Origin of the sequence: Mycobacterium sp. RTGN4 (genome assembly GCF_033804635.1) — a bacterium.
Taxonomy (GTDB): Bacteria; Actinomycetota; Actinomycetes; order Mycobacteriales; family Mycobacteriaceae; genus Mycobacterium.
Genome location: NZ_JAPZLB010000016.1, coordinates 1 through 55,619, shown reverse-complemented (window position 1 = coordinate 55,619; position 55,619 = coordinate 1). Strand labels below are relative to the sequence as shown.

At 66.1% G+C, this 55,619-nt stretch carries 57 protein-coding genes and 3 pseudogenes (1 of these 60 running past the window's edge); 30 read left to right on the top strand and 30 right to left on the bottom strand.

The genetic code is table 11. The annotated features are described in order from the left end of the window. The 4 genes from SLQ30_RS27115 to SLQ30_RS27100 all read right to left on the bottom strand — a co-directional run. Positions 1-1,645 carry the 5' portion of a diol dehydratase reactivase ATPase-like domain-containing protein gene (locus SLQ30_RS27115; protein ID WP_413468193.1) on the bottom strand. It extends 83 nt beyond the left edge of the window, so only the first 1,645 of its 1,728 coding nucleotides appear in the window; its start codon is at positions 1,643-1,645; its stop codon lies beyond the left edge, outside the window. Continuing rightward, positions 1,642-1,974 carry a diol dehydratase small subunit gene (locus tag SLQ30_RS27110; RefSeq protein ID WP_319449890.1) on the bottom strand — a complete coding sequence of 111 codons (333 nt, stop codon included), beginning with the start codon at positions 1,972-1,974 and terminating at the stop codon, positions 1,642-1,644. Before SLQ30_RS27110 ends, SLQ30_RS27115 begins: the two co-directional genes overlap by 4 nt. Beyond that, on the bottom strand, positions 1,971-4,187 hold the full coding sequence (locus SLQ30_RS27105) for a propanediol/glycerol family dehydratase large subunit (RefSeq protein WP_319449997.1): 2,217 nt from the start codon (positions 4,185-4,187) through the stop codon (positions 1,971-1,973). The genes SLQ30_RS27110 and SLQ30_RS27105 overlap by 4 nt, the downstream gene beginning before the upstream one ends. Before the next feature lie 101 nt (positions 4,188-4,288). After that, positions 4,289-5,836, bottom strand: coding sequence for an APC family permease (locus SLQ30_RS27100; RefSeq protein WP_319449889.1), 1,548 nt, complete (start codon positions 5,834-5,836; stop codon positions 4,289-4,291). Between the two features lie 182 nt (positions 5,837-6,018). Between SLQ30_RS27100 and SLQ30_RS27095 the strand changes: the two genes are divergently transcribed. From SLQ30_RS27095 to SLQ30_RS27075, 5 genes are all read left to right on the top strand, one after another. Continuing rightward, positions 6,019-7,287, top strand: coding sequence for an aspartate aminotransferase family protein (locus SLQ30_RS27095; protein ID WP_319449996.1), 1,269 nt, complete (start codon positions 6,019-6,021; stop codon positions 7,285-7,287). 46 nt (positions 7,288-7,333) lie between these two features. Further along, positions 7,334-8,335, top strand: coding sequence for a phosphotransferase enzyme family protein (locus tag SLQ30_RS27090; protein ID WP_319449888.1), 1,002 nt, complete (start codon positions 7,334-7,336; stop codon positions 8,333-8,335). A 29-nt stretch (positions 8,336-8,364) separates the two neighbouring features. Beyond that, positions 8,365-9,144, top strand: coding sequence for a 3-oxoacyl-ACP reductase FabG (fabG, locus tag SLQ30_RS27085; RefSeq protein ID WP_319449887.1), 780 nt, complete (start codon positions 8,365-8,367; stop codon positions 9,142-9,144). Between the two features lie 50 nt (positions 9,145-9,194). Beyond that, complete coding sequence (locus tag SLQ30_RS27080; RefSeq protein ID WP_319449886.1) at positions 9,195-9,977, top strand: GntR family transcriptional regulator; 783 nt, start codon at positions 9,195-9,197, stop codon at positions 9,975-9,977. A gap of 68 nt (positions 9,978-10,045) precedes the next feature. Further along, positions 10,046-10,687, top strand: a complete 642-nt coding sequence (locus SLQ30_RS27075; RefSeq protein WP_319449995.1) for an MBL fold metallo-hydrolase — start codon at positions 10,046-10,048, stop codon at positions 10,685-10,687. Here SLQ30_RS27075 and SLQ30_RS27070 read toward each other — a convergent pair. Then, positions 10,684-11,061, bottom strand: a complete 378-nt coding sequence (locus SLQ30_RS27070) for a DUF202 domain-containing protein (protein ID WP_319449885.1) — start codon at positions 11,059-11,061, stop codon at positions 10,684-10,686. The genes SLQ30_RS27075 and SLQ30_RS27070 overlap by 4 nt on opposite strands. A 109-nt stretch (positions 11,062-11,170) precedes the next feature. Between SLQ30_RS27070 and SLQ30_RS27065 the strand changes: the two genes are divergently transcribed. From SLQ30_RS27065 to SLQ30_RS27040, 6 genes and pseudogenes are all read left to right on the top strand, one after another. Next, the gene (locus SLQ30_RS27065; protein ID WP_413468192.1) at positions 11,171-12,661 is read left to right on the top strand and encodes an arylsulfatase; all 1,491 of its coding nucleotides are present in this window, start codon (positions 11,171-11,173) and stop codon (positions 12,659-12,661) included. 35 nt (positions 12,662-12,696) lie between these two features. Beyond that, on the top strand, positions 12,697-13,578 hold the full coding sequence (gluQRS, locus tag SLQ30_RS27060) for a tRNA glutamyl-Q(34) synthetase GluQRS (RefSeq protein WP_319449884.1): 882 nt from the start codon (positions 12,697-12,699) through the stop codon (positions 13,576-13,578). A 68-nt stretch (positions 13,579-13,646) separates the two neighbouring features. After that, positions 13,647-14,024, top strand: a pseudogene (locus SLQ30_RS33185) (transporter substrate-binding domain-containing protein); the annotation flags it as partial. 222 nt (positions 14,025-14,246) lie between these two features. Then, on the top strand, positions 14,247-15,833 hold the full coding sequence (locus SLQ30_RS27050) for an ABC transporter permease subunit (RefSeq protein ID WP_413468197.1): 1,587 nt from the start codon (positions 14,247-14,249) through the stop codon (positions 15,831-15,833). After that, positions 15,830-16,627 (top strand): amino acid ABC transporter ATP-binding protein, encoded by a 798-nt coding sequence (locus SLQ30_RS27045; protein WP_319449883.1) that lies wholly within the window; start codon positions 15,830-15,832, stop codon positions 16,625-16,627. Before SLQ30_RS27050 ends, SLQ30_RS27045 begins: the two co-directional genes overlap by 4 nt. A 65-nt stretch (positions 16,628-16,692) precedes the next feature. Next, a complete protein-coding gene (locus SLQ30_RS27040) occupies positions 16,693-18,045 on the top strand; it encodes a flavin monoamine oxidase family protein (protein WP_319449882.1) in 1,353 nt (450 codons plus the stop codon). A 45-nt stretch (positions 18,046-18,090) separates the two neighbouring features. Here SLQ30_RS27040 and SLQ30_RS27035 read toward each other — a convergent pair whose 3' ends face one another. The 4 genes from SLQ30_RS27035 to SLQ30_RS27020 all read right to left on the bottom strand — a co-directional run bounded on the left by SLQ30_RS27035 (position 18,091) and on the right by SLQ30_RS27020 (position 22,813). Next, the gene (locus SLQ30_RS27035) at positions 18,091-19,377 is read right to left on the bottom strand and encodes an acetyl-CoA hydrolase/transferase family protein (RefSeq protein WP_319449881.1); all 1,287 of its coding nucleotides are present in this window, start codon (positions 19,375-19,377) and stop codon (positions 18,091-18,093) included. A 70-nt stretch (positions 19,378-19,447) separates the two neighbouring features. Further along, positions 19,448-20,674, bottom strand: a complete 1,227-nt coding sequence (locus SLQ30_RS27030) for a cytochrome P450 (protein WP_319449880.1) — start codon at positions 20,672-20,674, stop codon at positions 19,448-19,450. Positions 20,675-20,678: 4 nt separating this feature from the next. Further along, on the bottom strand, positions 20,679-21,911 hold the full coding sequence (gene tgt, locus SLQ30_RS27025) for a tRNA guanosine(34) transglycosylase Tgt (protein WP_319449879.1): 1,233 nt from the start codon (positions 21,909-21,911) through the stop codon (positions 20,679-20,681). Continuing rightward, on the bottom strand, positions 21,908-22,813 hold the full coding sequence (locus tag SLQ30_RS27020; RefSeq protein ID WP_319449878.1) for a haloalkane dehalogenase: 906 nt from the start codon (positions 22,811-22,813) through the stop codon (positions 21,908-21,910). The genes tgt and SLQ30_RS27020 overlap by 4 nt, the downstream gene beginning before the upstream one ends. Positions 22,814-23,016: 203 nt before the next feature. Between SLQ30_RS27020 and SLQ30_RS27015 the strand changes: the two genes are divergently transcribed. The 3 genes from SLQ30_RS27015 to SLQ30_RS27005 all read left to right on the top strand — a co-directional run bounded on the left by SLQ30_RS27015 (position 23,017) and on the right by SLQ30_RS27005 (position 25,609). Beyond that, entirely contained in the window at positions 23,017-23,508 is a 492-nt protein-coding gene (locus SLQ30_RS27015) for a lipoprotein LpqH (RefSeq protein WP_319449877.1), read from the top strand. A 209-nt stretch (positions 23,509-23,717) separates the two neighbouring features. Beyond that, positions 23,718-25,139 carry a PE-PPE domain-containing protein gene (locus SLQ30_RS27010; protein WP_319449876.1) on the top strand — a complete coding sequence of 474 codons (1,422 nt, stop codon included), beginning with the start codon at positions 23,718-23,720 and terminating at the stop codon, positions 25,137-25,139. Between the two features lie 35 nt (positions 25,140-25,174). Then, positions 25,175-25,609 (top strand): tautomerase family protein, encoded by a 435-nt coding sequence (locus SLQ30_RS27005; RefSeq protein ID WP_319449875.1) that lies wholly within the window; start codon positions 25,175-25,177, stop codon positions 25,607-25,609. Here SLQ30_RS27005 and SLQ30_RS27000 read toward each other — a convergent pair. Next, positions 25,581-26,249 (bottom strand): TetR/AcrR family transcriptional regulator, encoded by a 669-nt coding sequence (locus SLQ30_RS27000; protein ID WP_319449874.1) that lies wholly within the window; start codon positions 26,247-26,249, stop codon positions 25,581-25,583. The two genes, SLQ30_RS27005 and SLQ30_RS27000, sit on opposite strands and share 29 nt — an antisense overlap. 338 nt (positions 26,250-26,587) lie before the next feature. Here SLQ30_RS27000 and SLQ30_RS26995 point away from each other — a divergent pair, with 338 nt between their 5' ends. Together SLQ30_RS26995 and SLQ30_RS26990 are read left to right on the top strand one after the other, a co-directional pair. Then, a complete protein-coding gene (locus SLQ30_RS26995) occupies positions 26,588-26,869 on the top strand; it encodes a hypothetical protein (protein ID WP_319449873.1) in 282 nt (93 codons plus the stop codon). Next, complete coding sequence (locus SLQ30_RS26990; protein ID WP_319449872.1) at positions 26,869-27,309, top strand: hypothetical protein; 441 nt, start codon at positions 26,869-26,871, stop codon at positions 27,307-27,309. The genes SLQ30_RS26995 and SLQ30_RS26990 overlap by 1 nt, the downstream gene beginning before the upstream one ends. 60 nt (positions 27,310-27,369) lie before the next feature. Here SLQ30_RS26990 and SLQ30_RS26985 read toward each other — a convergent pair whose 3' ends face one another. From SLQ30_RS26985 to SLQ30_RS26970, 4 genes are all read right to left on the bottom strand, one after another. Beyond that, positions 27,370-28,035: a GAP family protein gene (locus tag SLQ30_RS26985; protein ID WP_319449871.1), complete on the bottom strand. Its 666-nt coding sequence runs from the start codon at positions 28,033-28,035 to the stop codon at positions 27,370-27,372. A 124-nt stretch (positions 28,036-28,159) separates the two neighbouring features. Next, positions 28,160-28,888, bottom strand: coding sequence for a YqjF family protein (locus SLQ30_RS26980; RefSeq protein ID WP_319449870.1), 729 nt, complete (start codon positions 28,886-28,888; stop codon positions 28,160-28,162). 1 nt (position 28,889) lies between these two features. Further along, the gene (locus SLQ30_RS26975; RefSeq protein WP_319449869.1) at positions 28,890-29,243 is read right to left on the bottom strand and encodes a VOC family protein; all 354 of its coding nucleotides are present in this window, start codon (positions 29,241-29,243) and stop codon (positions 28,890-28,892) included. Between the two features lie 14 nt (positions 29,244-29,257). Continuing rightward, entirely contained in the window at positions 29,258-30,118 is an 861-nt protein-coding gene (locus tag SLQ30_RS26970; protein ID WP_319449868.1) for an alpha/beta hydrolase, read from the bottom strand. Positions 30,119-30,247: 129 nt separating this feature from the next. On the opposite strand from SLQ30_RS26970, the gene SLQ30_RS26965 reads away from it, so the two are divergent. From SLQ30_RS26965 to SLQ30_RS26955, 3 genes are read left to right on the top strand one after another with little or no spacing between them, the layout of a single operon-like run. Continuing rightward, positions 30,248-30,673 carry a Zn-ribbon domain-containing OB-fold protein gene (locus tag SLQ30_RS26965; RefSeq protein ID WP_319449867.1) on the top strand — a complete coding sequence of 142 codons (426 nt, stop codon included), beginning with the start codon at positions 30,248-30,250 and terminating at the stop codon, positions 30,671-30,673. Next, on the top strand, positions 30,670-31,872 hold the full coding sequence (locus SLQ30_RS26960; protein WP_319449866.1) for a thiolase family protein: 1,203 nt from the start codon (positions 30,670-30,672) through the stop codon (positions 31,870-31,872). Before SLQ30_RS26965 ends, SLQ30_RS26960 begins: the two co-directional genes overlap by 4 nt. Further along, complete coding sequence (locus tag SLQ30_RS26955; RefSeq protein ID WP_319449865.1) at positions 31,872-32,666, top strand: SDR family oxidoreductase; 795 nt, start codon at positions 31,872-31,874, stop codon at positions 32,664-32,666. The genes SLQ30_RS26960 and SLQ30_RS26955 overlap by 1 nt, the downstream gene beginning before the upstream one ends. 4 nt (positions 32,667-32,670) lie before the next feature. Here SLQ30_RS26955 and SLQ30_RS26950 read toward each other — a convergent pair whose 3' ends face one another. Both SLQ30_RS26950 and SLQ30_RS26945 read right to left on the bottom strand, forming a co-directional pair. Continuing rightward, the gene (locus SLQ30_RS26950) at positions 32,671-32,955 is read right to left on the bottom strand and encodes a hypothetical protein (protein ID WP_319449864.1); all 285 of its coding nucleotides are present in this window, start codon (positions 32,953-32,955) and stop codon (positions 32,671-32,673) included. 3 nt (positions 32,956-32,958) lie between these two features. Next, positions 32,959-33,573 (bottom strand): annotated as a pseudogene (locus tag SLQ30_RS26945) (zinc-binding dehydrogenase); the annotation flags it as partial. A gap of 292 nt (positions 33,574-33,865) precedes the next feature. Here SLQ30_RS26945 and SLQ30_RS26940 point away from each other — a divergent pair. Next, a complete protein-coding gene (locus tag SLQ30_RS26940) occupies positions 33,866-34,621 on the top strand; it encodes an SDR family oxidoreductase (RefSeq protein ID WP_319449863.1) in 756 nt (251 codons plus the stop codon). Position 34,622: 1 nt separating this feature from the next. Here SLQ30_RS26940 and SLQ30_RS26935 read toward each other — a convergent pair whose 3' ends face one another. Genes SLQ30_RS26935 through SLQ30_RS26925 form a run of 3 tightly spaced genes read right to left on the bottom strand, consistent with a single transcriptional unit; the run spans position 34,623 to position 36,796 of the window. Then, entirely contained in the window at positions 34,623-34,979 is a 357-nt protein-coding gene (locus tag SLQ30_RS26935; protein WP_319449862.1) for a DUF1622 domain-containing protein, read from the bottom strand. 10 nt (positions 34,980-34,989) lie between these two features. Beyond that, positions 34,990-35,865, bottom strand: a complete 876-nt coding sequence (locus SLQ30_RS26930; RefSeq protein WP_319449861.1) for a type 1 glutamine amidotransferase domain-containing protein — start codon at positions 35,863-35,865, stop codon at positions 34,990-34,992. Between the two features lie 34 nt (positions 35,866-35,899). Beyond that, positions 35,900-36,796, bottom strand: coding sequence for an alpha/beta fold hydrolase (locus SLQ30_RS26925; protein ID WP_319449860.1), 897 nt, complete (start codon positions 36,794-36,796; stop codon positions 35,900-35,902). Positions 36,797-36,949: 153 nt separating this feature from the next. Between SLQ30_RS26925 and SLQ30_RS26920 the strand changes: the two genes are divergently transcribed. Beyond that, on the top strand, positions 36,950-37,189 hold the full coding sequence (locus tag SLQ30_RS26920) for a sigma factor-like helix-turn-helix DNA-binding protein (protein WP_319449859.1): 240 nt from the start codon (positions 36,950-36,952) through the stop codon (positions 37,187-37,189). Here the strand turns inward: SLQ30_RS26920 and SLQ30_RS26915 are convergent. Then, the gene (locus tag SLQ30_RS26915) at positions 37,186-38,214 is read right to left on the bottom strand and encodes an alcohol dehydrogenase catalytic domain-containing protein (RefSeq protein WP_319449858.1); all 1,029 of its coding nucleotides are present in this window, start codon (positions 38,212-38,214) and stop codon (positions 37,186-37,188) included. The genes SLQ30_RS26920 and SLQ30_RS26915 overlap by 4 nt on opposite strands. An 83-nt stretch (positions 38,215-38,297) precedes the next feature. On the opposite strand from SLQ30_RS26915, the gene SLQ30_RS26910 reads away from it, so the two are divergent. Then, on the top strand, positions 38,298-40,283 hold the full coding sequence (locus SLQ30_RS26910) for an NAD(P)/FAD-dependent oxidoreductase (protein ID WP_319449857.1): 1,986 nt from the start codon (positions 38,298-38,300) through the stop codon (positions 40,281-40,283). A gap of 1 nt (position 40,284) precedes the next feature. Beyond that, complete coding sequence (locus SLQ30_RS26905) at positions 40,285-41,067, top strand: SDR family oxidoreductase (RefSeq protein WP_319449856.1); 783 nt, start codon at positions 40,285-40,287, stop codon at positions 41,065-41,067. Positions 41,068-41,173: 106 nt separating this feature from the next. On the opposite strand, the gene SLQ30_RS26900 is transcribed toward SLQ30_RS26905, so the two are convergent. The 3 genes from SLQ30_RS26900 to SLQ30_RS26890 all read right to left on the bottom strand — a co-directional run bounded on the left by SLQ30_RS26900 (position 41,174) and on the right by SLQ30_RS26890 (position 44,812). Further along, positions 41,174-42,589 (bottom strand): NAD-dependent succinate-semialdehyde dehydrogenase, encoded by a 1,416-nt coding sequence (locus tag SLQ30_RS26900; protein WP_319449855.1) that lies wholly within the window; start codon positions 42,587-42,589, stop codon positions 41,174-41,176. Between the two features lie 156 nt (positions 42,590-42,745). Beyond that, complete coding sequence (locus SLQ30_RS26895; protein WP_319458346.1) at positions 42,746-43,897, bottom strand: hypothetical protein; 1,152 nt, start codon at positions 43,895-43,897, stop codon at positions 42,746-42,748. A gap of 6 nt (positions 43,898-43,903) precedes the next feature. After that, the gene (locus SLQ30_RS26890) at positions 43,904-44,812 is read right to left on the bottom strand and encodes a metal-dependent hydrolase (RefSeq protein ID WP_319449853.1); all 909 of its coding nucleotides are present in this window, start codon (positions 44,810-44,812) and stop codon (positions 43,904-43,906) included. 89 nt (positions 44,813-44,901) lie between these two features. On the opposite strand from SLQ30_RS26890, the gene SLQ30_RS26885 reads away from it, so the two are divergent. Further along, positions 44,902-45,492 carry a TetR/AcrR family transcriptional regulator gene (locus SLQ30_RS26885; RefSeq protein ID WP_319449852.1) on the top strand — a complete coding sequence of 197 codons (591 nt, stop codon included), beginning with the start codon at positions 44,902-44,904 and terminating at the stop codon, positions 45,490-45,492. Here SLQ30_RS26885 and SLQ30_RS26880 read toward each other — a convergent pair. Then, positions 45,485-46,051: a TetR/AcrR family transcriptional regulator gene (locus SLQ30_RS26880; RefSeq protein WP_319449851.1), complete on the bottom strand. Its 567-nt coding sequence runs from the start codon at positions 46,049-46,051 to the stop codon at positions 45,485-45,487. The two genes, SLQ30_RS26885 and SLQ30_RS26880, sit on opposite strands and share 8 nt — an antisense overlap. Positions 46,052-46,138: 87 nt before the next feature. Here SLQ30_RS26880 and SLQ30_RS26875 point away from each other — a divergent pair, with 87 nt between their 5' ends. Continuing rightward, complete coding sequence (locus SLQ30_RS26875) at positions 46,139-46,561, top strand: DUF4345 domain-containing protein (RefSeq protein WP_319449850.1); 423 nt, start codon at positions 46,139-46,141, stop codon at positions 46,559-46,561. Between the two features lie 315 nt (positions 46,562-46,876). Next, positions 46,877-47,587: a TVP38/TMEM64 family protein gene (locus SLQ30_RS26870; RefSeq protein WP_319449849.1), complete on the top strand. Its 711-nt coding sequence runs from the start codon at positions 46,877-46,879 to the stop codon at positions 47,585-47,587. Between the two features lie 16 nt (positions 47,588-47,603). Here the strand turns inward: SLQ30_RS26870 and SLQ30_RS26865 are convergent, their stop codons facing one another. From SLQ30_RS26865 to SLQ30_RS26850, 4 genes are all read right to left on the bottom strand, one after another. Continuing rightward, positions 47,604-48,098, bottom strand: coding sequence for an SRPBCC family protein (locus SLQ30_RS26865; protein WP_319449992.1), 495 nt, complete (start codon positions 48,096-48,098; stop codon positions 47,604-47,606). Then, positions 48,098-48,727, bottom strand: a complete 630-nt coding sequence (locus SLQ30_RS26860; protein WP_319449848.1) for a nitroreductase family protein — start codon at positions 48,725-48,727, stop codon at positions 48,098-48,100. The genes SLQ30_RS26865 and SLQ30_RS26860 overlap by 1 nt, the downstream gene beginning before the upstream one ends. 29 nt (positions 48,728-48,756) lie before the next feature. Next, positions 48,757-49,677, bottom strand: coding sequence for an alpha/beta hydrolase family esterase (locus SLQ30_RS26855; protein WP_319449847.1), 921 nt, complete (start codon positions 49,675-49,677; stop codon positions 48,757-48,759). A 239-nt stretch (positions 49,678-49,916) separates the two neighbouring features. Then, positions 49,917-50,471, bottom strand: coding sequence for a TetR/AcrR family transcriptional regulator (locus tag SLQ30_RS26850; protein ID WP_319449846.1), 555 nt, complete (start codon positions 50,469-50,471; stop codon positions 49,917-49,919). A 195-nt stretch (positions 50,472-50,666) separates the two neighbouring features. On the opposite strand from SLQ30_RS26850, the gene SLQ30_RS26845 reads away from it, so the two are divergent. Together SLQ30_RS26845 and SLQ30_RS26840 are read left to right on the top strand one after the other, a co-directional pair. After that, entirely contained in the window at positions 50,667-51,884 is a 1,218-nt protein-coding gene (locus tag SLQ30_RS26845; RefSeq protein WP_319449845.1) for a cytochrome P450, read from the top strand. A 10-nt stretch (positions 51,885-51,894) separates the two neighbouring features. Beyond that, positions 51,895-52,971, top strand: coding sequence for a threonine aldolase family protein (locus SLQ30_RS26840; RefSeq protein WP_319449844.1), 1,077 nt, complete (start codon positions 51,895-51,897; stop codon positions 52,969-52,971). Here SLQ30_RS26840 and SLQ30_RS26835 read toward each other — a convergent pair. Next, a complete protein-coding gene (locus tag SLQ30_RS26835; protein ID WP_319449843.1) occupies positions 52,940-53,527 on the bottom strand; it encodes a TetR/AcrR family transcriptional regulator in 588 nt (195 codons plus the stop codon). The two genes, SLQ30_RS26840 and SLQ30_RS26835, sit on opposite strands and share 32 nt — an antisense overlap. Positions 53,528-53,673: 146 nt before the next feature. Between SLQ30_RS26835 and SLQ30_RS26830 the strand changes: the two genes are divergently transcribed. Next, a complete protein-coding gene (locus SLQ30_RS26830) occupies positions 53,674-54,519 on the top strand; it encodes an LLM class flavin-dependent oxidoreductase (protein ID WP_319449842.1) in 846 nt (281 codons plus the stop codon). Positions 54,520-54,582: 63 nt separating this feature from the next. Next, positions 54,583-55,206, top strand: a complete 624-nt coding sequence (locus tag SLQ30_RS26825) for a DUF2510 domain-containing protein (protein WP_319449841.1) — start codon at positions 54,583-54,585, stop codon at positions 55,204-55,206. A 61-nt stretch (positions 55,207-55,267) separates the two neighbouring features. Here the strand turns inward: SLQ30_RS26825 and SLQ30_RS26820 are convergent. After that, positions 55,268-55,519 (bottom strand): annotated as a pseudogene (locus SLQ30_RS26820) (nitroreductase/quinone reductase family protein); the annotation flags it as partial. Between the last annotated feature and the right edge of the window lie 100 nt (positions 55,520-55,619).

The following is a 55,619-nucleotide window of genomic DNA, read 5'->3' as shown; positions in this document are numbered from 1 at the left end:
CGTGCACTCCGTCGATACTGGCTCGCCCGACGACGATGGACGTCGAACGCAGGGCTTCGGATACGGTGCGCAGCAATTCGTCGTCGAGCGCTCCTCCTCCGGCCAGCACAAGCGCAGACGGAGTCGTGTCGAAGGCCCGCAGGCAGCGGACGATGTTCGCCGCGACCGTCTCCTGTTTGATCGCAAGCCGAAGACTGCGCCATTCCTCGGCGGCCAACTTGTTGGAGAACGCCACCAGCCCTGCGCTTCCGCGCGTACACAGCCTGCCGATCGCGTCCGCTGGCGCCGGGCTGTCGAGGAACAGCCGACGTCCGTCCTCCTCGTGCGCGACGTGGGGGCCTTCCACCCGTAGCGCGGGCGTTCGTTTGACGCGCTCCGCGAGCGCACGCGGAATGCCGAGCACACGAGCCACGGCCGTGGTGATCGCTTCACCCGCACCCGCGGCGGTCACGACGCGCCCCAGCCCGATCACATCGATTGTGCCACCACCGATGTCACACACCACCGCATCCGGTGGCAGCCCTGGTGTGGTGCGGGCACCGACGGCGGCGGCAGCGGGTTCTCCTGCGATGGTGCGAGTCGGGCGGCCCGTCAGCTCGGACAGCGTGGCCGCCGCGTCGGCGACGAGGTCAGCGGCCAGCAGCGCGACGACGGTGCCCCGCGTGTCCGCGACACCGCGCCGAAGCCACGCTCCGTTGTCGATGGACGACAGGTCAGTGAAGAAGGCGTCGTCGACCGCGATCCCGTGCTCGGCCGTCGGAATCGATTGCAGGCGAACGGCAACGACGTGTCCTGGCGCCGCGCGCCTGAGCACACTGTGCGCCTGGGCCGGCGAATACCGCACCACTTCGCCGTCGACGGTGCAGTCGACGTAGTCGTCGTCGACGGCGGGCGGATCGGGCGGCCCGGTCCGGCGGGTCACGGCGATCGCGGGGGAATCCGCCAGTTCGCGGGTGAACTCGGAAACGTGCTGAATGTCTTCATAACCGAGTTCCAGTGCGACGCAGAGCGCGATGGGGTCGGCCATCGCACGGTAGGCCCGGCCCTCGGCGACGACCTCCACCGCGACCAAGGCACCCGGTGCGACGGCGTCGACGTCGACCTCGTCGACCACCGGTACGTCGATCGAGATCCGGTTGCGGATCAGCACGGCATCGTCCTGCGCGGCGATCACACCGACCACGTGCCACCCGCGCTCGACCGCTGCCGAGATATCCCTGGCCGCCACTTCGAAATCGGTGGTCGCGTCGACGGAAACGACTGTGGGACTCGTCGATACCGTGCCCTTGAGTTCTTCGAGCGGGACGTGCCGACCTACCCCCAATCCGGTTCCCCCGGGCGTGCTGGCATCGACCTTGCGCAGGCTCAGCACGGGCGAGCTGGGCGAGGACGGCGGCGGAAGCGGCGCAGTGGCGGTGTCGACCGGCCGTAACGCGGCCAGCAGCAGCTCGTCGGCCACCACGCCTGCGTCGACTTCCAGCTTGTGCAACAACGCCGCCGCACCCTGGAGCGAGTCAGGTGAGCCCTTGCGCCCGCGGGTGGGGCCCTGCCCGTGGGCGAGTTGTTCGACGATCCCGGCATCGACGCGGGCCAGCACGATCTCCGTGGTGTGGTTGCCGACGTCCACGCCCGCAACGAGCGTCACCGCAACAGACCTCGCCTGGCATAGACGACGCCGGCCTGGCGGACCAGTTCCGCGCATCGGGACGCCCCGCGACCTTCCAGCGAAACCCGCAGCGCCTCCAACTCCGCGGCCGTCGAACGGTGTGGGCGCAGCGCTTCGTACAGGTTCATCACTGCTTCGTCGTCGACAGTGGCGAGTTCGGCTGCGCGCAGGAAGTTTTCGGCCAGCTGGGGATTTCCCCCAGCCTTGGCGACGGCGGCCTGATGAGCGAGTGCCTCCGGGTCCATCCGAAGGTCCGACAGACCGAGGTTTCCGTCGACGGCGGCCTGCACCGTGAACCTGTCGCTCACCTCTTCACCTCCACCGTCATCGGGGCCTGACCGGGTTCGCATGACGCCCGCTCGAGCGCAACCAGTGCGACGGCGCGGGCATGGTAGCGAGCGGAGATCGACTCGTCGGTGCCGCCCGTGAAGATCGGGACCGGCGCCATCCCCTTGGCGTGCCTGGCCGCGTTCTTGCCCAACTCCCGGTACATCTGCGCGGTCAGCAGGGGCGCGACGCTGAACAGTTCGAGATTCGCCAGCGGCGCCAGATCCCGTCGGTGAATCAACGCGGTGCCCTTGCCCTGCAAGCCAATTCCGATCCCGGATCCGGACAACCGGGCGGCGGTCAGACCGATCAGCCCGACGTCGATGGTCGACCGCACCCGCACCAGGCGCGGCACGCACCCCTCCTCCTCGAGCCCCGCCGAGAGTTGCCGAAGGACTTCGCCAATATCCAGGCCGCACAACGACAGCCACACCGTTCGGCCGAGTGCGGGCGAGAGCCCAATGCACACCTCCCTGGGATTGCTGCCCTGGCGGGCGGGCTCGACGTCGGCGAACGTGACGTGGTCGCGGTGCTCGGCCTGATCGGCCGTCAACTCCTCGGTCGTCCGCTCTTGCCGAATGCCGTCGATCTCGGCGCGCCGTGCGTCGGTCAGCGCGTAGCCGCTGCCGGGACCCGCGTAGTCGTTCGGGTCGGTGAGCTTGGATAGCACGCGGAAGTCCTCGTCGAAGATCGCCGAAGTCTGCAACTGGTCACCGCGCAATCGTTCGCGGGTCAGCCGCATGATGGCGTCGGCTTCCTCGTCGTAGCCGGTCCTCTTCAGGGACGCGATGACGTCGAAGACGGTCAGCTGCTTGGCTTCGATCGCGGTGGCCGCCTCCGCCACGGCCTTCGGGTCGCCCGGCGACAGGTCGCGAGATCCGTTGGCCACCACCACGGCATCCACCCGATCGTCGTCGAAGTCGGCAAGCCCGAGATCGCGGTAGACGGCCTGCACGGCGGTGGCGGCCCGGCGGCGGACCCGCGCCAGGTCTTGCACCGAGACAGTGCGCAGGCCGCCGTCGACACCCCAGTCCCGTTGCAGCACCAGGAAGTCGTCCATGTCGTCGGAGTTGAAGTTCGACAGCGCAAAGGCGTTGTCGTAGCGCGGAATCGAGCCGAAGCCCGAGAAGATGAAGTCTGCGCCCGCGAGCAGCACGGGCAGCGTGTGCGCGCTGCGGCGGATGTCGGACTCGGAGATCAAGTTGTCGTTGCCCGCGCAGGACTCCAGATCGCGCATCATCACCATCAGGTTCTCGGCGAGCAGTTCCTTCATGCCCTCGGGCACCGAGGCCACCACGCCGACACCGTCGATACCGCCGTTCTGCACGCCCTGGCTCCCCAACGCGCGTGCGAGCGAGACGCAACGCGATTCGAGGTACAGGATCGAGCACTTCTCGGCCGCGCCCATCAGGACCTCGGCACCGCCGCCGCTGGTCACCCGCATCTTCAGCCCCCGGGAGGCGTAGGCGGAGGTGAGAATCGCCTTGCTGAACGGGGTGTCGTCGCCGTCGACGAAGACCTGCTCGGTTCCGTAGAGCGAGATGGTCTCGGCGTAGCTGGTCAGCCCACGCAGGCCGAGGCGCAGCTCCAGGGCTTCTTCGATCGAGCACTGGGCCATGGCTCCCGGGGTGCCCACCTGGCTGCCGATCAACAGCGCGACCGCGTTGGACGGGGCGTCGCCGAGCACGGGCACCGTCGTCTCGACTTCGCGGAAGCCGTAGGCGACGGCGCTGGCCGCGTCGGCGGCGATCAGGAGTGGATCATCGAGTTGGTTGGTCACGTGCGCCTGATTGCTCGGCGTCCGCCTGGCCCGCAGCCTCGCCATCGCCATCTGCATCTCGACGGGCGTCATGACGGCGACCACGCGAGCCAGCTTGGCTGGTGTGACGCCGCCGATCAGTCGAACTACTTCCGCCCTCGGCACATTGACGTCGACGGCCATGCGGGCCAGCACGCGATCGTCGAGCGCCATGGCCCCTTCGGCGACGTCGAGATCCAACCCGTAGAGGGCGATGAACTCATCGATCACGTCGAAGTCCGCAGCGGGCTTCCCGTCGAGTTCCGCGACGACGCCATCACGCACCACCAGCGAGGGCTCGGGGTCGAACGGGCTGTGCATCGCGACCAGTCCGAGCTCGGGGTTGGTGACGCTGAAGCCGTCGAGGTTCACCGGCTTCGCGTCGAGAATCCGCATCCGACCCTGGTCGAGATCCCGTTCGCGTCGCTCATTCATCTCCGCGGCCCTCCTGGTGCTGGAACCCTCATCCTTTCACCGAAGCGGACACGGCGGCTGCCCTAGTCGCGGACTACGTTGTCCTCATACACAATTCGGCCGATCAGGTCATAGCGGCGGGGGTCTCTGAACTTGAAGTACAGGGCCATCGCCGCACCCAGCACGAACAGTCCCACGACGATCCACGGCGTCAGCTTGAACAGCAACGTGCCGGATGCGGCGCCCGCGGCGGCGTCCTTGTGCTGCCAAAGCAGTACCACCACGTACAGCATGCCGATACCACCGAGCAGTGGAGCGAGGAACGTCTTGAACCAGTGCGCACTGGACGGGTGGTTCTTGTGGAAGTGGAAGTATGCGATCACTGAGAAGGCGCACAACGACTGCACGATCATGATCGCCATCGTCCCGAGGATCGCCAGCAGCGTGTACATGTGCACGTACGGATCCATGCCTGCGAAGAAGAACGCCAGGATCAGCACCAGCGTGATGCCGGTCTGCACGAACGAGGCGATGTGCGGCGAACCGTGCTTCGCATGCGTGGCGCCCAGTGTCTTCTGCAGCCCGGCCGAAAGTCCCTCGCGTCCCATCGCGTACAGGTAGCGCGACGCGCAGTTGTGGAACGCCATGCCGCAGGCGAACGACCCGGTCACCAGCAGGATGTGGAACAGCGTGATCGCCCACGACCCGTAGGCGGTGCCGACCGGGATGAAGAAGAGATCCCCTGCCGTGTTCGGGTCCTGAGCGATGTCGACGGCTTTCTTCGGACCCGCGTACGCGACGGCCATCCATGAGACGAACACGTAGAAGATGCCGACGCCGAGCACGCTGATCATGGTGGCGCGCGGGATGATTCGCTTGGGATCCTTCGATTCCTCGCCGTACATCGCCGTCGACTCGAAGCCCACCCACGACCAGAACGCGAAGAACAGGCCCAGGCCGGCGCTTGCGCCCGCGACGGCCGCGGGGGTGAAGGCACCGATGGGGTTGAGCGTCTCGGCCACCGCGAAACCGTCCGGGCCGCCACCCTTGAACAGCACGGACAACGCACCGAGGGACAGCATCACGATCTCGGTGATCAGGAACACCCCGAGCACCTTCGCGGCCAGGTTGACGTCGAAGAAGGTGAGGATGCAGTTCAGCACCAGCATGAGTAGCGCCGGTATCAGCCAGTGCACGTGAATGTTGAGCTGGCTGGAGAACAAGTCCTGGAAGAAGAACGCGAAGATGCCTATCAGCGAACCCTCGAAGACCACGTAAGCCATCGTGATGATGACCCCGCTGGCCATGCCGATGACGCGGCCGAGGCCGTGCGAGATGTAGCCGTAGAACGCGCCGGTGGCGGTGATGTGCTTGGCCATCGTCGCGTAGCCGATCGCGAACAGGCCGAGCACCACGGTGGCGACGATGTACCCGGCGGGCGCGTGCGACCCGTTTCCGAATCCGACGGCGATCGGGACGTTGCCGACCATGGCGGTGATGGGCGCCGCGGTGGCGACCGCCATGAAGATGACGGCCATGGTCCCGACGGCGTTGCGCTTGAGTCGCTGCACGTCCTTGGTCGAACTATCTGGGTTCGAACTATCTGGTGGCGATACCGCTTGATCGGTCATCTACCGGCGAACCTTCCTGACGATGAGGGGCACTGTGGTGTGGAACACACCTCGGCCGCTACGAATATTGGCATCACTGATGCCCAATGGCAAGACCCTTTTAGTACCATTGACACAAATGGTCCAACCTTTTTAGGGTGTGCCTCACCGCTAGCAACGAACTCGAAACCCTGGAGCCCACCTTGTACGACTACGGCACGTTCTCGTTCGCGTCCAAGGCGCAGGTGCTCGAGCAGGCGAAGAGGTACTGGAACCCGGACAAGACGCAGTTCTGGACCGACGTCGGCGTCGACCTCGTCATCGACCGCAGGGACGGTTACTTCCTGTGGGACATGGGCGGCCGACGGCTGATCGACATGCACCTCAACGGCGGCACCTACAACCTCGGCCACCGCAACCCCGAAGTGATGCAAGCGCTCATCGACGGCATGGCTCACTTCGACATCGGCAACCACCACTTTCCCTCGGTCGCCCGCTCGGCGTTGGCGCAGCGGCTGGTCGAGTCTGCGCCTGCGTCGATCAGCAAGGTGGCCTTCGGATCCGGCGGCGGCGAGGCCATCGACATCGCGCTCAAGAGCGCCAGGCACGCCACCAAGCGCCGCAAGATCGTTTCGATCATCAAGGCCTACCACGGCCACACCGGCCTGGCGGTGGCCACCGGTGACGACCGGTTCTCCAAGATGTTCCTCTCCGAGCGACCCGACGAGTTCGTGCAGGTCCCCTTCGGCGACGTCGACGCGATGGACCGGGCGCTATCCGGCGGGGACGTCGCGGCCGTCATCATGGAGACCATTCCCGCCACGTACGGATTCCCCCTTCCCCCAACGGGTTACCTCGAGGCGGTCAAGGAACTCACCGAACGCTACGACGCGCTCTACATCGCCGACGAGGTGCAGACCGGCCTTATGCGCACCGGTGAACTGTGGGGCATCACCAAGCACGGCATCGAACCGGACATCATGGTCGCGGGCAAGGGGCTCTCCGGCGGGGTGTACCCGATCAGCGCCGCGATGCTGAGCGAGCGGGCCGCGCAGTGGCTCGACGAGGACGGCTTCGGACACATCTCGACATTCGGAGGAGCCGAGCTCGGTTGCGTCGTCGCCATCAAGACGCTCGAGATCACCAGGCGTCCCGAGGTCAGGACGAACGTGCACGCGATCACCGACGTCTTCGCTGCCGGGCTCGCCCGCATCCAGGCCGACAACCCGGACTGGTTCGTCGGCATCCGACAGAACGGCGTGGTGATCGGGCTGGAATTCGACCACCCCGAGGGCGCCAAGTTCGTGATGCGCGAGCTGTACGAGAACGGCGTGTGGGCCATCTTCTCCACACTGGATCCCCGTGTGCTGCAGTTCAAGCCGGGCCTGCTGCTGAGTCGCGAGCTGTGCGACGACGTGCTCGACCGCTTGGACGTCGCGGTGGGCCGGGCGGCCAAGGCGGCGCTGGGTTGACGGGGGACGACGTGCGGATGACCGGCGCGACGGGCAGGCTGTTCGGGTGAGTGATCCCGGAACCTTCGTCGCAGACGACGTTGACATCGCCGTGCGGGCGCTCGCGGAGTACGATCTGGCCCCCGATTCGACCCTGCGCCTGCTGAACCTCTCCGAGAACGCCACCTACCTGGTGGACGACGCCGCCACCGGTATCCAGTCGATCCTGCGTGTGCACCGCAAGGGCTACCACCAACCGCACGAGATCGCTTCCGAACTCGACTGGCTCGACGCGCTGCGGCGCAACGGTGACGTCACCGTGCCCACCGTGCTTCCTGCGCGCGACGGGCGCCGCGTCGTGACCGTCGACCAGGACGGAACTGCCCGTCACGTCGTGCATTTCGAGATGGTGGCAGGCACCGAACCCGACGAGAAGACGCTCACCGTCGGAGACTTCCACACGCTCGGTCGCATCACCGCCGCCTTGCACGACCATTCGAGGGCCTGGGTCCGCCCGCCGGGCTTCGGACGGTTCTCCTGGGACTGGCAGCACAGCCTCGGCGACCAGCCGCGGTGGGGCCGCTGGCAGGACGCCACCGGAGTGGGCGAGGCGGAGGCGACGGTGCTCGCTCGGGCCACCGAGCTCTTGCAGCGTCGCCTCGCGGAGTACGGCACCGGTCCTGACGTCTTCGGCCTCGTCCATGCCGACCTACGCTTGGCCAACCTCCTCGTGGAGGGGGACAACATCACCGTCATCGACTTCGACGACTGCGGTTTCGGTTGGTATTTCTACGATTTCGGCACCGCGGTGTCGTTCTTCGAGGACGACCCCGCCGTGCCCGAATGGCAGGACGCATGGGCCGCCGGCTACCGCACGCGTCGGCGGCTGCCCGCGCGCGACGAGGCCATGCTGCCCTCGTTCGTGCTGCTGCGCCGATTGCTCCTGCTGGCGTGGATGGGTTCCCACAGCCATTCCAAGGAGTCGCAGGCGATGTCGATCACCTACACCAAGGGCAGTTGCGAACTCGCGGAGCGCTATCTGACTTTCGACGGCCGCCGGTTGTCCTGACCCACCCCACCACGAAAGGCGCACCAGAGATGTTCACCTCATTGCAGGGCCGTACGGCGGTCGTCACCGGAGGAAGCAAGGGCATCGGACGGGGCATCGCCGAGACGTTCGCCGCCGCGGGAGTCAACGTGGTCATCACCGCCCGCACTCAAGGTGACCTCGACGCCGCCGTCGCCGAACTGGCCGGTCAGCCAGGCACGGTCAGTGGGGTGGCCGCCGACGTGTCGAGCCAGGACGACTGCCGACGCGTCGTCGCGACAGCGGTGGAACGCCACGGCGCGCTCGACATCGTGTGCGCGAACGCGGGCATCTTCCCGTCGGCCCGACTCGAAGACCTCACCCCCGACGGCATCGAGCAGGTCATCGGCGTCAACTTCAAGGGCACGGTGTACATAGTCCAAGCAGCGCAGGCGGCACTCGCGGCCAGCGGGCACGGCCGGGTCGTCATCACGTCGTCGATCACCGGGCCGATCACCGGCTACCCCGGATGGTCGCACTATGGCGCGAGCAAGGCTGCCCAACTCGGATTCATCCGGACCGCAGCAATGGAGTTGGCACCCAAGAACATCACCATCAATGCCGTGCTGCCCGGCAACATCATCACCGAGGGCCTCGTCGAAATGGGCCAGGAGTACATGGACCAAATGGCCGCTTCCGTTCCCGCCGGGCGGCTCGGCAGCGTCGCCGACATCGGAAACGCCGCGCTGTTCTTCGCCACCGACGAGGCCTCCTACATCACGGGCCAGGCGCTGGTAATCGACGGCGGGCAGATTCTCCCCGAGTCTGCGGCGGCGATCGCCGAGCAGTAGCCAACTGTCCCCTAGAATTGGCTCTACCAATTCGCGAGGGGGGTGGCGCGGTGCCCAAGCCAGCCGAGGAACTGAGGCGACGGATCGTCGCCGACCTCAACGCGGGCGTGCCCGGCGCGAAGCTCGGCAGCGAACGCGACCTCGCCGAGCGGTACGGCACCAGCAGGTCCAGCCTGCGGCAGGTCTTGGCGGCGCTCGAGGAGGCCGGCCTGGTCCACCGGGTCATCGGCCGGTCCGGTGGAATCTTCATCAGCCACGTCCAGGTCCAGCGCAGCCTGTCCGATCTCGTCGGAGTACCTGCGTTCCTCGCCAACCAGGGCTATGTCGCAGGGACCCGGGTGCTTTCGACGAAGATCACGTTGCCGGACGGCATCACCCAGAAGGCGTTGCAGCTCGCGACCGGAGACTTCGTCGTCGAAATCCAGCGCGTCCGGCTGGCGGATGGGTCGCCCATCTCGTTGGAGCTCGCACAGTTTCCCGCCGAGGCGTTTCCCGGATTGCTCGAAAGGCAACTGGGCGGGTCGATTTACTCGATTCTCGAGAACGACTACGGGCTGGTCACTTCGCGGGCCGACGAACGCATCGAAGCCGTCACCGCGACCGCGGACGAAGCCTCGCTGCTGGCGATCAAGCCCCAGTCGGCGCTGCTGCTGATCACCCGCATCACCTATGACCAGCATGGGACTCCGTACGAGTTCTCCCGCGACCTGTTCCGCGGTGACCGCACCCGGCTGGCCGTCACGGTGCAAGGGCGCGGGATCGGAGTCCAGTCGCCCGCGGACACTGCGACGGTCTCGCTGCAGAGCCAGGACGTCGCGCCAGCTGTCATCTGACGCCTCGAAAATGCCTTGACCTCAACTAGGGTTGATGTTCCAGGATGGCTTTCATGCCAAGCACATCCATGCGACTGATCCGCTCCGATCTTTGGGAGAGCCGCCTCGACACCCCGTACCCCGGGCTGAGCACCCACGCCTACCTGTGGACCGGCGGTCCAGACGGCAACGTGCTGTTCTACGGCACCCAGACCGACGCCGACTTCGACGAGCTAGAAAGCCTGGGTGGCGTTGCCCACCAATACCTTTCGCACCGGGACGAGGCGGGCCCGATGCTGGCCCGCACCACCTGGCGCTTTGGGACCCGACTCCACGCACCGGCTCGGGAACTCGTCGAGATCGGGCAGCACGCACACATCGACGTTGCGCTCGGCAGCAGGCACGTCGACTCCAACGGCATCGAGGTCATCCCCACTCCGGGGCACTCTCCCGGCAGCACGTGCTACCTGGTTCCAGGGGTGAACGGCCAGACCTACCTGTTCACCGGTGACACCATCATGCTGGCCGGCGACGGCGCGTGGGTGGCCGGATTCCTTCCTTCGATCAGCGCAGCCCGGGAACTTGCCGACAGCCTTCAGGTGCTGGCGGCGCTGCGGCCGGACCTGGTGATCTCCAGCGCCTGCCCCGGCGACAGCGCCGTGCACGTGCCAGGCAAACACTGGGCGGCCTGCGTCGAGCAAGCGCGTTCGCGACTGGAAGCCGTCGCCTAGAACCTCAGCGCGACGCCGACGAGTGCGATGATGCCGAGGCATGCGACGAGCCCGGCGACGACCCCGGCAATCGAACGGGGCATCGCACCGAACTCGGCCTGCAGTGCCTTGGTGCCCTGCCGGCTTTGCACCCAGGCCATCACCAGGGACGCGAGCCCGATGACGATCATCACCACGCCGAAGACTTGCGGACTGACAAGGGGTGCCTTTAGGCGATCGAGCGTCGAAAGGTACCGAAACGCCTGATTGATCGTGAACCCGAACGCGATCAAAGACGTGCAGGTGCGGATCCACGCCATCAACGTGCGTTCCAGGGCCAGCCGCGTGCGCTCGGCCGCGAGTCGGGTGTTGGCGTCAAACGGCTGCTCAGTCATGACCACTCTCGGGTTGGGACTCGTCATCGAAATTGACGTGCGCGGAAAAAGCGCGACTACTATCCGCAGCGTAGGCGTCCCGAAGGCGCCACGGAGGGGAGACGTCATCGTGAGCGACAAGCCCAACATCCTGATCATCTGGGGTGACGACATCGGTCAGAGCAACCTGAGTTGCTACAGCGACGGGGTGATGGGGTACCGCACCAAGAACATCGACCGCATCGCCGCGGAAGGCGCTCGTTTCACCGACTACTACGGCGAACAGAGCTGCACCGCGGGTCGGGCGGCGTTCATCACCGGGCAGAATCCGTACCGCACCGGGCTCACGAAGGTGGGCATGCCAGGCGCTCCACTGGGCCTTCAGGCCGAGGACCCGACCATTGCGACGGCACTGAAGGCTCAGGGCTACGCCACAGGCCAGTTCGGAAAGAATCACCTTGGTGACCGCGACGAGTTCCTGCCCACCATGCACGGCTTCGACGAGTTCTTCGGCAACCTGTACCACCTCAATGCCGAGGAGGAACCCGAGAATTCCGACTACCCCAAGGATCCGGAGTTCCGGAAGAAGTTCGGGCCACGCGGCGTGCTGCACACCTGGGCGAACGGTGACGGCACCCAGCGCATCGAGGACACCGGCCCGCTCACGAAGAAGCGCATGGAGACCTGCGACGAGGAATTCCGCGACGCCGCAATAGACTTCATCACTCGCCAGCACACGGCGGAGACCCCTTTCTTCGTGTGGTTCAACTCGACACACATGCACTTCCGCACCCATCCCAAGCCGGAAAGCGTTGGCCGCTCGGGACGTTGGCAGTCCGAGTATCACGACACCATGCTCGATCACGACGACATCGTCGGTGACCTACTGAACACCCTGGACGAACTCGGCATCGCCGACGACACCATCGTCATGTACTCGACCGACAACGGCCCTCACATGAACAGCTGGCCGGACGCGGGCATGACGCCGTTCCGCAACGAGAAGAACTCGAATTGGGAAGGCGCATACCGTGTTCCGGCCGTGGTGCGCTGGCCTGGCCACATTCCGGCAGGTACCGTGCTCAACGGGATCGTCAGCCACAATGACTGGTTCGTCACCCTGCTGGCGGCGGCGGGTGATCCGGACATCGCCGAGCGACTGCGTGTTGGCACCGACCTCGGCGGTACCGCCTTCAAGGTGCACCTCGACGGGCACAATCAGCTGGACTACATCACCGGCGTCGCGGACGAAAGCCCGCGCCAGCACTTCTTCTACGTCTCCGACGACGGCGATCTGACCGGACTCCGGTTCGACAACTGGAAGATCGTCTTCATGGAGCAGCGCGCCGTCGGCACCCTGAAGATCTGGCTCGAGCCGTACACGGTGTTGCGCGCACCGAAGCTCTTCAACCTACGGACCGACCCCTACGAGCGAGCCGACATCACGTCGAACTCCTACTTCGACTGGATGATCGACCGAGTGTTCGTGTTCACCCCGGCCCAGGCCTACGTCGGCAACATGCTGCAGACGCTCGTCGAGTTCCCGCAGCGGCAGAAGTCGGCCAGCTTCAACCTCGAGCAAGTACTGGAGAAACTGCAGAGCGGTATCCCGGACAGCTGAGCTGCGCAAACTCTTGGGCCGCTTAGAATGTCGCCATGAAGCCCGGCGGCGCAGGCCGTTTCGCGCCGAGCCCATCGGCCGACCTGCACATCGGCAACCTACGCACGGCGCTGATGGCCTGGATGTTCGCCCGCTCGACCGGGCGCGGCTTCCTGCTCCGGGTCGAGGATCTCGACGACCGCACGTTCCCCGACGTCGCCCGACGACAGGTCGCCGACCTGGCCGCGCTCGGCGTTTCGTGGGACGAGGAACCCGAGTATCAGACCGCGCACGAGAACCGCTACGGCGTCGTCATCGATGAACTGACCGCACGCGGGCTGACGTTCGAGTGCTTCTGTAGCCGACGCGACATCCTTGCTGCGCCACGCGCACCGCACGCCCCCCAAGGCGCCTACCCGGGCACATGCCGCGACCTCACCGACGACGAGCGGACCGCCGCCCGTCGTGACGCCGGCCGGCCACCGGCACTCCGATTGCGTTCGGCAGTAAGCGAATACACCGTGTCCGACGTCGTAACCGGCGTGTACACCGGGGTCGTCGACGACTTCGTGCTGCGGCGCGGTGACGGTGTGCCCGCCTACAACCTCGCCGTCGTCGTCGACGACGCCGCGCAAGGCATCGACCAGGTGGTACGCGGCGACGACTTATTGTCGTCGAGTCCGCGGCAGGCTTATCTCGGCGCGCTACTGGGCTATCCGAAGCCCGAGTATGCGCACGTCCCTCTGGTGCTCAACGGCGACGGCAAGCGGCTGGCCAAGCGCGACGGAGCGGTGACGCTGGCCGAGTTGGGGGTTGAGCAGACGCTCACCCTGATCGCCCGCTCGCTGGGATATACGTCAACAAGGCTCGATGACATGCTGGCCGAGTTCGAGCCGGCACTTATTCCACACAAACCTTGGATATACCAGGCTGCGTGAGGAAAACCCTTCGGCTAAGTGCGCAGGGTTGGTAACTTCCGCCCGTGCTCGGATACCTCCGGCGGGCAATGCTCGCCGTCCTCATCGTCACTGCGGTGGTTCTTGGCTCGGCCGCCTGCGGGACGCCGAACAAGACTGCCGACCCGATCAAGTCGGCCGGGGTGTTGCGCGTCGGCACCGAGGGCGTCTACTCGCCGTTCAGCTTTCACGACCCGGCCACCGGTGAACTCGTCGGCTACGACGTCGACGTCGCCAAGGCCGTCGGCCAGAAACTCGGTGTGAAGGTCGAATTCGTCGAGACGCCGTGGGACTCGATATTCGCCGCGCTGGAGGCCGACCGCTTCGACATCGTGGCCAACCAGGTGACCATCAACCCCGAACGGCAGGGGAAGTACGACCTGTCGCAGCCGTACACCGTCGGCGAGGGCGTCATCGTCACGCGGGCAAACGACGATTCGATCAAGTCGCTGGCCGACATCAAGGGCAAGACGGCGGCGGAGAACGCGACCAGCAACTGGTCGGAGGTCGCACGCAAGGCCGGCGCCAAGGTCGAGTCGGTCGAGGGCTTCAGCCAAGCCATCACGCTGCTCAACCAGGGCCGGGTCGACGTCGTCATCAACGACAGCATCGCCGTCTACGCCTACCTCGCCGAGACCGGTGACAAGTCCGTGAAGATCGCCGGCACCGTCGGCGAGAAGAGCGAGCAGGGCTTCGCCGCGCGCAAGAACAGTGGCGCATTGCCCGAGCTCGACAAGGCACTCGGCGAATTGCGGGCCGACGGAACGCTGGCCGCGATCTCGCAGAAGTACCTCAAGGCCGACGCGACGGGAACGCCGCCGTCGACACCGATCCGGTCGTCGGGCGTGCTGCGCGTCGGGACCGAGGGCACGTACTCGCCGTTCAGCTACCACGACCCGGCGACCGGCCAACTCGCCGGATACGACGTCGACGTGGCGAAGGCCGTCGCCGATAACCTCGGTGTGAGGGTCGAATTCGTGGAAACCCCATGGGATTCCATATTCGCCGCGTTGGAGGCAAACCGCTTCGACATCGTCGCCAACGAAGTCACCATCACCCCGGAACGCCAGGCCAAGTACGACCTGTCCGAGCCGTACTCCGTCGGTGAGGGAGTGATCGTCACCAAGGCGGACAACGACTCGATCAAGTCGCTGGCGGATCTGAAGGGCAAGACCACCGCCCAGTCGATCACCAGCAACTGGGCGCAGGTCGCCCGCGATGCTGGGGCCAACGTGGAGTCGGTGGAGGGCTTCAGCCAGGCGATCACGCTGCTCAACCAGGGCCGCATCGATGCGACCGTCAACGACAGCATCGCGGTCTACGCCTACCTCGCCGAGACCGGTGACAAGACCATCAAGATCGCGGCCAAGACCGACGAGAAGAGTGAGCAGGCGCTCGCCGCACGCAAGGACAGCGGCTACCTTCCTGAACTCAATGGCGCCATCGACGCACTCCGCTCGTCGGGCAAGCTTGCCGAAATCTCGCAGAAGTACCTCAAGGCCGATGCCACCGGCGCTCCGCAGGCCGGGCAAGCACCGCTGGCCCCTGGTGCCGGACAGAGCGCGCCACCGGTCCGGTCGGCCTGGCAGCTGATCCTCGACAACCTGTGGCCGCTCGCGAAAGCCGCTCTTACCGCGACGATCCCGCTGACCATCATCAGCTTCGTCGTCGGTCTGGTCATCGCGTTGGCGGTGGCACTGGCGCGGCTCTCGCCGAACGTCATCCTGACGAACGTCGCGCGGTTCTACATCTCGATCATCCGCGGCACCCCGCTGCTGGTGCAGTTGTTCATCGTGTTCTACGCGCTACCGCAGCTCGGGGTGAAGATCGATCCGTTCCCAGCGGCGGTGATCGCATTCAGCCTCAACGTTGGTGGTTACGCAGCGGAGATCATCCGATCGGCGATCCAGAGCATCCCGAAGGGACAGTGGGAGGCTGCCGAGACGATCGGCTTCAATTACGTTGGTGCGCTTCGGCGAATCATCCTGCCGCAGGCCCTCCGGGTGGCGGTGCCGCCCCTGTCGAACACCTTGATCTCACTGGTGAAGGACACATCGCTGGCATCGACGATCCTGGTCACCGAGTTGCTGCGGCAGGCCCAGATAGTGGCGGCGCCGACGTTTGAGTTCTTCGCCCTCTACGGCACTGCGGCGGCTTACTACTGGGTGATCTGCCTGGTGTTGTCGTTCGGCCAGAGCCGCCTGGAACGCCGATTGGAAAGGTACGTGGCTCGATGACCGAGAACGGGACGCAGGACGAGGTCGAAGACTCCGAGGGCGTCGACTACCGCGTCGTCGCCAAGGGCGTCGAAAAGGCGTTCGGCGACAACAAGGTGCTCAAAGGTGTCTCCTTCACCGTCGAGCGCGGCACGGCGACCGCCATCATCGGCCCGTCGGGATCGGGCAAGACGACGCTGCTGCGCACCCTGAACGCGCTCGACAGAGCCGATGCCGGCGTCATCCGGGTCGACGACGTCGAGATCGACTTCTCCACGCCGACACCGAAACCCGAGGTCCGCAGATTCCAGTCGCGCAGCGGCTTCGTGTTCCAGGGGCACAACCTGTTCCCCCACAAGACGGTGCTGCAGAACATCATCGAGGGCCCGGTCATCGTGCAGAAGCGGCCGAAGGACGAGGCCGTCGCCGAGGCCGTCGAATTGCTGGAGCAGGTCGGGCTGGCTGCCAAGCAGGATCAGTACCCGTTCCAGCTGTCCGGTGGTCAGCAGCAGCGGGTGGGCATCGCCAGGGCCCTTGCACTCAAGCCGAAGCTGGTGCTGTTCGACGAGCCGACCTCCGCACTCGATCCCGAGCTGGTCGGCGAGGTGCTCTCCGTCATCAAGGATCTGGCGGTCGAGGGTTGGACGCTGGTGGTCGTCACGCACGAAATCCAGTTCGCCCGACAGGTTTCCCACCAGGTGTTGTTCACCGACAAGGGCATCATCCTCGAGCAGGGTCCGCCCGAGGCGGTCATCGGCGATCCCAAGGAAGAGCGCACCCGGCAGTTCCTCGACCGGATCCTCAACCCGCTGTAGCCCAGTGCCGTGATGCGCGGCGTGTCGCTGTACAGACACGCTCGTTCGCGGGGAGATTGGGCACCATGCAAGCGGACGTCGTCATCGTCGGGGCCGGCCTTTCGGGGATGATCGCGGCCCGCAAGCTGCTCGAAGCGGGTCTCACCCCGGTGGTGTTGGAGGCCGACGACAGGGTCGGCGGCCGAATCCTCACCGAGGTGGTCGACGGCGTACCGCTCGACCTCGGTGCGCAGTGGATCGGCGACACCCACCGGCGCATGTTCGACTTGGCGGCCGAGCTTGGGGTGGAAACGTTCGCCCAGTACGACGAGGGCGAGACGTCCTACGAGCTCGACGGCTCGGGTGTGCTGCGCGAGCACGACTTTCACGCCCGCTACGAACCCGAGTTGGCCGAGGTCGAGGGCGTGCTGCGGCGGCTCGACGCGTTGGCCGCCGAGGTCCCGGTCGACGCGCCGTGGCTGGCGCCGCGCGCCGCGGAGTGGGACGCGATCACGGCGGGCGCCTGGTACGACGCTCAGGAGCTGTCCGTCGTCGGCCGCACGCTATTGGAGATCTGCACCGTCGGGATCCTCGCGGTGCCGACCGCCGAGGTGTCATTCCTGCATCTGCTGTTCACCATTCAGACGTGCGGCGTCACGGCGGAGCTTTTCGCCGAGTCCGAAGGCGGTGCCCAAACCACGCGGTTCGTCGGTGGCACCAGTGAAATCCCGCGCCGACTAGCCGAATTGATCTCCAATCACATCGTGCTCAAGTCACCGGTGCTGCTCATCGAGCACTCCACCGACAGCGTGACGGTGCACTGCCGCGGCGGGCTCGTCGCGCGCGGGCGCCGGGCGATCGTCGCGATCTCCCCGACGCTGGCCGGCCGGATCATGTACGACCCACCGCTTTCCGGCGTGCGCGACCAACTCACCCAACGACTGCCAAACGGATCGGCGATGAAGGCGTTCTTCGTCTACCCCGAACCCTTCTGGCGGACAGCCGGATTCAACGGACAGTTGATCTCCGACGTCGGGCCGGCCCGAATGTCCAACGACACCTGCATCCCCGGCGACGATCGCGGCGTCATCCTGCTGTTCCTGGAGGGCGATCAGGCGCGCACGGTCGGCCGGCTTCCCGAGGCGGACCGCCAGGCGGCCATGACCGCGGAACTGGTGCGGCACTTCGGCAGCCAGGCGGCGCATCCGGACTTCTACCTCGACGGTGAATGGTCCGACCGCCAGTGGACCCGCGGCTGCTACAACGCCAACCACGGCCCGCACGTATGGACCAAGTACGGTCCCGCGCTGACGGTGCCCGTCGGCGCAATACATTGGGCCTCAACCGATACCGCAACCCAGTGGAGCGCCTACATGGAGGGTGCGGTCGATGCGGGTGAGCGCGCCGCGCGGGACGTCATCGCCTCCCTAACCCTGTGATTTCGGCGCGGATTTCCGGGTTGAGCACCGAATAGCGCGCCGAAATCACTGGGAGGCTAGTAGCTCGTCCCGGAATTGCGGATGTGCGATCGCTGCAAGGGCTTCCGCGCGCTCGCGGACCGTCCTGCCCTCGAGCTCGGCGACGCCGTACTCGGTGACGATCACGTCGACCTGGTGCCGCGGCGTCGTGATCACCGCGCCTGGGCCGAACGCGGGCACGATCCGCGACCGCAATTCGCCGTCCTTCGTGAATGTCGAGGGTAAGCAGATCAGCGACCGGTCCGTGAGCTCGAGCCCGGCCCCGGCCACGAAGTCCTCCGCGCCGCCGATTCCGCTGAACTGTTCGCCGTTGATCGTGTCGGCGACGACTTGGCCGTGAACGTCGATCGCGAGCGCACCGTTGATCGACACCATGTCAGCGTTGGCCGCGATCACCTCGGGTGAGTTGACGATCTCGACAGGAAGGAACGCGACGTCGGAATTGCCGTCCAGCCACGCATATAACTCGTTGGAGCCGAACGCGAACGTCGTCACGCTCACTCCGTCGAACTGTCCCTTTCGCCGGTTGCTGATCTTTCCGGCGAGGTGAAGATGCATGCAGCCGTGGGTGAACATTTCGCTGTGCAGCCCGTAGTCGCCGCCATCACCTTCGGCTAGCAAGGTCGCGAGCTGGTTGGGAATCGAGCCGATTCCGATCTGCAGCGTCGCGCCGGACGGGATGAACGCGACGGCGTTGCGCGCGATTGCCTGGTCAGCGTCCGACGGCATTGCGTCGCCACCGGGCAACTCGAGCGGTGCGTCAGTCGAGTGCACCAAGATGTCGATCTCGTCGACGTGCAACGCGTGGCGGTGCTCGCCGAGCCCGAACGTCCGCGGGTACCTTTCCGACACCTCGACGACGAGCACGCGGTCGGGATCCGCTCCCGCGCGGTGCAATTCGCCGATGGTGCCACCGGCGTGCAGCGACAGCGAGCACCAACCGTCGGCGTCGGGCGGCGTCGCGACCGTCGTCATCACCCGCGGCGCCTGGCGTTCGAGCAGCGGCGCGAAGCGTCGGAAGTCGGCAGGCGTGAACTCGATGTCGGCACCAGCGCCCAGCAGCGCCCGCTCGAGCGGTCCGAAGAAGCCCGAAAGGTAGTGGACGCCGGCGCGCGTGAACAGTTCGGTGCCCACCGCGAGCAGCGCGCCATAGACCCGGAGGTCGGTCCAGTCCTTACGCTCGCCGAGCGCGCGCAGGAATGCCGGCGGCTGGCCGGGTCCCAGCGGTATGCCCAGTGTGTCTTCGGGTCCGAGGCGGGCGGCGGCCTGCTCGGCGGTGAGCTCGGATGGCATGGCGCGACCGTATCTCACCCCGCGATTTGGGCGTGCTGAGTTGCGATCAGCGCACCTCATCACGCCGAAATCACTGGAGGGTGACCGGCAGCGACGCCAATCCGCGCAAGGTCACGTTCGGCTTGTAGACCGCTTCGCCTGCCAAGCGGGCATTCGGGAAGCGCGCAGTCACCGCCGACAGCGCGACGGCGGCCTCCAAACGGGCCAGCGGCGCGCCGAGACAGAAGTGAGGACCCTTGCCGAAACCCAAGTGCCGGATCGGTTCCCGGTCGGGGTCGAACACCTCGGGCCGCTGGGCCACCAACGGATCACGGCCTGCGGCGGCGACAAGCAACAGCATCGAGTCACCCTTCGGAATGTCGACCTCGCCAATCGTCATGTCGTCCCCGGCCACCCGCATCACGAGCTGAACCGGTGGGTCGTAGCGCATCGTCTCCTCGACGACCTTCGACACCCGGTTCGGGTCCGCCGCAAGGGCGCTCCACTGCGCCGGGTTCTGCAGCATGGCCTGCATCGCGTTGGCGATGAGGTTGACCGTGGTCTCGTGGCCCGCGATGAGAAGCAGGTTGCACGTCGCCACGATCTCATCCTCGGTGAGTTGGTCACCGCCCTCCTCCGCGGCGATCAGCCCGGAGATCAGGTCATCCTTCGGCGCGCTGCGCCTTTCGGCGATCAGACCGTGCAGATACTCGCGCAGCCACCGCCCGGCCTCCATGCGCTTCTCGACGCCGCCCGACGGCTCGCCGGTGAGCGTCATGAACGGATCGAGCGCTTGCGCCAACAACGCCGACGCCGCACTGAACTGTGGCTCATCGGCGAGCGGCACGCCGAGCAGCCGGCAGATGACCGCCACGGGCAGCGGGTAGGCCAGGTCGGCGATGACGTCGAACGTGCCCCGTTCCTCGATCGCGTCGAGCAGCCCGCCGACCAACGCAATGATGTCGGGCTCGAGGGCCTTGACCACCTTCGGCACGAACGCCTTGCTGACCAGCCCACGCAACCGGGTGTGATCAGGCGGGTCCAGAAACAGGAAGCCCGGCGGACCGGGCGGGCGCACGGCGGTCCCGTCGGCGACCCGGCGCTGGGAGACGGTCGACTTCATGCCGTCACTCGCCGACGACGGGTGGCGAAGGATGTCGTCGCAGTCGCGGAACGAGGAGAACACCGTCAAGTTCATCTCGGGCATGGGCAGCGGACTGTGCTCACGCAACTGCTCGTAGACCGGATACGGGTTCGCCCGGTTCGACGGGTCGAGCACCTGCAAGAGCAGGGTCTGCGCGTCGGCAGTGGTCGTCATGCTCCTATTGTGCACGCGTTGAGTAGTAGCGGCCCAGCACGTGTGCGCGGAGCTCGTCGAACTCCCCGGCCGCGATGGCCGCGCGAATCTGATCGACGAGCCGGATGACGAACCGCTCGTTGTGGATGGTGCACAACGTCGAAGCAAGCAGCTCCTTGGCCTTGAACAGATGCCGGACGTAGGCGCGCGTGTAGTTGGCGCATGTGTAGCAGTCACATTCGGCGTCGATGGGCGTGAAATCGCGCTTGTACCGGGCGCCGGTGATGTTGTAGCGCCCGTCGGTCGAGTACACCGCCGCGTTGCGGGCCACCCGCGATGGCGACACGCAGTCGAACGTGTCGGCGCCCGCCGCGATGGCCGCGAACAGGTCGTCCGGTTCGCTGATGCCGAGCAGATGCCGCGGCTTGTCGTCGGGCAGTTCCTCGGTGACCCAGCCGACGATGGTCGCGAGGTTCTGCTTCTCCAGCGCCCCGCCGATGCCGTAGCCATCGAAGCCGCGCCCGTCGGAGTCCCTGATCCCGACCAGTCCCCGCGTGGCCGCACGCCGCAGATCCTCGTACTGAGCCCCCTGCACGACACCGAACAACGCTTGCGCCGGCTTGTCCGCCCGCTCATTGGACAGGCGACGGTGTTCGGCCACGCACCGCTCCGCCCAGTCGTGGGTGCGCTGCACCGAACTCTCTTGATAGCCACGGGTATTCATCAGCGTCGTGAGTTCGTCGAACGCGAAGATGATGTCGGCACCCAGCTGATGTTGGATGCCGATCGACACCTCCGGCGTGAAGCGGTGGGTGGACCCGTCCAGGTGTGAACGGAACGTCACGCCGTCGTCGTCGACGTGCGCCAGGCGCTCCTTGCCCGCGGCGATCACGTCGTCGGCCTGGACGCGGTCGACGTCCATCGACAACACCTTCTTGAAGCCGACGCCGAGGGAGAGCACCTGAAACCCACCGCTGTCCGTGAACGTCGGGCCCGACCAGTTCATGAACTTGCCGAGGCCACCCGCCTCGTCGACGACGTCAGGCCCCGGCTGCAGGTAAAGGTGGTACGCATTGGCCAGGATCGCCTGCGCACCAAGGTCTTTCATGGCCTCCGGCAGCACGGCCTTGACGGAAGCCTGGGTCCCGACGGCGATGAACGCCGGGGTGTGGATGTCACCGTGCGGGGTGTGGATGACACCGACCCGGCCCGCCGTGCCGTCAAGTTCGGCCGCGACCTCGAAGTACGGCGCGCTCACGGCTGCAGGAACCGCACGATCGCTGCGGCGAGTTCCTCGCCCGCGTCCTCTTGGAGGAAATGGCCCGCGTCCGCGATGACCGGATGCTCGTTACCGACGGCGCCACGCATCTGACTCGAGAAGATTGGCGCCATCGCACCCGTGATGGGGTCGCCGTCGCTGAACGCCACCAGCATCGGCGTCGGGCTATCCGTCAAGGTCGCCCACGCCTGACGATTGGCCTCGGACGCGGGATCCTCAGGCGACGTCGGCACCAGCCCGGGCATCGCGCGGGGACCGGCGCAGAGCGCATCGTCCGGGAACGGCGCGTCATATCCGGCGCGGACGGCGTCGGACATCGGCCGCCGGCACCCTCCCTCGACGAAGCGACCGACGTCGAGTCGGGGCGCGCCCTGAACGGCCTCGCGGAACTGCCACCAGATCTTCGGCATCGGAAGCTCTCCGGTCGGCAGGCCGGTATTGGCGACGACGATCCGTGCGAACCGATCGCCATGCTCGGCGGCCAACCGCAGGCCGATCAGCCCACCCCAGTCCTGGCCAACGAGCGTCACCCGTCGGAGGTCGAGTTCGTCGAACGCGAGTGCGCGCATCCATTCGACGTGACGCGCGTAGGTGTGGTCGGCCAGCTGAGTCGGCTTGTCCGAGCGGCCGAATCCGACGAGATCTGGACAAATCACCCGGTGCCCGGCCGCCGCCAGGATGGGGATCATCTTGCGGTACAGGTAGGACCAGGACGGCTCTCCGTGCAGCATGAGGATCGGATCGGCATCGGCCGGACCGTGTTCGACCCACGCCACGCGTAGCCGGCTGCCCTCGTCGTCGTCCAGTTCGCAATACCTTGGCGGGTAAGCGAAGTCGTCGAGTCCGGCAAACCGCTCGTCTGGGGTACGCAGAGTCTGCATATCTGTGGAACCTACTCGGGGCCGGGCGACCGTTTGGGAGAGGCTGGCCAATCACGAGTATTCGCCGGCGTGATCCGTACGGTTGACAGTCAATCGTCAGTCGAGTAATTCGCGCAATCGCATGTCACCCCGTGAGCAGCGCTCCATACTGCTGGAGATGTCCCGCTGATCTTGACGGGGCGCAAAACAAAAGGAGCACGGTAGTGAAGCGTGGATTGCTGGTAGCCGTCGGTGGGGCGGCGATCCTGATCGCCGGAGTCTCGGGCTGTTCGTCGGAAAAGAAGTCGGAAACATCGTCGAGTTCCGCGAGCTCGAGTGCGAGTTCTTCGGCGTCGGAGTCGTCGAGCGCCGCCGCATCCCCCGGTGGCACGAAGGTCACCATCGACGGCCAGGACAAGGCCGTCAACGGCAGCGTCGTCTGCGCATCGATGGGCGGCAACGTCAACGTCGCCATCGGTGAAGCGATGACCGGCATCGCCGCCGTCATCAGCGAGGCCGACCCGCCCACCGTCACCTCCGTCGCGCTGGGCAACGTCAACGGCGTGACCCTCGCCGTCGCGGGCGGCCAGGGCGATGCCACGGCCACCAAGGACGGCAAGTCCTACAAGGTCGAGGGCAACGCGGTCGGCGTCGACATGGCCAACCCGATGACCCCGGTGAAGAAGCCCTTCACGCTGGAGTTCACCTGCCCGTAGTTCGGGGCAATTCGACTATTCGATGCGGCGGCGGCGTCCCGGTGGGGCGCCGTCGCCCTTTGATGTTCGACGGGATATCCGGACACCGCAGCTAATCTTTTCATCCGCAATGAATTGTGTGCGATTTCGACCATGATCTCCCAGAACCTGCCGTAATGTGCGATCCGCGCCTGGCCGCTCAGCACACGATTCAGGGGGAACCTGTGGCAATGCACCGCACACCCGAGAAGCGCAGGACGCGCCAGGCGATGATCACGGCGGCCGCGGCCGTCGGACTGTCGGGGACACTCGTGCTCGGCCAGGTGGTCGAGAAGCTCGACGTGGATCTCGCCGCCACGGTGTTCGCCGTCGGTGGCCGCGGCGACGCCGTTTCGGCCAACGTGAAGAACAAGCTCCAGGGGCACATCGCTCCAGCGGCGTTCGGTACCTCGTACAGCCTCGTCGAAATCCACTACCCGGCTGACTTCAACTTCCAGAACAGCACCAACCAAGGCGTCGCCGCCTTGGAGCCGCAGGTAGTACCTGCGCTTGCCACCGGACCCGTACGAATCACCTCGTACTCCGAGGGCACGCTCACGGCCGAGCAGGTCAAGCGCGACCTCGCCAACTCCCCGATCACTCCCGGCGACTTGACCTTCTTATTCATCGCGTCGCCATACGTTCCGAATGGCGGCTTGTTCGCGAGGTTCCCCGGCTTCACGATCCCTGGCATCGTCCCGGTGTTCAGTGCGGCACAGCCGACGAAGTACGACTCGACCTACGTGGTCAACGAATACGACCCCTACGCCGATTTCCCGGCCTACTTCAACCCGCTGTCGTTGGCCAACAGCTTGCTAGCCATCCAGTACGCCCATCCCGACACGTATTACGACAACATCGACCTGGCCAACGACCCGACGTACACCACCACCGTGACCAACAATGGCGCGGGCGGTAAGGACACCTACGTCCTGGTGTACAACGATCAGCTGCCGCTGTTCGGACCGATTCGTCAACTCGAGGGCGCAGTGCCCCAACTGACTCCTTTCGTCGAACCAGTGGTGAGCGGCATCGAACCGCTGGCGCGCGTACTCATCGACATGGGCTACACCGATCGGCAAAACCTCAACCCGGCGACGCCGACGCCGTTCTCCTTGATCACCCCGCCTGCGAAGCTCGGAGAGGCTGCCGGTCAGATACCCGGTGCGCTCGAGCAAGGACTGAAGAATTTCGTGGCTGGCCACAACGTCGCGCCGCCCCCCACCTCCGAGACCCACACCCAGTCCACGCCGGGGGTCGAAGCGGTCGAAGCCCCGGTTGGTCCTGGCGCAGAGTCGAAGACGGGCGGCGAAGTAACCCCGTTGCAGCAGCCGAACACCAACAAAGACGACACCCCGATCACCAAGCCGAAGGTCGATCCGAAGAAGCCGGACAAGGGTCTGGACAAGTTGGTGGACCGCATCATTCATCCCAAGGTGAAGTCGGATGGCGGCAAGGCGGAGCCCACGACGAAGGCTCCGAGCTTCGGGCATGGGCCGGGCGCCAAGTTGCTCAAGAGGATCTTCGGCGGCGGGTCCCCCAAGCCCGACAGCGACACCAAGCCAGAAAGCCCCAAGCCGGACAACACCAAGTCTGAAAGCGCCGCGGCCTGAGCGCTACCGGTTGACCGACGGCGTACCGTCCGGTGATGCCGATGATCGATCTGACATACGTGCGCGGGTCGGTGGACTCCGATGCGTTGAGCAACCTGACCGACGAACTCGTCACCGTGCTGCTGCGCGCCGAACGCGCTCCCGACACCGAGTTCCTTCGCCAGAACACTCTTGTCTACCTGCACGCCATGGACCCCGGCGACGTCTCGGTGGGGGGTCGGGGGCCCGGCGAGCCGCGGTTCCGCGTCGAACTGACCGTCTTCGGCGGCGCACTCGACAAGGCCCGCAAGGAGCAACTCGTCGCCGACGTGCACGCGGCCGTCTCGCGAGCTGCGGACATCGACCCGCACGGCCCCCGGGCATTTCACGTATGGGTCTTGATCAACGAAGTGCCGGAGGGCAATTGGGGCGGAGGCGGAAAGGTGATCTACTACGCCGACGTCAAGGGGCTGAGGACGGACCACGCTTAGGCCGCTTCGTGGCCGACCTATCGGCGTCGGCGATCTCCCCGCTTCGGATCGCGGACACCAGCTTCGCGATCATCCACTCGACCGCATCGCGCGCGGTTTGGTCGTCGAGTTGCCAGGCCCGGACGAGCCTTTCGTACGTGGTGGGAAGCCACACCGCGTCCAGCAATCCCGCCGCGATGCGCTGCTGAACGTCGGTCAGGTCGTGCGCCTCCGCACTGACCGCCCGCTGCACCGCGGCCCGCCGGCGGTCATCCGCTCCGGACACCGCGGGACCCACCGCCGGATAGCTGGTCTCCTCCGCCGCGAAGCGGTGCATGGCGGTGAACATGCGGGCGGTGACGTCCGCGATGTTGCCGAGGTCGACGTCCTCGTAGGTGATGCCCGCCTCGTCCTCCAAGCGCGCCATCACCGCGTCGTGGAGTTGACGCTCCGTCGGGAAGTGCCGGTAGACGGTGCGCTCGCTGACCTCGGCCCGCTCGGCGGCGGCTCGAAACGTGAGGCCGTCCCAATCCCAGGTAGGCAGCTCGCGAACCAGCGCGGCGCCCGCAGACAGGATGCGCTCGCGGGTTTCAGCGACCCGCTGGCGTCGAGCGGGACTGTTGTAGGGGCGCCTGGACTCCGGCGTTGGCGACTCACTCACATTGACGTGTCAGCGTACTGACTCCGATGTGACGACGGGTGCGTCCACGCCGTCGCCCTGCCACCACATCCGACGTTTCCGAACATCCGCTGTGGAGATGCCGTGTTAACGGTGCATCACGAGATTCGTGCTCCCAGGAACCCGCAAGTCGACTCCGAGCACCGGGCTTCGGCGCATCGCGCGGGAGGTGCTCTGAACAGCGGATATTCGGCACTCCCAGGCATCTCACCACTTGACGCTCAGGTTGACGCCCACGGCGGCCGGCGCGGGCAGTTCGCACCAGAAACGTCACAGGCCCGTGCCAGCGATTCATAGGCTAACCAGGCCAAACTCCCGACATGAACAACAATCAGACAGTCATTCCGTACCGACATGCCAAACGGGTGGGCTTGGCGCTCGGCGTGGCCGCCGTGGCTGCGATGGCTGCGCTTGGCCTCAGCCATGGCGGGCCGACGCCGAACAGCACCATGCTGGCGGGATCAGGCGATGCTCCCACCAACACCACCTACACCCAACCCGCCGTCAGTGCGATGAACCAGGGCGCGACCGCCACGTTCACCGCACCCGGCTCCGAGCCTGCGATCGCCAGTGCCGTCCCCTCGGTCAAGGCGGGCGGGTAATGCGCGCGCCTTCGGTTCGCTTGGCGATCGGCACGGGAGCAATGCTGTGCGCAGCCGCAGCGATGACGCTCACGGCCGCCGGGCCGGCCAACGCGGGTACGCCGCCGAGCGTGAACGGCAAGAAATACAGCGATGCCCAGACTGCGCTGAGCGGGGCCGGATTCACACCGGTCGTGTCGACCACCGTCGGTGACAAGTTGGCGTGGTCCGATTGCTTGGTGACCAACGTGGTGACTCGCACGCAGCCTGCAGTGGAGAACTCGTCCGGGTCATCGGTGAACCAGGCGTTGGTGTCACTGAACTGCTACGGCACGGAGGCCTCCAGCAAGGGTGCCGGCTACTCGGCGGGCAGCCCGGAAGGCGCTTCGCTCGCTGCGGTGGCGTCCTCGTCCGCGGCGGCGGCATCCTCGTCTGCGGCAGCGGCCAAGTCGGCGGGCTAGCCAACGACCAACCCGCCGCCGTGGGTTGACCTCCATGGCGGACGGGTTGCTGCGTGCGGTTTATGCCGCGCGAATTCCCTGATACAGCAGGACGATTCCTATGACCACCAGAATCACCGCGGTGAGCTTAGCGTGTCTGCGGTCGATCCAGCCCTTCACCCGGTACAGCACGGGATCGAAGCGCGCGGGCGCTGCGGCATAGGCCAAGATCGGCAGCGCGACCGTCGACCCGGCCAGCGCGGTATATCCTAGCAAGGCCGTCCACGCACCGGCCGCACCTGCCGCCCCGATACTCAGACCCGCGGCCGCGTTCGCGAAGAGAAACTTGGGATTGAGCAGGGGCAGCACGATGCCAAGCAGCAGGGCCGTGGCGGGCCGGATCTTCGACAAACTGTTCAGCCACGCAGGCGAATTGGCGGCGCGGCCGCGGGTCAGCCAGCGCACCAGCCCACCGAGGACGAGCGCGGCGCCGATCCCGATCCTGGCGTAGGCCGACCACGTCTGCGACGTCTCACCGCCGCCGAGCGCCCTCGGCAGTTGCAGGAATACCGCGGTGGTCAGGCCAAGCCCGACGAGCCAGCCGAACGCGAACGCCAGGCCGGTCGGGCGGGGCCGCGGGGCGTGCAGCACCAGCAGCAGCGGCGGAATAACCGAGAACGGCGACAAGGCGACGACGAGGGCCAACGGAACGAGCTCACCAGTCAGTACCTGCCAGCTTGCTGACACGTCGTCAGCCGGAAGCCACGACAGCGCCCGAAACCCACGGCGCCACAGGGGCGTCGGAGTCGGCGCGGAAGGCCTCGGGACGACGCGTCATGATGGCGCAATGCGGGACATGACCCCACGGTAATCAGCGCACAGCGCGTGGGCGACCGAATCGGGCCCGCACTCCCGGCGAGTAGAGGATGCGCAGTCGATCGCCTGCGGTTCGCACGCCGCTGGCGGTCAGCAGGTCGCCGTCGAGGTCGACGAGATCGGCGGCGCGCAACGGCCACGGTTCGTGCTCGTTGGGCACCCACCAGGTGCGGCCCACCTTGCGCGTATGCGCACCCCATCGCGCAGTGAGCCAGTACTCCAACGTCGTCGGCTCGATGACAGCGCCGACGTCGACGACGAGTCGGCTGCGCAGTCCCCTACCCGGCCAGCGCCGCACGCTGTCGTAGCTGATGCGGTCACCAGTTCGCGTCAACCGCATCTTCGCCCATGTGTAGGGGATACCGAGCCCGATCCGCATCACCGGTACGACCGCAAGCCGCTCAGTTTCCAGCGAGCGGAAGAGCACTCCGTGCCGCCCCGCGTCATCCGTCGAGTACAGCCGGACGTTGGTCTCCAGGAACCGTCCGAAGTACGGTATCGGGCGTGAAAAGCCCAGGGCCACTTCACTCATGGCGAACGGCACCAAACCGACATAGGTCATGCCGTCGGCGAAGACGTCCGGACGGGTGCCCTTTGGGTAGAGGTGCGCGACGGCGTCGGGTCGTACCGGCCAGTGCACGAAGGTGACCTCGCTCCAGCGCTGCGCACTGAAGACGGGCCGCTGCAACGCGGGCGGGGTCAGCGGATAGCCGGCCAGGTTCATGTCAGTCGCGGTGTCTCACGACGTTGATCACGTTGCCGTCGGGAGCGCGGACGAAGAACCGTCGCACGCCCCACGCCTCGTCGGTCAACGGGTGCACGATCTCGTAGCCCAGGCTCATGGCCTCTTCGTACGCCGCGTCGACGTCGTCGGTCTGCACCGAGATGACGGCGTCCTCGGGCGCGGTGGCGTCGCGCGTGACGAGTTGGACGTTGGCACCGGTGTCCGGCGCGGTGTAGCGGGCCACCCAGCCCAGGTTGAACTCCTCGGTACCCAGCCCTAGGTAGTCGCTGTAGAAGGACTTCGCCTCGGCGAGGTCGGCCACGCGCAAGTCGGCGATGATTCGTTTGGCACGCATGGGTGCGACGTTACTCAGAGCGAGCTAAGGAACGCCGTGGTCTGATCGACGAATATCGCGTTGTCGTCGCCCGCCACCATGTGCCCTGCGCCGTGCACGTCGATGGCCGTCGCACCGGGGATGAGCTCGAGCAGTTCAGCCGCACCTGCCGCGCTGACGATGTCGGACAGCATCCCCCGCACCAGCAGGGTCGGGACGGAGATGCGCCGCGCGGCGTCGGCCAGCCTTCGATGCTGGGCGTCGTGATCCACGTCGAGCCCTTCCCCAATGCGCATGAACGCCGGGTCCCAATGCCAATAGAGCCGGCCGTCCTCTGCCAGCCGCACGTTGCGGCGCAGCCCCTCGATGTTGCTGGGCCGCTCACGGTGGGGTTGATAGGCCGCGACCGCATCGGCCACCTCTTCGAGGCTTGCGAAGCCCGTCGGCGCCGAGCTCATGAAATCGCCGATGCGTTCGACACCGTCGGTTTCGATCCGCGGCACGATGTCGACGAGCACCAATGCCCTTGCTACATTGCCCAATTCACCTTCCGCCACCATGGCCGTCATGCCTCCCATGGACGCTCCGATGATCACGGGCAGCCCGCCGCCGAGTTGATCGCGCACCAACAAGAGGTCCGCGACGAGGGCCTCGACGGCATAGTCGCCGTCCGGCGCCCACGCGCTGTCGCCGTGCCCGCGGGCGTCGACGGTCACCACGTCCCACCCCTCGGCGGCCAGCGAGCGTGCCGCGCGGTCCCAGGAATGTCTGGTCTGCCCGCCGCCGTGGAGCATCAGCACGGGCCCGCGGCCGCCGCCGCTGCCCCATCGGTCGCCCACCAGCGGACCTGCCGCGCCCGCGAAGACGACCGGATTCGCGTCGAATGTCGCGGTCATGAGCATTGTCCCCTCGCTAGATCGCCTAATAATTGCACTAGCCTCGCGATAATCGGACCCCGGGATCAGCTCCGATCCGCACCGTGTCATGGTCAATGGGCCGGTGAACCCCTTTGCGGACGGAGCTCGATGACTACCGATCAGGTGACAGGCGGTCGCATACCGCTGGTGTCGTATCTCGAATTGGACCCGCCCCATCTGGTGGCACAGCAGTGCACCCAGTGCCGAGCCAGGTACTTCGACCGGCGTAACGCGTGCGCATCGTGCGGCGGTGAGGAATTCGGCCAGGTCGACATCGACACGACCGGAACGGTGCGGACGTTCAGCATCGTGGCCTTCAGCATCCCAGGAGTCGAGGTGCCGTTCGTCGCGGCGATCGTCGACTGCGGCGGCACCAGCGTCCGCGGAAAGCTCGTCGACGTCACACCGGATCCCGAGCACGTGAAGGTCGGGATGAAGGTCCGACTCGTCACGGTCTCCGAGGGCGTCGACGACGACGGCGTAGAGGCCGTCGGATACGCCTTCGCGCCCATCGAGAGTGAGGAAGCCAAATGAGCGACGCAGTCTGGATTCTCGGCATCCACATGACCAAGTTCGGCAAGCACCCCGACCTCGACGAGGTCGACCTGGCCTCCGAGGCGGCCCGTGGTGCGCTCGCCGACGCGGGCGTGGGCATCAAGGACATGGGCATCCTCGCGGCGGGCAACTTGATGCAGGCCAACGCGGGCATCGGCCAGCAGCTGCAGAAGCAGATCGGCCAGACCGGAATCCCGGTGTTCAACGTCGCCAACGCCTGCGCGACGGGCGCCACCGCCGTTCGCGTCGTCCACATGGCACTGAAGGCCGGTGAAGCCGACTACGGGCTCGCGGTTGGCGTCGAAAAGCTTTCCGGGGCAGGCCTGCTCGGTGCGCCCAAGGCCAAGAAGGACAACCGGTGGACGGCCAACGGTCGGCTCGGCGCGGTCGCACTGCTGGAGGGGCGGACCGGTACCGACCTGATGCCAGGAGTCTTCGCGCAGATCGGCATGGAATACGCGCACCGGTACGGCGGCGCCGACCTCGAGTTGTTCGCCCGCATCGCGGAGAAGAACCATGCCCATTCGACGCTGAATCCACTTGCCGCATACCAGAAGCGGTTCACGCTCGAGCAGATCATGAACGACGTCATGATCTCCTATCCCAACACCAGGTCGATGTGCTCGGCCAACTGCGACGGTGCTGCCGCCGCAGTGCTGGTGACCGAAACCAAGCTGCGCACGCTGTCGCTGGAACAACAGCGCCGCGCGGTGAAGATCAGCGCCTCGGTGCTGACAAGCGACCCCTGGCAAGAGGCCTGCCAGGTGCTTCCGGACGTCAACACCCTGACCCGACAGGCAGCGGCGACGGCCTACGAGCAAGCCGGCATCGGCCCGGAAGACCTCAATCTGGTGGAACTGCACGACTGCTTCGCGACTGCCGAACTGGTTCACTACGACAACCTCGGGCTGTGCGAGCCCGGCGGGGCGCTGGACTTCGTGCGTGCCGGGCGCGGTTGGCGTGACAGCGACATGCCGGTGAACGTGAGCGGCGGCCTCGAGTCGAAGGGCCACCCGATCGCGGCCACGGGCATAGCGGGCATCTACGAGGTATCCACGCACCTTCGCGGCGAGGGTGGGCCGCGGCAGATCGAAGGCGCGAAGGTCGGCATGGCCCACGTCATCGGCCTTGGCAGCGCGTGCGGTCTGCACATTCTGGAGAAGAGCTCGGTCGCCTGATGACCACGCACACAGAGCTTTTCGACCTCACGGGGAAGCGCGCCCTTGTCACCGGAGGTACGCGCGGTATCGGACTGATGATGGCCCGCGGGCTGCTGCAGGCCGGCGCGCACGTGACGATCAGCTCGCGCAAGGCCGATGCGTGCGAGCAGGCTTCCGAGCTATTGTCCGCGTTCGGTGAGGTGGCGGCGGTGCCCGCCGACCTGTCCCGGCACGACGAATGTGTGCGGCTCGCCGAACTGGTCGGTGCCGACGCAGCGGGGCTGCACATCCTGGTCAACAACGCGGGCGCCACTTGGGGCGAGCCGTTGGAGACGTTCCCAGATTCGGCGTGGGACAAGGTCATCGACCTCAACCTCAAATCGCCGTTCTGGATGGTTCAGGCCCTGTTGCCTGCGCTTCGGAAAGCTGGCACGTTCGATGATCCGGCCCGCGTCATCAACGTCGGCAGCATCGACGCCCTCCACGTCAGCCCGCTGCCCACCTACTCCTACGCCAGCAGCAAGGCGGGACTGCATCAGCTGACCCGGGTGCTGGCTCGCGAACTTGGGCCGCAACACATCACGGTCAACGCGGTCGCGCCTGGGCCGTTCCAATCGAAGATGATGGCGGCGACGCTCGAAGTGGCCGGCGACGCGATTGCGGCGGCCGCGCCACTGCGACGCATCGGTCGTGACGACGACATGGCAGGCATCGCGGTCTTCCTGTCCAGTCGTGCGGGCGCCTACCTGACCGGGACCGTCATTCCGGTCGACGGAGGCATCGCGACGACCGCAAGTGGGACGTCCGGGTAGCTGGTCAGGTCCTCTTCGGGCCGCGCAGCTTGGCCGATGCGGCCTCGATGAGCTCTTCGGTGGTGGGCTTTCCGGTCGACGTGCCCTCCCGCCTATCCTTCAGGGATTGTTGCGTGATCGACAACGCGATCAACACGTCGGCGGCGGTGATGAACAGGCCCCACCAGTACATCCACCGCGTGTCGGGCTCGGGCTGAATCGCGAAGTAGGTGATGAGGAAGATCGGCCCTACGATTCCGAACACGAAGATCATCAGCTGAATACGCAGGTACAGCCAGAAGGTCGACATCGGCTACACCAAGACCTCGGCACTCGTTGGGTCGATGAGGATCTTTGCGTGGCGTTCCGGATCCCGAAGTGCGTTGAAAGCGGCGTCCACCCCATCGAGCCCGACGCTACCCGTGACGAGCGCGGAGGCGTCCAGCTTCCCGTCGGCCAGCATGTACAGGGTGTCGCGGAATTCCAGTGGCGTGTAACCCAATACGAACCGCAGGTCGATCTCCTTCCCGATCGCCATGCTCGGACGGAAGCGATCCTCGCCCATGCATAACCCGACGACCACCACCCGCGCGGCCAGCGGGGCGGCGCTGAGTACCGCGTCGATCATCCCGGGCACGCCGACGCATTCGAAGATCACCGCCTGCTTGGGCCCCGCGGCGCCGAACTTGTCGGCCACCCGATAGAGGTGCGCCCAGCCCGGCACCTTGCGCAGCTTCTCCATCGAGCCGACGCCGAGTTCGAAGAGCGCTGGAGCCTCGGTGATGAAACCCTTCTTGGCCGTGGCCGCGTCGTACGGCGAATCATCGGTGGGATCGACCACGACGTCCGCGCCGCTGCGCGCCGCCAGCGCACGCCGACCCGGTGAGAAGTCACTGGCAACGATGGTGCCGACACCCATGGCCTTCAGCGCCGCACCTCGAGCAGCAGCTGTCCGGCCGCCGGCTGTGGGGTGGGTAGCTCCACCACGGACAAGTTTCCTTCGAAGCAGCTGACGGCCTTCATCGAGGGTCGGTTCTCGCGCTAGTCATGGTGTCCCCTTCGGCTCCCCGTGAGCTTATTGATCGCACCGACTGCAACCAACCGCTTCGGACGCGGGTGAACCGTCGGGCCTGACAGCGGCGGGCCAACTTAGGCAATCCTTTGTCGACGCTCTAATGTGACGAGAACAGTATTACCGTGCTCGTCGAAGGTGGTTCTCAGTGAGTGGTCAACATGCCGATGCCGACGGATTGCGTCTGCTCGTCGTCGGGGCGTCGTCGGGAATCGGCCACGCGGTCGCCATCAGTGCCGGTGAGCGGGGCGCCAAGGTGGCCGTCGCCGCCCGGCGCATGAACCTGTTGACGCAGTTGGCCGACAAGATCGGCGGCTCGGCATTCGAACTCGACGTCGAGGACACGGCGGCCATCGGCCGCGTCGTGGACGCCGCAGCGGAGGCGCTCGGCGGCCTCGATGCCGTCGTGTTCACCAGCACCGTGATCCCGTTCGCTCACATTGAAGACACCGACGTCACGACCTGGCTCCACGCGTTCAGCGTCAACACGATCGGCGCCAACACGGTGCTGCGCGCTGCGCTGCCCCACCTCTCGGAGAACGGGGTGGTGCTGGTCGCGTCCAACAGCGACGTAGGTCGTCCGCGCGCAGGCGTCGCCGCCTACGGCGCCAGCAAGGCCGCGCTCGACGAGATCTTGCGTGCCTGGCGCAGCGAGCATCCCGAGCTGTCGCTGGTGCGGGTCGGCATCGGACCCACTCAGGACACCGAGATCCTGCGGGGCGCCGACCGTGAGCTGCTCGCGCAGCTGTTCCAGTCGTGGACGGAACACGGACAGCTACCCGCGCAGATGTCCGCGCTTCGCGACGTCGCCAACACCTTGGTCTCGCTCGTCACGCTGGCGTACGCCAATCCCACCGTCGTGCCCGAGGTCGTCCAACTAGCTCCCCGCATCAAGAAGGACTGACTCAGGGGCCAGGCTGAGTCACGCTGTTCTTCTGCCATGGCCACCGACCCGTGATCTCGAGTTCCAGGGAGAAGCTGAGGAACGTCCGGATCGCCACGATGCCCGCCAGGACCAGCACGCTCTCGGTAGTCGGAGTCACGGCCACGGTGCGAATGATGTCGGCGGCAACCAGAAACTCCAGTCCGAGCAGGATCGACCGCCCGAGTTGCCCGCGCAGCAGCTGGTAGGTGTCGCCGGCTTTGCGCAGCATGCGGCCGACCGCCACTCCGACAGCCAGGACCAGCCCGACGGCGATGATCGCCACTCCGATGCCGTCGATCACCTTCCCGACCGTCTCGACGACCTCGTAGAACCCCATGGGTTGCACGCTAACCGCCGACGCGCGGCACCTCGGATAGCCGCGCCGACACGGCCGCGGCGAAGGTGTGCGCATCCCCGGGCCAGCGTGCGGAAATGTAGGTCCCATCGTCGACGACGAACGCGGGGCGGGCGTCGGTCGCGGTGTCCCGCGCGGTGCCCGAGGTCTTCGTGCGCCAGTCCGGGGAGCCCTCGACGACGTCGCGGAAGTCACCTGGGTCCTCAAGCGCGCGAGTGACTTCCGCCTCGACCGACATATAACCCACCGGATCGCCGGGTTGCTCGGTATAGGTCCGGTAGTAGTCGGGATCCCAGAATCTCGTCACCCGGGCTACGTGCCATGCGCGTTGTTCCAACGCCCAGGTGAGCGCGGTTGTCTTGTGCCCGTAGAGGACTGAGCGGCCGGTGGCCGGGTCGATGCTGCGAGCCGCGAGCAACGCCCCGTGACAGATGGCCGCCACGACGAGGCCTGTGGCGAATGCGTCCACCACGAGCCGCTGCAACACGTCGCTCTCGAGGTAGCTCCGCATCCCACGAGCGCGGTGGCCGCCTGGAAGGAGCAGACCATCGACGTCGTCCAGCCGAGCCTCGGTCCACGCGATGGGTTGTCGGTACTCGGTGGACGCCACCATGCGTGCATACGCAGCGCGGGCATCCCCGTTGGCGCGAAGCAAGCGCCCAACGACGACCACCCGCCCCAACCCCGGCACCCGCGACCAGAAGTCCAGCCCGCGTCCGGTGACCATGAGATCGTCAGCGACGGCCGGGCGCCCGCTTTCGGTGCTGAACACCACGGTGTGACCACGGCTTGTCAGCACCTGCCAGCTGACGGCGACCTCGGTCGGATCGAAGTCGACATCGGGAATCGGTATCAGGACGGTGGCCACGAGCTATTCGTTTCCCTCGGTGCTTTCGTTCACGCTAAGCGGAGAGGTAGCGCTCGATCGTCGCGGTCACCAGATCCGGTCGGTCGAGGTGCATGAAATGTCCTGCGGCAGGGATGACTTCGTGATGACTCCCTGCGGGAAGCGCTTCTGCGCTGATGGTGGCGAGTCGGACGTCGATGGCCCCGTCGAGCTCCCCGTGCAGAAGCAGCACCGGTATCCGAGGAAGCCCGGAGTCCCAGCCCTCGTGCAGCGCGCGGTATTCGGGCGCTGGTTTGCCGGGCCGGGCCTGGTGGCGGTAGTAGGAGACGGCCGCCGTGCGATGGGCGAGGTCGGGCAGCGCGTCCCACAGCCGCGCCAAGTCGCCACCGGCCTGGTATCCGGGCGGACACCAGTCCCGCCACAGCCTCGGAATGACGCGTCCCAGGGTGCGATCCGAGAGACCCGGAAGCTGCTGATACACCACGTACCAACTCATCCGCGCTTGCCTGGGCATGCGTCGCAGGATCCGGCCGGCCACCTGCTTGCCGAACCCGGGCAAGAAGGGCACCCCCATCGTCACCGACTTGGTGAACGGCGAATCTGCATGTGCGGCAAGGGCACTGGCGGTCATGCCGCCCCAGTCGTGCCCGATCACCGCGGCGTCGGAGCCGCCGCCTAGCTCGCGGTGCAAAGCGATCGCGTCGTACATCAGTGCGCCGATGTGGTAGTCGCCGTCGGCGGGGATCGCTGTCGGTGCGTATCCGCGGCTGAACGGGGCCACCACTCGGAAGCCCTTCGCAGCCAACGCGGGGCCGAAGTGCCGCCACGTCCACGCCGTGTCCGGATATCCGTGCAGGCATAACGCGAGCCGACCGTCGGGTGGCCCCCAGGCCAGCGCCGACACGCGTAGGTGCGGGAGATCGATCGTCAGAACTTCCGCAGCGTCGGTCACCCCACTAGTTTCCCCGACGGCGGGTTCCCATGGTGGCCGTTTTGGCGCGCGGGAGACGTCCCAGCGTCGGTTCAGCGCACCTTCAGCTGACTAACAGCAGCAATAGCAGCTAGCTGCAATGACGTGTGCCGTCCGAGTAGGCACCTTGGAGCTATGAGGGTGCCCCGATGGTCGGCCGGGGACAATCGACGCGGTCCGCAGCAGGATCGACGACGCGTCATCGAGGCATTGACGCTGTTGCCTGCCGAGGAGCGGGAAATACTCCTGCGCGCGCACTATTGGGGCTGGCCCGTCGAGCGCATTGCCCGCCACTTCGAGATTCCCGACGATCTCGTCAAGCTCCGGTTACACGAAGCCCTTGAAAGGCTTCGTGCCTTTGAAGGACGTCGCTAGGTGGTCAGCATCACCTTCACGCAATCGGGGCTGCGAGCGGCGACCAGCGAATACGCGGCCGGCGCCTCCTCCAGCGGAAGCTGGTGGGTGAATATGCCTGTGGTGTCCAACTTTTCGGTGCGCACCAGCGGAACCACTTCGCGCCACGCGCTCTGCACTGCCGCCATCGACATCCGCAGCGTGATCGACTTGAACACTCCCGTCAGGATCGGCATCGGGTAGGGATTCAAGTCGTGTACGCCGACGACTGAAACGGTCCCGCCTGCCTTCACACTCGCGAACGCCGAGTCGAGCGAACGATCCGTTGCCACCGCATCGATGACCACGTCGACTCCGCGTCCGCCCGTCGCCTGCAGCACCTCGGCGACCGTGTCATCACCGACGGCGGTACCCCCGAACCCGACCGCGCGGTCCCGCCGACCCGCGACGGGGTCGTACACGTAAACCGTTGCGGCGCCCAGCACGAGCGCACACTTGACCGCACACAACCCGACCGCACCCAGACCCACCACGAGCACCGACTTCCCGGGGCTGACGTCACCCCGACGTGCGGCCGTCCACGCGGTCGTGAGGTTGTCGGTCAGCAGCAGTGCGGCCTCGTCGCCGACGTCGTCGGAAAGCGCCATCAGGTTCGCATCGGCCCCAGGCACCGCCAACAGTTCCGCCTGTCCTCCGCCGAGGCCAGCGCCGAACCCGAAGATCGTCGAACCGCTGTCGCAGATCGCCGGGTCGCCCACCCCGCATCCAGCACAGTGCCCACAACCGGTGATGCAGGAGACCATCACGCGCTGCCCGATGGCGAATCTATTTACTGCACTGCCTAATTCGACGATGGTGCCCACGGCCTCATGGCCGATCGACAGGCCGTCGACCGATGGCAGGTCCCCGTCGAAGAAGTGCATGTCGGAACCGCAGATGGCCGCGGCCTCGACCTTGACGACCGCCCCGAACGGACCGGGTAGCGCGGGATCGGGAAGTTCGTCGACGCGCACGGCGCCCTGACTATCCATCACCACTGCGCGCACGAGGCCTCCTTCACGTCGGGTCGGGCTGATGCTAACGTGCGAGTAGACGCATTTTGCAATCTGTCTACTCGCGCGGAGGAACAATGACGTCGCCCATCGCGAGCTCTGCCCAGGCTGTCACGGACACGGCTCGATTGTTGGGGCTTCCGTTCGACGACTCCGACGACGTCATCCGAGCCGCCGTCGCGGAGGCAAGCGTTCCTGCACTGCTGATGTCGATGGTCCACATGACCGGCGACATGGGCCTGCTCGACGAGCTTCCGCGGCCGTTCATGCTCATCGCGATGGACCTGCAGGGCGCGATGAGCGAGCCCGACAAGGAGGCGGTGCGCGAGCGCGCCTTCGACGTGATCCGCGACTACCGCGACCGCGGCTGCCCGACGCCGTTCATCCCGGACGCCGAACAGATGCGGGTCATGTTCGACGTGATGTCCGCCGGAGCGGTCAGCGCTGAGCACGTCGACTACGTTGCCGCGGACCTGCGGTTCAGCGATGCCGATCAGGCCGGGCCGGTGTTGGCATCGTCGGCCGAACAGCGCAGCGACTTCCCCGTCGTCGTCATCGGGTGCGGTGAAGCTGGATTGTTGGCAGGCATCAAGCTCAAGGCAGCTGGCGTGCCGTTCACGATCATCGAGAAGCAGTCAGGGGTTGGCGGCACGTGGTTGGCCAACCGCTATCCGGGTTGCCGCGTAGACATCGCAAACCAGTACTACGCCTATTCGTTCGAGCCGACTGACCACTGGACGCACTACTTCGCTGAACAACCCGAGCTCCTGCGGTACCTCAATGACGTTGCGGCGCGGTACGACATCACCCCGGACGTGCGGTTCGACACCCAGGCGACGGGCGCCGTCTGGGACGAAGACTCCGCGATCTGGCGTGTGACGATTCGCGGGGCCGACGGCATCCAGGAGACGTTGACTGCGCGCGCGCTGATCTGCGCGGTCGGCCAGTTCACCAACTCGGTGATTCCGAACATCAAGGGCGCCAAGGAGTTCCGCGGACCGTCGTTTCATACCGCGGATTGGCGCGACGACGTCGACCTGACGGGCAAACGGGTCGCGGTCATCGGCGCAGGCGCCAGCGGGTTCCAACTCGTGCCCGCCATCGCCGACGCGACCCGACACATCGACGTGTACCAGCGCACGCCGCAATGGATGGCGCCCAATCCCATGTACCACGACGCCATCCCCGACGCGGCCAGGTGGGCGATCCGCCACCTGCCCTACTACGGGCGGTGGCTGCGGTTCGTGTCGTGGTGGCCCATCGCCGATGCGCTCGACGAGCAGGTGCGCATCGACCCGGACTGGGACGACGGCGGGCTCTCGAGCAGCGCGTCGAACCACGCGATCCGGGACATCTTCATCGCGTGGATGCGGTTCTTCTGCACCGACGAAGACCTGCTGGCGAAGGTCACCCCGAACTACCCCCCGATGGGCAAACGGACATTGCAGGACAACGGAACCTGGCTCACCACACTGCAACGCGACGACGTCCAACTGATCAACGACGGCATCGCCGAGGTCACCGCGGACGGCGTGACGACCGTCGACGGCGTGCATCGCTCCGCCGACGTACTGGTGTGGGCCACCGGGTTCGACGTCAACCACCAACTCGGCCCCATCAACGTGCGTGGGCGCGACGGGCGAGAACTAAACGACACCTGGGGCGACTCCGCGTACGCCTATCTCGGCGTCACCGTGCCGGACTTCCCGAACTTCTTCTGCATGTTCGGTCCCGGCACCAACGCCGTCAACGGGGCCAGCATCATCTACAACTCCGAGTGCCAGATGCGCTACATCTTGGGTTGCATCGACATGGTCCTCGCCGGCGGCCACGACTCGGCCACGGTGCGCGCGGACGTGTGCGACGACTACAACCGCCGCGCGCAGGAGCGACTGAAGCAGATGGTGTACACCCATCCGGCCGTCACCAGCAGCTACTACAAGAACGCCGCAGGCGACGTCCCAACGCTGTACGGGTTCCGCATCTTCGACTATTGGCGGTGGACCAACCGTCCGGACGCGCAAGACTACGAGTTGCGGCGTAGGCCGCACGAACAGGAGTGAAATGACGGGACGGTTGGCGGGGAAGGTGGCGCTGGTCAGCGGGGGCGCGCGTGGAATGGGCTCCTCGCACGTGCGCGCGCTGGTGGCCGAAGGAGCGAAGGTGGTCTTCGGCGACATCCTCGACGCCGAGGGTGAGTTGGTGGCCAACGCAGTCGGGGATGCGACGCGCTACGTCCATCTCGACGTCACCAAGCCCGACGACTGGACGGCAGCCGTCGCCACCGCGAACTCCGAGTTCGGCGGCGTCGACATCCTGGTCAACAATGCCGGGATCATCAACATCGGCACCATCGAAGACTACGAATTGTCGGAATGGCAAAGGATTCTCGACATCAACCTGACGGGGGTCTTCCTCGGCATTCGCGCGGTCGTGCCGACGATGAAGGCGGCCGCGCGCGGCTCCATCATCAACATCTCGTCGATCGAGGGCCTGGCCGGCACCATCGCATGCCACGGCTACACAGCCAGCAAGTTCGCCGTCCGCGGCCTGACCAAGTCGACGGCACTGGAATTGGGCCCCAGCGGAATCCGGGTCAATTCGATCCATCCGGGGCTCATCAAGACTCCCATGACCGAGTGGGTGCCCGAGGACATCTTCCAGACCGCCCTGGGCCGCGCGGCTGAACCGGTAGAGGTCTCCAATCTGGTGGTCTACCTTGCCAGCGACGAGTCCAGCTACTCGACCGGCTCGGAGTTCGTCGTCGACGGCGGTTGCACTTCAGGCTTGGGCCACAAGGACTTCGGTGCCGTCGATGTGGACCAGCAGCCCGACTGGGTCACCTAATTCATACCTGAAGTCGGTCGATCCCGAACTCCGCAAGGCGGAGCGTGCTACCGCGGACCTACGCGTTGCATCGTGGACTGGGCCGCACTCGTCGACGCGCCCTAAGTCAGTCGGCCACGTAGTACAGCCGCTTGTTGACGAATTCGTCCATCCCGAGCGGGCCCAACTCACGACCGAAGCCGCTGCGCTTCACGCCGCCGAACGGCACCTCTTGCCCTTCGTTGGCGGGGGCGTTGACATTGGACATGCCCGACTCGAGCCGCTGCGCGATCTTCTCCGCGCGCGCCTTGTCGGTGCTGAACACCGCGCCACCCAGGCCGTAGTCGGAGTCGTTGGCCAGGGTCAACGCCTCCTCGTCGCTGGTGACGGAGTACACCACCGCGACGGGACCGAACAACTCTTCGCGATACGCACGCATCTCGGGCGTGATGCCCGTCAACACCGCAGGCGAGTAGTACGCGGCCGGACCGTCTGCGAGCACACCGCCGGCGTGCAGTGTCGCGCCCTTGGCGACGGCGTCCTGGACCTGCTCGTGCAAGATTTCGGCGGCCTTGCGCGACGACAGCGGTGCGAAGGTTCCGTCGGCCGCTTCGGCCGGGTCGCCTGGCTTCAGGTCCTTCGCGCGTTCGACGAGCCGCCCTACGAAGCCGTCGTAGATGTCGCTCGTCACGATCATCCGCTTGTTCGAGTTGCACGCTTGCCCGGTGTTGCCAATCCTGGTGTCCCACGCCAGATCTGCTGACGCGTCCACGTCTTCCGAGTCGAGCACCACGTACGCGTCGGACCCGCCGAGCTCCAGCACGCACTTCTTGAGATTCTTACCCGCGATGGCCGCCACCACCGCGCCGGCCCGTTCCGAGCCGGTCAACGAGACGCCGACGATACGGCGGTCGCCGATGACCTGTTCGATCTGGTCGTAGGACGCGAAGAGGTTCTGATACACACCTGACGGCACCCCGGCCTGGTCCATGAGCTCCTGGACGGCCAGCGCCGACTTCGGCACGGATTCGGCATGCTTGAGGATTATCGTGTTGCCCAACACCAGGTTTGGTGCAGCGAATCGGGCGATCTGATAGAACGGGTAGTTCCACGGCATGATGCCAAGCAGGGGGCCGATCGGGAGCTTCTGTACGTAGGCCTTGCCATCGGCGAAGGTCTTGATCTCCTGGGCGGACGCCAGCCCCGGCCCCTCCGTGGCGAAGTAGCCGAAGATGTCGCCGCAGAAGTCGGCCTCACCGACCGCCTCCGGAAGCGGCTTGCCCATCTCCTCCGTCGCGATGGCGCCGAGCCGGTCGGCGTGCTCCTTGAACAGCTCCGCCACCCGCGAAACGACCTTCGCCCGCTCGGCGATCGGCACGTCCCGCCACGCGCGGTAGGCCTCCGCGGAGGCTGCCAGCTTCGCCTCCAACTCGGCGTCGGTGGCGAAGTCGAACTTCTCGCCGACCTCGCCGGTGGCTGGATTGACGACCTGGTACTTGGGTTGGGCCGAGGACGCGGGCTTGGTAGACACGGTCGCGGTCATGTGGGACCTCCCTAGACGTTGGACCTCCAATCTAATCACCAGCAGCGCCACAGGATCGCCGGTCCGACGACTCCGCCCAGGGCGGATCCGGTCGTGCGGATTCAGTACGTTGCTGAACCCGCGGCGCCTGGTCGTCGGGTCACCGCGTCCGCATTGCTACGCGCGATCGAGGTGATGTTCGCGTACGGATTGCGGTCTCGCCGCCTTCGGTGGCATGGCGACGGCGGCGACCGCCAACGCGGCGAGTACGAAGGACGCACCGGCGTACCAGCCATTGCCGATCGGCGTGCCGTCGCGGGTCACCCCGTCGACGGCGCCGAAGTACTGCGGGAGCGCGCTGACCCAGAGTGCGGCCAGCACGCCGAGATAGAGCGGACCGAACACGCGCACGAACCCGTTGGGAAGCTCGACACCGGTGGGCGATCCGCTCCGAGCCAGTCGCCACTGGCGAAGCAGTATCGGGGCGGCGATTGCCGTGACGATCGACAACTCCACGGCGTAGACGATGCCCTGAGCGGTGGTGTTCGGTGCGGCGCCACCGAACACCGACGACGGGATGCTCAGCACCACGACCCCGGCCGGCACCAATGCGCCGACGGCCAGCGTGCGCCCGACCAGGGAAAACGCTCCGAAGCTCTTGCCGCGCTGCACTTTCCGATCGACAAGAAGCTGGGCAAGCAGTACCGTGACCAAAGGGCCGATGGTGGCAAAGATGACGACGCTGCTCATGGGAACCGACGCGAGAAAGGGGTGGTTGATCGGATTCCCGGTGTTCCACGCCCACCACCGCAGCTGCGGACCGAGTTGGTCGAAGACCTCGTAGAGGCAGTGGTGGACGAAGGCGACGCAGATCGCGCCGACGACGATGCCACGATCCCGGAAGACGCCTAGCGCGCGCACGATCTCGTAAGCCAACATCATCACAGCCGGATAGAGCGCCACGATGTACAGCGGCAGCCGCTCGAACAGGAACTGCACCGTGAACGCGTTGTGCGCGAACACGACTCCGACTTGGTCTTCGATGCCGAAGACATCGGGGAAGTACAGCGGCGGCTCGATCACCAGCAGGTAGACCGTCGTGCCGAACCAGAGCACCAGATTGGTCGGATCGCCTGCGCGGCGCAGTCGGCGGATGGCCCACCACAGCGCTGCCACCGCGACGGTCACCATCATCAATTCGAGTATCGGCAACGTCCAGTTCGACAATCCGAACGGATTGCGGAGGTGAATGACCGCTGGAGCGTCCCGGCAGGTGAAGTTGCCGAGCTGGCCCGCGATGCGGTCAAAGGTCTCGTTGCATTGCGGCATGCCGGTTCAGCCGGCGAGCTCGGCCGAATACCACCGGGTGACGTCGCCGCCGCGGTCCCAGCGCTCGAACCAGCGGTCGGCGAACGCGGGCAGTGGCTCGTGCACAGGATCGTGGAATGGAGTCTGGCTCAACAAGACCCGCCGCGTCGTCGTGAACATTTCCTTGCGAGGGATACCCGCGAAGGCCCGCGGCGTCGCCTCAGCCGACCGGCCCAACTTGCGGCGCAGGGTGTCCTGCAATCCGTACAGCGGCAGCATCATGCGGGCATCGATGGTGCGCTCGGCCGGTGGCACGTGCGCGTTGACTCCCTCGACGATGATGTTCATCACCTCCATCAAGTGCTTCACGATGCCCGGCAGCGCCCTGGTGCGGTACCACCGGCGACCGACCACCGCGTCGTAAATGACCAGGGCCGAACTGCGGTGCTCGACCTCTTCGACGAAGTGCCACACCAGAAGTGAGGCCACCCGGTCGTCGCCGGGCCGAAAGAGTGTCGCCTCGTTGTCGAGCAGCATCTTGAAGAACGGCGTGAACGTCGCTTCCAGGTCGGCGACATAGGCCAGGCGGAAGGGCAGTGGCGTCGTCGCGGTGACGTGGTCGTAGCTGGCAACGGCCGCGTCGAACGTCTGCTGCAGGCCCGGATAGCGCTTGATCAATGCGGTGACGTGCTTGCGGTGCGAGCTGGAGTGCTGGGCTTCCTGCCGCAGGAACGCTGTCGCCTCGGCCGCCACCGCCGGATCGGTGATCAGCGGCTTGGCCTCCTGAACTGCGGCGACGATCATCTGCTCGAAGCAGATCGCGATGATCGACGTCGCGTTCATGAAGAGCGAGAACGCGGGATTCTGCGGATTCCACTGCCAAGGCACGTCATCGGTGAAGTCGAACTTGGGTCGACGAACGGTCAACTCGGTCACTACGTCCTCCGCGAGTCAGTCATTACACACAAAAGGTGTATGTGTATCTTCTGATACTGACCCCAACCTCGTGAAAGAGTCAAGGCCCTATGGGACGCAAGGGTTGGGCGGGCGCTCCGCCCTCCGACGACGATGAAGCGCGCAAGCGAATCATCGATGCGACGCTGACCATGGTCGACGTGCGCGGGGCAGAGCAGACCACACTGTCCGACGTCGCGGCCTCACTCGGCATCACCAGGCGCACCGTGTACCGCTACTTCGCAGGCACCGAAGAACTTTTCACTGCGGTGGCGGACGTCGCACTGGCCAGTTTCGTCGCCCATATCGAGGCCATCACCGCCGACATGGACGTCAGCAGCCAATTGGTCGAGGTGATGGCATACATCATCGAAAGGCTGCCGCACGAGCCGCAACTGGCGCTGTTGCTCGCCAACGACCGCACCAACATGTTCAGCCGGACCATGCTGACCCCCGATGTCATCGCGCGCTGCCGGTCCATGCTCCAACATACCCACATTGACTGGGCCGCACTAGATTTCGATGAACATACCATTGACGAACTGGTTGAGTTCCTGCTGCGCAACATCCAGTCGATGGTCATCGCGCCCAGTACGCCGCCGCGGTCGGGCGAAGCGTTGCGCGCCTATCTACGCCGCTGGATCGGTCCTGCGCTCAGCTAAGCAGACCCGACAATGCCTTCAGGCACAACTCGATCGCTTCACGACGAGAGAGCTCCCGGCGCTCGAGCCACTCGATGGCGACCTCGCGCACGAAGGCAATCCATCCGACCAGTCCCGCCGCGGCGATCGCCCTGGCGTGGCCCGTCAACCCAGCGGCGTCGAGCAGTCGGTGGCGCATGGTCTCGAGGTCATCGCTAATGGGCGCTCGTACAACAGGATCCAGGGCAATGCTGCTGCGGTTGGCCAGGAACACCAGCGGAGCGTTCTGTTCGTAGAACTCGAAGTGGACCGTCAGCGCCCGCCGCACCTGATCCATCAGCGGCGCCGAATCGTCGAACGTCGCCGACTTCAACAGTTCGTCGTGCGCCCGCTTCCAGATCGCGCCGAACAGTTCCTTCTTGCTGGGAAAGTAGTGATAGACGAGCGCGCGCGAGACGTCGGCGCGTTCGGCGACGTCCTCCATCGAGACGTCGTCGAACGGCTGTGCCGCAAACATGGCGGAACCGACGTCCAGCAGTTGATCACGGCGCTGGCTCGGCGTCATCCTGCTGCGCGGCACCCACCGACTGTAACCACCCACTTGACCGGCTGGGTCGAAGCGGCGTACGTTCGAGGCTTATTGGACGTTATCTAATTAGGCGGTGACATGCGCGTACTGGTACAAGGCTGGTTAACGATTTTTGGACTCGTCTGCCTCGCAATTGCCTTGGCACACCTGTTCATTGGCTCGGCCAGCATCATCGGCGGGGGCCGGGTCAACGCGACGATCGATAGCGACATGCGCTTCTATGCGGTGCTGTTCGCCGCGTTCGGAGTTGGATTCATGTGGGCGGCAAAGGACTTGGACCGCCGTGCGCCAGTGGTCAACCTTCTGGGCCTGATCTTCTTCGTGGGCGGCCTGGCGCGGCTGCTCGCCTGGGCGCAGACCGGAACGCCGAACTGGTTCTACCTGGTGATGATCCCCGTCGAGCTGGTGATCCCGATCGTCAACTGGATGCTGCTTACTGGGGTTCGACGTTCGACGCCAGCTGCGCCGAGCGGGCTCTTCACGTCGTCGACGAACGCCTGATCCACGCGACCGACTTCCGGGCCAAAAGAAGCCGCGTGCGCTTTGGGCGCCAGGCTCATCAGACCGGCGACGCCAATGGCACCCAGACACACGGCAGCGAGCATGCCGCGTACCCGTCGGGCGGGCATCTGTGGCACGTGAGTGGTCATGGTGAGTCTCCTACGTCGTCGCGCCCGGATGGCCGCTGATGCCTAGAACTTCCGCGACCGCGACATAAATTCCATCGGGCGGAGGAAACCCCGCCAATCCGGCTGGCGGCCCCGACTGATACCGGCTACCCGGAAGCACACGCGATGCGGGAGGATTGCCCGCACCATGACCGAGCACGACGGTTCGCCCCCGACCAGCAGACGCCGCCACGTCGTGCGGCTTGCCGTCTTCGTCGCGTTCCTGCTTGGCCTGTTCTACCTGTTCGCCGTCGCGCGGATCGTCGACGTCGACGACGTTCGGCGCGCGGTGGCGGCGACGGGTCCCTTTGCCCCGCTGACGTACGTCGCGGTGTCGGCCACGCTCGGCGCGATCCTGGTCCCCGGCCCGATCCTGGCGGCCGGAAGTGGCGTGCTCTTCGGGCCGCTGCTCGGTACGTTCGTCACGCTGGGGTCGGCGGTCGGCACCGCGGTCATCACCAGCCTCATCGGGCGGCGGGCGGGCCGAGAAAGCGCACGCGGACTGCTCGGCGCCAAGCGCGCCGATCGCCTCGACGCGCAGATTCAGCGCGGTGGCCTATGGGCGGTGGTCGGGCAACGCTTCGTCCCGGGGGTCTCCGATGCGTTGGCCTCCTACGCGTTCGGCGCATTCGGAGTTCCGGTGTGGCAGATGGCCGTCGGGGCCTTCATCGGCGCCGCCCCGCGCGCATTCGTCTATACCGCGCTTGGTGCGTCGATAGGAAATCTGTCGGCGCCGTTGGCATACAGCGCCATCGCGGTGTGGTGTGTGACCGCCATCATCGGCGCATTCGCCGCACGCCACGGGTACCGCCGATGGCGAGGCCGCGCGACACCCGAAGAAGCCGCACCCAGCGAATGACGGCTACCCGTCGACCTCACGACAGCCTCCTCGTCGATCCGGCAAACCCGAGCGCGTGTTCGTACGTGGACAGGTTGTCGCGCGAAATCATCGCGTGCACACGGCGTTCGAACAGCGCGCGCATCACCGGGTGGTACGCGTGGTACGTCTCGTGGAACACCAGCAGCGTCGTGCCGTCGGCTTGTTCGTCCAGTTTGTGGTAGCCCTCGGCGCGCGACCACAGCGGCTTGCCGATGGAGACATACCGCGACAGCCTGTCGAGCTTGGCCTCGGTAACGACCTCCCACGACCGCGCCTTGCCCCCGGACAGCAGGTACCTCGGCACGGCGAACTCGCATGTACGCACCAGGCCTTCACCGGCCTCGTTGCCCTCGTGGAGGATCTCGATGCGCCCTGCCGGAAATTCGATGACCCGAGGCGGCCGCGAACCTTCTGGTGGCCGCGGATGCAGTACCCGCCAGACCCTGTGGACGGGCGCGTCGACGCTGAATGTCACTGTGTAGGACTGCATTACCCGCTGTCCCAGGTATTCCACGACGTGATGGTCTCGGCAGGCGGACGAACAGCCGGCTTGAAGTCGGTGCCGACGGTGTAGGCGACGGGGAACAGCGCCGCCTGCGTGACGGACTCCGGGATACCAAGTAGCTCTGCGACGTCGCGTTCCCTGGCCAAGTGCAGCGTGGTCCACACCGAACCGAGTCCGCGGGAGCGCAGCGCGAGCAGAAAGCTCCACGCCGCGGGGAGAATCGACCCCCACGCAGCCGCCGCGACCATCAGTGGTGCGTCGTCGAAACGTCGTTCGATACAAGGAATTACGAACACCGGGACGTCGGCAAGAATCCCGGTCAACGACTGCGCGCTCTCGTACACGCGGCGGGTCTGCGGATCCGTGGCTGCGGCGGCGGCTTGCACCAGGTAGTCACCCGCGAGCTGGCGATATATCTCGGCGATCGCGGCCCGTTTTCCCTCGTCGGTGACCACCATCCAGCGCCAGTTCTGGTCGTTGCTGGCCGTCGGAGCCTGCATGGCCAACTGGAGGCACTCGAGGATCACGTCGCGTTCGACCGCTCGATTCAAGTCGAGCCTGCGCCGTACCGCCCTTGTGGTCGACAGCAATTCGTCGACTGACGAGATGTCCATCTGCGCCCTCACTCTCGGGGATTTACACCCTATCTGGCGTGCGCGAGGAAAAACTGGCCGCTCGCCAACGAGGCATTGAAGACGCCGGTGGTCAATCCGACCGAGTCGGCAGGCAGCGAGAAGGTGCCGGATGGCCAGGTGTGGCCGCCGCCGTCGACCTGGAGGAAGACGGCGTCGGTTCCGCCAGCGCATCCGACCCCGGTGAAGCGGTGCACGGACGTGCCGTCACCCTTGGCGGGCAGGACATCCTCCACTGGCGGGTTCGAGCACCCATCCAGGTCACGCCAGCGGGATGCCATCGCCGGCGCCGCCACGATGTCACTGACTCCGCCGCTCCCGTTCATCGTCCCGCCGTAGAACGGCACGACGGGATCTGCGGTGCCGTGGGTCTCGAGGACCGCGACAGGGCGGGACGGAGCACATGGCACGCCAGAGCCGAGCGTGCCGGCCACGGGCGCCACGGCGGAGACGACGTCGGCGCGGTCACACGCCAGCCGGTTGGCCATGAACGCACCCGCCGAGATTCCGGTGACGAGGACTCGGCCGGGCGCGATGCCGTAGTCGTGCGAGAGCCGGTCGACGAGTGCCACCAGGAAGCCGACGTCGTCGATACCGCGGCGGTCAGCCGCAGATGCGCCACGTCCGTCGGCCCAGGTCTGGTCGACGCCGTCGGGATACGCCACCACGAGTCCAAGCTGATCGGCGACCCAGTTGTAGTTCGTCAATCCAGCCTGCGTGCTTCCGTTCTGCCCGGAACCATGCAGGTTCAGCACCAAGCCAGCGGGCTGGTCGAGCCCGCCGGGCACGTGCAACTGATAGGTGCGCTGCAGGCCCCCGAACGCCACCTCCCCCCTGGAATCCCCGCCGGGACTGGCCGATGCCTGCGCGCCGAACGAGGCGCAGAGGCCGAGCAGCACGGCCGCAAAGGCGGTGCACGAGCGGAAGTTCATCAATGGCTACTCGGAATCTCGGTCGGGTGCGGTGTCGGCGCTGCAGTATCAGCAATGAATCTGGACAGCAGGTAAACAGTGCCTACCCAGTTAGGTCCATGGTGGGGTTTCATGAAAAAGACCGATCGCGGGCGCCGAATTCCGGGGGGTGAACTGGCGACCGCGATCGGTCACCCAGAAAGCTACCGAGTGAACCTGTGATTTTTGTGTGGGCCGGCTGTGCAAATGATCCCCACCGGCTACGCCGATGGCTCGAATGCAGGTGCGACGAAGCGCTGCAACATCTCTCGCTCCACTGCACTGTCGCCGACGGGCAGGTAGACCATCGATATCACCAGGTGGACGATCCACTTCGCGGCCGCAGGATCGTCGGCCGCGATCCCGGTCAACTCGGTCGCCAGTGTGGCCATTGCCAAGGAAGTGGGAACTTCGGATTGATGCGGAAGGGTCGACCGGCTGATCATCAGCTGCCCGAGCGGGTCGGACCGGATCTCTTCCAGCGCCACTGCGATCGCCGTGACGACCCGATCCGGGCCACTCATGCCCTCGACCGTGCGCCGAACCGTGTCGACGATGCGCGCTGCGGCGCGGGTCAGCACGCCATCGCGAATCTCGGCCTTGCCGCCGACGTGGCGATAGATGGTTGCGCGCGAGCAATGCGCCCGAGCGGCCAGGGAGTCGATGTCGAAGGCGGCGAGGCCGTCCTGCGCGATGAGCTCGGTGGCAATTTCATAGATGCGCTCGGCGGCGACCGCACGCCGATCTCCACCGACCAGCCAGTCGTCCCTAGTCACCGTTCGAGCTTTCCACGTCGTGCGTCGACGAAACGTATTCTTCTCACTATGAGACGAAGTGAGGTGCCGAATCTCAGCGCACTGCAGGTCGGCGGCGCGGCGTGAGACGGCGTCCGCGGTAGCCGGTCACCTGCCGGTATTCAAGCTTTGCCGGTTGCATTGACGCGCGCCGAGCTCGGGCGTCAGCCTGTGGAGGTGACAATCGACGGCCAGCTGGGCCTTGAGCTATTCGACGACGAATGCATTCAAGACCCGTATCCGCTCTACCAACGCATGCTGGCCGCCGGAGCCGTGCACCGGATCGGCGAGTCCGGCTTCCACGCGATCTCCGGCTGGGATGCGATCACCGACGTCATCGCCCGTCCCCACGATTTCTCCGCGAACCTGACCGCGACGATGACGTACCAGCCCGGGGGCACCGTTGGCACGTTCGAGATGGGCGGGCTCGGAGATCCGATGCACGTGCTCGCTACGGCCGACGACCCGGTCCATGCGGTGCACAGAAAGACGTTGCTTCCCCAACTCGCGGCCAAGCGCATCCGCGCCGCCGAACCGTTCATCGCCGAAACCGCCGAGCAATTGTGGAACGCCAACCTGTGCGACGGGCACATCGAGTGGATGAGCGCCGTGGCCAATCGGCTTCCGATGATGATCGTCGGGCGCATCATCGGCGTGCCCGTCGAGGACACCGACAAGCTCGTGCAATGGGGGTACGGGGCGACCCAGATGGTCGAAGGACTGGTCGGCGAGGAGCAACTCGCTGCTGCCGGCGTCGCCGTCATGGAACTCGGCGGCTACATCATTGAGCAGCTCGGAAGGGCGACCGCCGACCCGCAGGATGACCTGCTCGGTGACCTCGCCAACGCGTGTGACGCCGGCGTGATCGACGAGCTGACTGCCCTGGCCATGATGGTCACGCTGTTCAGCGCAGGCGGAGAATCCACGGCCTCCCTGATCGGCTCGGCGGCGTGGATCTTGGCGACCCGTCCCGACGTCCAGCAGCAGCTCCGAGCACATCCCGAGCTTCTTGGCCCGTTTCTCGAAGAGGTGTTGCGCTACGAACCGCCGTTCCGCGGCCACTACCGACACGTTGTGCGTGACACCACCTTGGGTGGATTCGACCTCGCCGCCGGTTCGCGCGTGCTGCTGTTGTGGGGAGCCGCCAACCGCGATCCGTCGCACTTCGACGAACCCGACGAATTCCGCCTCGACCGAGGCGTTGAAGGCAAGGGGCACATCACCTTTGGCAAGGGCGCGCACTTCTGTGTCGGAGCCGCGCTCGCTCGGCTGGAAGCGAGGATCGTGCTCGCGCATCTGCTCGATCACACCTCGACGCTCGCGCCCTCCGACATCGGGCGCTGGCTGCCGAGCCTGCTCGTGCGGCGCCTGGAGCGGCTCGAGCTCAGCCTGTAAGACTGAGGGCATGGTCGAGACCCTCCACGACATCACCTACCGCGGCTTCGCGAGTGACAACTACGCAGGCGTGCACCCCGAGGTGCTAGCGGCGCTGGCCGCGGCGAACGGCGGCCACCAGGTGGCTTACGGTGCGGATGCCTACACCGCGCGGCTTCAACAAGTCGTCCGGGCCGAATTCGGCGACACCGCAGATGTTTTCCCGGTTTTCAACGGCACCGGTGCCAACGTGGTCGCGCTCACCGCAGTGCTGCCGCGCTGGGGTGCCGTCGTCGCCACGGCGACCGCGCACATCCACAGTGACGAGGGCGGCGCGCCCGAGCGGGTCAGCGGTCTCAAGCTGCTCACAGTGCCGACTCCAGACGGCAAGCTCACCCCCGACCTGATCGCGACGGAGGCCTGGGGATGGGGCGACGAACACCGCGCACAGCCGCTGGCCGTCAGCATCACCCAGACCACGGAGCTCGGCACGCTCTACACTCCGGCCGAGGTGCGGGCGATCGCCGACTTCGCACACGAGCACGGAATGGCCCTGCACATGGACGGCGCCCGGATCTGGAACGCCGCCGCCGCGCTCGGCGTACCGTTCCGCGAATTCACCAGTGCGGCAGGCGTCGACGTGCTGAGCTTCGGTGGCACGAAGAACGGGCTGCTCGGCGCGGAAGCCGTGGTCGTCATCGATCCCACCCGCGCCGAAGGCATGCTTTACCTACGGAAACTGAGCATGCAGCTCGCGAGCAAGATGCGCTTTGCGAGCGCCCAACTGCTAGCGCTCTTCGATGACGGACTTGGCCTCCGCGCGGCGGCCCACGCGAACGGCATGGCCGCGCGGTTGCGCAGCACACTCGAGGCGAGCCTCGCCGACGGCGACATCCGTGCACTCTCCTTCAGCCAGCAGTCGCAGGCGAATGCCGTCTTCGCGGTCTTGCCGAACGACGCGGCCGATCGCATCCGCGAGCGCGTGCGCTTCTACGACTGGGACCGCGCGGCCGGTGAGGTGCGCTGGATGTGTGCGTGGGACACCACCGAAGCCGACGTCGACGGGTTCGTCACCGCTATCCGCGAGGAGCTCGCAGTCCCGCGATGAGCAGTTCGACCATACGACGTGCGTCGTAGCTGGGGCTGTTGCCGCCGATGCAGAGATTGCCAACACCGCGCATCAAGACCTCGGCCTCCATGTTCGGACCAATCTCGCCGGATTCGGCTGCGGCATCGAGCAATTGAGTGCACACGGGCAGTAGGCGTTCAAGGAAGTAGGCGTGCAGAGTCTCGAAGCCTGCGTTGTCGGACCGCAGCACTGCGGCCAGTCCGTGCTTGGTGACGAGAAAGTCGACGAAGAGTTGGATCCATTGTCCCAGTGCGGCGTAAGGAGTTTCGCTGCTCGCCAGCAGCGCCGGGCCTGCCTCCGCGCATGCCTCGACCTGGTGGCGGTAGACGGCGACGATGAGATCCGCGCGCGTTGGGAAGTGCCGGTAGATCGTGCCCATTCCCACGCCGGCCATTGCCGCGATCTCGCGCACCGGGGCATCCACCCCTGACGTGACGAAGACCGCGGCCGCCGCATCGAGCAGAGTCTGCTCGTTGCGCCGGGCGTCGGCGCGTTTACGGGGGACGACAGAAGCAGGCTGCTTGCGTTCGCCCACCGCTGCCGTCCTTTCGTCGCTTGCGAAACGGAACACTGCTCCGTATGTTGAAGAGGAGCACCGTTCCGTTTAGTCAGTATGTCAGAGCGGACGGCCGACGACGAGGAGTTCCCGTGACGCAATCATCCCGTCCCAGCTTCGGAATCATGACCGCCCCAATGCAAGTCGAATACGCCGATGTGCTGCGGGTCTGGCGCGAGGCCGACACCATTCCGGAGCTCGAGCATGCGTGGCTGTTCGACCACCTGCTGCCGATCGGCGGCGATCCGAACGGGCCTATCCATGAAGGCTGGACCCTGCTATCGGCGCTCGCCGCCCAGACCCAGCGGCTGCGCCTCGGCCTCCTGGTGACCAGCAACCGGTTTCGGCCGCCAGCGATGTTGGCCAAGATCGCGGCCACCGTCGACATCGTCTCCGGCGGACGGCTCGACTTCGGGATCGGCGCAGGCTCGCGACCAAGTCACCCGCTGGCGCGCCGCGAATACGAAGCGAACGGGCTTCCCTTCCATGACTTTTCGCACTCGGTGGCGGACCTCGCCGAGGGGCTGACCGCCATCCGGCGGTTGTGGACCGAGCCTGAACCGTTCGACTTCGACGGCAACTACGTCCAACTCACCGGTGCGCTTTGCAACCCCAAGCCCGTACAACGGCCCCACCCGCCGATCATGATCGGCGGCCGCTCGGCCGCGTTGCTGCGTGTGGTCGCCAAACATGCCGACCTGTGGAACATCCCCGGTGGCGACATCGACGACGCGATCAGTCGCAGCGCGCTACTGGACCGCTACTGCGTCGAACTCGGACGTGACCCGTCCGCGATCACGCGCTCGATGTTCCTGCCGGTGTCCTACGACGACCCCGACGACACCCGGGGCGCGATCGCGCAGGCGGTCGACGCCGGGTTCTCCCACTTCGTGCTCGGGCTGGAGCCGCCCTACCCCGCTGGCGTCGCACGGTGGGTCGTCGACGAACTCGTCACGCCCCACGCCGCTTGAGCCCCAAGTCGCCGATACCATGACCGTTCACAGGCGATCGTCAGCCTGTGCACGGAGGGACATATGAGCGCACCGGGTTGGTACCCAGACCCGCAGGGATCGGGCCTTCAGCGCTACTGGGACGGATCCACCTGGAGGCCAACGCCCAAGAAGCAATCACCGTGGATGCGCCCGCCATTGATCGCCGGCCTCGCGATCGTGTGCGTGGCACTCCTGGGCGGAATCATCGCGGTGGTGAAATGGCAGGCGCCCGACCCGGTCGCAACGCCGTCGTCACCGCCAGTCGTGCCGGTGCCGACCATCGAGCGGACGCTGCCGTCGAAGCTCTCCAGGCCGGCGGTCTGTCAGGAAGCGCCCGCCCCGGCCGTCGACGCCATCAACGCCGGTTTCAACGACGGCCTACATCTCGCGGACGCCCAGTCACTCGACGGCCCGGACGGCAGCACGTTCGTAGGTGGCAACATCGTCGCTCCCGATGGCGGCCCCTGGGCCAGCTACGAAGGATGGATCTACCTAAAAGGCGTCGCGTACGCGCTGACGGAAAACGCACGTATAAGCGGCCCATTCCCTGACGGGAGGGACGTGACGTCGCTCGATTACTACGAGGACCAGTACCAGAGGCTGGCGAACTGCGTCATCAACGTGGCGCGACTGCGCGCTGGCGAGCCACCGCTACCGATGCGGTGATGCGGCGGACTGGAGCCGCCCTACCCCGCTGGCGAGGCGCAGTGGGTCGTCGACGAATTCGTCACCGCGATGTAAGCCGAAAGACGGGGATCTTCCGTCCCATGGGTGCGGTCTTGACTCGGTAGTCCGCGTAACCGGCGTAGACCTGTTCGGCCAATGCGTACAGGCGCACATATTCGTCGGGATCGGTGACCTCCGCGGCCACGAACTTCTCGCCGCCGAATTCGCACTCGGGATTCGCCTTCAAGTTGTGATACCACTGCGGGTGTTTCGGTTGTGCCGAGTTGGAGGCGATCAGGATTGGATGTCGACCGTCGCGTAATTCCCCCGGGGTGTCCGTCACGTAATTCCGCCACCCGGTGGGCCTCGGTGTAGGTCTACCGGGTGGGTTTGGTGTTGTCTACTGGCGCGCT

Excerpts from the sequence above, each read along its gene's own strand:
- SLQ30_RS27010 (WP_319449876.1), top strand. The coding sequence starts at position 23,718 with ATGCACCGCACACCCGAGAAGCGCAGGACGCGCCAGGCGATGATCACG.
- SLQ30_RS26910 (WP_319449857.1), top strand. The coding sequence starts at position 38,298 with ATGACGTCGCCCATCGCGAGCTCTGCCCAGGCTGTCACGGACACGGCT.
- SLQ30_RS26965 (WP_319449867.1), top strand. The coding sequence starts at position 30,248 with ATGACTACCGATCAGGTGACAGGCGGTCGCATACCGCTGGTGTCGTAT.
- SLQ30_RS26855 (WP_319449847.1), bottom strand. The coding sequence starts at position 49,677 with ATGAACTTCCGCTCGTGCACCGCCTTTGCGGCCGTGCTGCTCGGCCTC.
- SLQ30_RS26895 (WP_319458346.1), bottom strand. The coding sequence starts at position 43,897 with ATGCCGCAATGCAACGAGACCTTTGACCGCATCGCGGGCCAGCTCGGC.
- SLQ30_RS26960 (WP_319449866.1), top strand. The coding sequence starts at position 30,670 with ATGAGCGACGCAGTCTGGATTCTCGGCATCCACATGACCAAGTTCGGC.
- SLQ30_RS26905 (WP_319449856.1), top strand. The coding sequence starts at position 40,285 with ATGACGGGACGGTTGGCGGGGAAGGTGGCGCTGGTCAGCGGGGGCGCG.
- gluQRS (WP_319449884.1), top strand. The coding sequence starts at position 12,697 with ATGAAGCCCGGCGGCGCAGGCCGTTTCGCGCCGAGCCCATCGGCCGAC.
- SLQ30_RS26955 (WP_319449865.1), top strand. The coding sequence starts at position 31,872 with ATGACCACGCACACAGAGCTTTTCGACCTCACGGGGAAGCGCGCCCTT.
- SLQ30_RS26950 (WP_319449864.1), bottom strand. The coding sequence starts at position 32,955 with ATGTCGACCTTCTGGCTGTACCTGCGTATTCAGCTGATGATCTTCGTG.
- SLQ30_RS26920 (WP_319449859.1), top strand. The coding sequence starts at position 36,950 with ATGAGGGTGCCCCGATGGTCGGCCGGGGACAATCGACGCGGTCCGCAG.
- SLQ30_RS27035 (WP_319449881.1), bottom strand. The coding sequence starts at position 19,377 with ATGCCATCCGAGCTCACCGCCGAGCAGGCCGCCGCCCGCCTCGGACCC.
- SLQ30_RS27070 (WP_319449885.1), bottom strand. The coding sequence starts at position 11,061 with ATGACTGAGCAGCCGTTTGACGCCAACACCCGACTCGCGGCCGAGCGC.
- SLQ30_RS26975 (WP_319449869.1), bottom strand. The coding sequence starts at position 29,243 with ATGCGTGCCAAACGAATCATCGCCGACTTGCGCGTGGCCGACCTCGCC.
- SLQ30_RS27030 (WP_319449880.1), bottom strand. The coding sequence starts at position 20,674 with ATGACGACCACTGCCGACGCGCAGACCCTGCTCTTGCAGGTGCTCGAC.
- SLQ30_RS26825 (WP_319449841.1), top strand. The coding sequence starts at position 54,583 with ATGAGCGCACCGGGTTGGTACCCAGACCCGCAGGGATCGGGCCTTCAG.
- SLQ30_RS26860 (WP_319449848.1), bottom strand. The coding sequence starts at position 48,727 with ATGGACATCTCGTCAGTCGACGAATTGCTGTCGACCACAAGGGCGGTA.
- SLQ30_RS26935 (WP_319449862.1), bottom strand. The coding sequence starts at position 34,979 with ATGGGGTTCTACGAGGTCGTCGAGACGGTCGGGAAGGTGATCGACGGC.
- SLQ30_RS26900 (WP_319449855.1), bottom strand. The coding sequence starts at position 42,589 with ATGACCGCGACCGTGTCTACCAAGCCCGCGTCCTCGGCCCAACCCAAG.
- SLQ30_RS26990 (WP_319449872.1), top strand. The coding sequence starts at position 26,869 with ATGCGCGCGCCTTCGGTTCGCTTGGCGATCGGCACGGGAGCAATGCTG.
- SLQ30_RS27020 (WP_319449878.1), bottom strand. The coding sequence starts at position 22,813 with ATGCAGACTCTGCGTACCCCAGACGAGCGGTTTGCCGGACTCGACGAC.
- SLQ30_RS26970 (WP_319449868.1), bottom strand. The coding sequence starts at position 30,118 with ATGACCGCGACATTCGACGCGAATCCGGTCGTCTTCGCGGGCGCGGCA.
- SLQ30_RS27040 (WP_319449882.1), top strand. The coding sequence starts at position 16,693 with ATGCAAGCGGACGTCGTCATCGTCGGGGCCGGCCTTTCGGGGATGATC.
- SLQ30_RS26875 (WP_319449850.1), top strand. The coding sequence starts at position 46,139 with ATGCGCGTACTGGTACAAGGCTGGTTAACGATTTTTGGACTCGTCTGC.
- SLQ30_RS26840 (WP_319449844.1), top strand. The coding sequence starts at position 51,895 with ATGGTCGAGACCCTCCACGACATCACCTACCGCGGCTTCGCGAGTGAC.
- SLQ30_RS27045 (WP_319449883.1), top strand. The coding sequence starts at position 15,830 with ATGACCGAGAACGGGACGCAGGACGAGGTCGAAGACTCCGAGGGCGTC.
- SLQ30_RS27005 (WP_319449875.1), top strand. The coding sequence starts at position 25,175 with ATGCCGATGATCGATCTGACATACGTGCGCGGGTCGGTGGACTCCGAT.
- SLQ30_RS26870 (WP_319449849.1), top strand. The coding sequence starts at position 46,877 with ATGACCGAGCACGACGGTTCGCCCCCGACCAGCAGACGCCGCCACGTC.
- SLQ30_RS26865 (WP_319449992.1), bottom strand. The coding sequence starts at position 48,098 with ATGCAGTCCTACACAGTGACATTCAGCGTCGACGCGCCCGTCCACAGG.
- SLQ30_RS26980 (WP_319449870.1), bottom strand. The coding sequence starts at position 28,888 with ATGAACCTGGCCGGCTATCCGCTGACCCCGCCCGCGTTGCAGCGGCCC.
- SLQ30_RS26885 (WP_319449852.1), top strand. The coding sequence starts at position 44,902 with ATGGGACGCAAGGGTTGGGCGGGCGCTCCGCCCTCCGACGACGATGAA.
- SLQ30_RS26830 (WP_319449842.1), top strand. The coding sequence starts at position 53,674 with ATGACCGCCCCAATGCAAGTCGAATACGCCGATGTGCTGCGGGTCTGG.
- fabG (WP_319449887.1), top strand. The coding sequence starts at position 8,365 with ATGTTCACCTCATTGCAGGGCCGTACGGCGGTCGTCACCGGAGGAAGC.
- SLQ30_RS27105 (WP_319449997.1), bottom strand. The coding sequence starts at position 4,187 with ATGCGGATTCTCGACGCGAAGCCGGTGAACCTCGACGGCTTCAGCGTC.
- SLQ30_RS26995 (WP_319449873.1), top strand. The coding sequence starts at position 26,588 with ATGAACAACAATCAGACAGTCATTCCGTACCGACATGCCAAACGGGTG.
- SLQ30_RS27100 (WP_319449889.1), bottom strand. The coding sequence starts at position 5,836 with ATGACCGATCAAGCGGTATCGCCACCAGATAGTTCGAACCCAGATAGT.
- SLQ30_RS27075 (WP_319449995.1), top strand. The coding sequence starts at position 10,046 with ATGCGACTGATCCGCTCCGATCTTTGGGAGAGCCGCCTCGACACCCCG.